Genomic DNA, 57671 nt, shown 5'->3' with positions numbered 1-57671 from the left:
GCGACGCAGGCCGCGGCGACCTCGCCCTGGCTGTGCCCGATCACGGCGTCCGGGCGGACGCCCCGGGCGCGCCACACGGCGGCCAGCGACACCATCACGGCGAACAGGGCGGGCTGGACGACGTCCACGCGGTCCGGGGACGGGGCGCCGGCGTCGCCGCGCAGCACGGCGGCCACGGACCACTCGGTGAACGGGCGCAGCGCCGCGTCGCAACGGTCGAGTTCGTCGGCGAACACGGGGTCCCGCTCCAGCAGGTCGCGGGCCATCCCGGCCCACTGGCTGCCCTGGCCGGGGAAGACGAAGGCCAGTTTGCCGGCGGGGGCTGTCCGCTCCGGTCCGATGGTGTGGTCGGGGTCGGGGCGTCCGTCGGCGAGGGCGCGCAGGGCGTCGACGAGCCGGGTGCGGTCGGTGGCCCGGACGACGGCCCGGTGGTCGAAGTGGGTGCGGTGGTGGGCGAGGGTCGCGGCGACCTCGCGGAGCGCCGGCTCCGGGCGTGTCTCCAGGGCGTCGAGCAGCCGGGCGGCCTGGCCGCGCAGGGCGGGGAGGCTGCGGGCGGAGAGCGGGAAGAGGGCGGGGGCGGCCTGCTGCGCGGGGGTGTCCGCGGTGGCGGGTTGCGGCGCTTCCTCCAGGACCACGTGGGCGTTGGTGCCGCTGATGCCGAAGGCGCTGACCCCGGCCCGGCGCACCCTGTCCGCGGTGCGCGGCCAGTCCCGTCCGGCGCTCTGTACGTGCAGTCCGCTGCCGGTCCAGTCGATCCGGTCGGTGCGGGGCTCGGCGTGCAGGGAGGCGGGCAGGTGCTCGTGACCGAGGGCGAGGACGGTCTTGATGACGCCGCCGATGCCCGCGGCCGCCTGGGTGTGGCCGATGTTGGACTTCAGGGAGCCGATGCCGAGGGGGCGGTCGGCCGGCCGGCCGGGTCCGAACACGTTGGCCAGGGCGCGGAGTTCGATGGGGTCGCCGAGCCGGGTGCCGGTGCCGTGGGCCTCGACGTGGTCGAGGTCGTGCGGGGTGAGCCCGGCGGCGTCCAGGGCGGCGCGCACCACTCGTTCCTGCGCCGGGCCGTTGGGGGCGCTGAGGCCCTGGCTGCGGCCGTCCTGGTTGATCGCCGAGCCCTTGACGACGGCCAGGATCCGGTCGCCGTCGCGGCGCGCGTCCGCGAGCCGCTTGAGCACGACGAGCCCGCAGCCCTCGGCCCACACGACGCCGTCCGCGTCGGCGGAGAACGGGCTGCACCGCCCGGACGGGGACAGTCCGCGCAGCCTGCTGAACTCGACGTGGCCGCGCGGCGTGACCAGCAGGGTGGCCCCACCGGCCAGGGCGAGATCGCACTCGCCGCTCGCCAGCGCGCGCGCCGCCAGGTGCAGGGCGACCAGCGAGGACGAGCAGGCGGTGTCGACGGTCACCGCCGGGCCCTGCAGGCCGAGGGTGTAGGCGATGCGTCCGGAGGCCACGCTGGCCGCCGATCCGGTGCCGACGTGTCCGTCGAGCTGGCTGAGCGGGGCGGTGGCGAGGTAGCCGCTGTCGTACAGGCCGAGATACACGCCGGTGGAGCTGCCGTTCAGGGACTCCGGGAGCATTCCGGCGCGTTCGATCGCCTCCCAGGTGGTCTGCAGGAGCAGCCGCTGCTGGGGGTCCATGGCGGCGGCCTCGCGCGGGGAGATGCCGAAGAAGGCCGCGTCGAAACGGTCGATCCCGCCGTCGAGGAAGCCGCCGCGCAGGGTGTAGGCCTTGCCGGCGGCTTCGGGGTCGGGGTCGTACAGGCCGTTGGTGTCCCAACGGCCCGCCGGGACCTCGGAGATGGCGTCCTCGCCCGAGGTCAGCAGCCGCCACAGCGCCTCGGGGTCCTCGGCGCCGCCGGGGAAGCGGCAGGCCATGGAGATGATCGCCACGTCGTCGCCGGGACCGGTCCGCTCCACGGCCGTGCTCGGAGGCGGCGTCTGCGCCCGCTGCGGTTCGAAGACGGCCTGCGCGACGGCTGCGATGGTGGGGTGGTTGAAGACGAGGGACGGCTCCAGGGTGCGGCCGGTCAGGGTGCCGAGTTCCGCGGCAAGGGTGACCAACTGGCGTGATCCCAGGCCGAACTCGGCGAGCGGCCGGTGCGGGTCGACGTCCGCCGGGTCGGTCCCGGCCGACTCGGCGACGGCCGATGCCAGCCAGGCCCGGACTCCCTCGGAGGTCGTCAGGGACGGCTCGGGGGTGTGCTTCGGGGACTCGTTCGCAGGCATCTGGGCAGGTGTCCTCGTGAACTCGGGCTCATGCTGGATTCCGTACCGGGCGACGGGTGTGCGGTACGGCGGAACGGGCGGCGTACGGCCGCGAGGGCCTCCCGCGCCGACGGGGGCGCGGGAGGCGGCGGTGTCACTCGGCGGCGGGCGCGGTCACCACGGAGAGGGTGCCGTCGAGGTACGCCGTGCGGGTGGCGCGGCGCTGGATCTTCCCGCTGGAGGTCTTGGGGATGGTGCCGGGCTGGACCAGGACGATGTCGCGCAGGGACAGGCCGTGGGCCTCGCCGGTCGTGCTGCGGATCAGGTCGGTGATCTTCTCGGACTCGCCGGCGTCGTCCGGGGCGATCTCGGCGACGAGGACGGGCTGTTCGCCTTCGCCGGCGGTGTCCACGGAGAACGCGGCGGTGCAGCCGGGGCGCAGGGCCGGGTGGGACAGTTCGGCGGTCAGCTCCAGGTCCTGCGGGTAGTGGTTGCGGCCGTCGATGACGATGAGGTCCTTCAGGCGGCCGGTGACGAAGAGTTCGCCGTCGCGCAGGAGGCCGAGGTCGCCGGTGCGCAGGAACCGGCCCGCACGGCCCGGGAGTTGGGCGCGGAACGTCTCGCGCGTGGCGAGGGCGTTGCGCCAGTAGCCCTTGGCGACACTCGCTCCGCCCACCCAGATCTCGCCGATCTCGCCCTCGGGCAGCTCCTCCTGCCGCTCGGGGTGGACGATCGCCACGCTCACGCCGGGGCCGGGCCGGCCGCAGCCGACGGCTGCCGCGTCGGCCTCGCCGGCGTTGGGGGCGCCGTCGGCGGCGGCGAGCAGCGTCGGCGGGGTGTCCACGGTGCCGCCGGTGACCATCAGGGTGCCCTCGGCCAGGCCGTAGCAGGGGTAGAGGGCCTCACTGCGGAATCCGGCGGGGCGGAAGGTGTCCGCGAAGCGGCGCAGGGTGGCCGGGCGCACCGGCTCGGCCCCGTTGAAGGCGACCTTCCACGAGCTGAGGTCGAGGCCGTCGAGCAGGTCCGGGCCGGCGTGCTTCAGGCACAGCTCGTAGGCGAAGTTGGGTCCGCCGCTGGTGTGCGGGCGGTAGCGGCTGACGGCGGTGAGCCAGCGGGACGGCTGCTGGAGGAAGTGCAGGGGCGAGAAAAGGGTGGCGGTGGCGCCCAGGTACACCGTGTTCAGGACGGGACCGATGAGCCCCATGTCGTGGTAGACCGGCAGCCAGCTGACGAACAGTTCGTGGTCGTGCGCGGCGAGCACCTCGGGGGTGTGGCCCATGCGCTCGGTGATGACCCGCTCGTTGTCCATCAGGTTGCCGTGGGTGACGACGACGCCGCGCGGGGCCGAGGTGGAACCCGAGGTGTACTGGAGGAACGCCACGGAATCCGCGGTGAGTTCGGGTTCGCGCCAGGCGGCGGCCGCGTCGTCGGGTATGTCCTCGGTGGCCAGCCGGGCTATCGCGTCGAGTTCGGGCAGGTGTGCGGCCATGCCGTCGAGCGCGGTGATCACGTCCCGGCCGCCCAGGATGACCTTGGCGTCCGCGTCGGCCATCAGGCGCTTCATCCGGGTCAGCGCACGGTGGTTCTGGGAGCGGCCCTGCGGGGGCACGCCGGGTACGGCCACCACACCGGCCGACAGACAGCCCAGGTAGGCGGAGATGAACTCCAGGCCGGGCGGGTACAGCAGCATGGCACGCGAGCCGGCCAGTCCGCGTTCCTGCAGCCGGGCGGCGACGGCACGGGAGCGGGTGGCCAGCCGGCCGTAGGTGAGTTCCTGGATCTCTCCGTCGCAGTCACCGGTGACGAGGTGGCGGTAGGCGGTGCGCTCCGGATGGTTCGAGGCGTGCGCGGTCACAAGATCGACCAGGGAACTTGCCATGGGACGAGTCTCACCTGTCTGAAATAGGTGGTGTGCAGAGATAGGAGTTTGGGCGTCGCGCCATGCGGACGCACGGGATCGGGCCGATCCGGCCTCATTGCCGGATCGTTGGACGCGACCCCTCGCACAGGGCACCGTGGGTCGGACGGCGCCGCGTGATCCCCCCGCAGCAGAACGCTACCGGCGAGTAGCACCATAGCAGTCCGAATGACCGACATGTCGAACACATGTAAACGCTGCGTGTCCAAGCGAGTTGGCCGAACTGACGGACCGTGACGAAAGCGTGAACAGGCCATGGGAGCACGGCCCGGCACGCATCTCGTGACACTTGTCACGCTCCGCGCGGGAACCACTACGCAACGTTAGTAAAAATCATGCTATTACAGCACATGCCGGACAGGTGATTCCGCCCTATCGTTCTGTCATGGAGCACGCACTGAGTCCCGCAACCCTCGCCGAACTGCGGCGCCCGCGTCCCTACCCCGCGGTGTCCGTGCTGACGCCGACACACCGCCGCGAACCCGAGAACGGCCAGGACCCGGTCCGGCTGCGCAATGTGGTGGCCGAGGCCAGGAAACGGCTGGAATCCGACCCCTCGGTCTCCCGGGAGCGGCGCGCCGACGTCGTGGCACAGCTCGACCGCGCACTGACGGAGGTGGACCTGGCGCACGCCGAGGACGGCCTGGTGATCTTCGCAGCCCCGGGTGAGCACCAGGTCTGGTCGCTGGCCCGCACCGTCCCCGAGCGGGTGGTGTTCTCGGACACCTTCCTCACCCGCAACCTGGTCTCCGCGCAGGCCGCCGAGCGGCCCTTCTGGGTACTGTCGCTCGCCGCCGACCGTGTGACCCTGTGGAGCGGCGGCCCCGACCGGGTGTTCGAGGAGCATTCCGGCGGCTTCCCGCTGATCCACATCCGGGAGAACTTCGACGCCGAGCGCCGGGAGCAGATCGGCGACGTGCCGAGCATCTACGCCGACGAGGGCACGCGCCAGTTCCTGCGCGAGGTCGACACCGCCCTGAGCACGGTGCTGCGCGACCAGCCCCGTCCGGTGTACGTCACCGGCGAGCAGGCGGCCCTGTCCCTGCTGGACGAGGTCGGCAGCGCCGCCAAGGCCGCCGTACAGATCCCGCACGGCGGGCTCGCCCACGCCGGCCCGGAGGCCGTGTGGCAGGCCCTGAGGCCGGTCCTGGAGGCGGAGGCCCGCAAGGACGCCTCGTCCGTCGTCCGGGAACTGACCGCGGCACGCGGGCGCAAGACCTTCGCGGCCGGGGTCGACGAGCTCTGGCAGAACGCCCGGGACGGCCGCGTCAGGCTCCTCGCGGTCGAGGAGAACTACCGTGTGACCGTCCGCGACCGGGGCGACCACCTCGTGCCGGCCGAGCCCGGGGATCTGGACTCGCGCGACGACATCGTGGACGAGATCGTGGAGCAGTGTCTGGAGACCGGCGCCGACGTGCGCTTCGTCCCCGACGGCACGCTGGGCGACGCCAACGGGATCGCGGGGATTCTGCGGTACTGAGGCCCACCTCGGCAGCGGCACCGAGACAGTCGACGGGCGGCGGCACCGAGGCTCCCTCGGGGCCGCTGCGCCGAGCCGCGCTCCCCGGGCAGCGCTCCCCCCGCGGCGTACGCTACGGCGTGATCGTCGGCGAGAGGGAGCGCGCACATGGGTGACCTGCTGGGTGTGGCCGTACTGGGTGCCGGACACATGGGAGCCGACCACATTCGACGCCTCGACAAGGTGGTGAGCGGCGCCAGGGTGGCGGCCGTGGCCGATCCCGATCTCGACCGGGCGAAGGAAGCCGTGGCCGGCCTGGACGGCGTCACCGTGCACACGGACCCGTTGGCCGCCCTTCAGGCGCCCGGCGTGGCGGCCGTGCTCGTCGCCTCCCCCGGCCCCGCGCACGAGGAGGCGCTCCTCGCGGCCTTCGAACGCGGCCTGCCCGTGCTGTGCGAGAAGCCCATGGTGCCAGACACCACAGGTGCACTCCGCGTGCTGGAGGCCGAGGCGCGGCTCGGCCGCCGGCTGGCCCAGATCGGCTTCATGCGACGCTACGACGCCGAGTACCGGCGGCTGAAGACGCTGCTGGACGGGGGCAGCCTGGGCCGGCCGCTGATGCTGCACTGCGTCCACCGCAACGTCTCCTCCCCGCCCGGCTTCACCAGCGCCATGCTGATCAACAGCTCCGTCGCGCACGAGATCGACGCGGCCCGCTGGCTGCTCGGGCAGGAGCTGACCGCGGTCACCGTGCTGCGCCCGGCGTCCTCGGCGGGCGCGCCCGAGGGCCTGGTCGACCCGCAGTTCGTGCTGTTCGAGACCGAGCACGGCGCCCTGGTCGACGTGGAGGTCTTCGTCAACTGCGGCTTCGGCTACCAGGTGCGGTGCGAGGCCGTGTGCGAGGCGGGCAGCGCCCGGATCGGCGACGAGCACACCATGCTGGTCACCCGCCGGGGCAGCGCTACCGAGGAGGTGGCGCAGGACTACCTGGTCCGCTTCGCCGACGCCTACGACCGCGAGGTGCAGGCGTGGGTCGACGCCACACGGCGCGGCGAGGTCAGCGGCCCGAGCGTCTGGGACGGCTACGCGGCCTCCGCCGTCGCGGAGGCGGGGGTCCGGGCGCTGGAGACCCGCGGCCGGGTGGCCGTCGGGCTCGCGCCGCGCCCGGACCTGTACGCCGAGGTCAGCCGCTGACGCTCGCGGCGCCGGTCTCCAGGTGCCCGGTGAACCGGCGCGACCAGGTCGCGTCGGAGTCGACGGTCACCGTGAAGTCGTACCAGCCGTTCTGGTACGCGACGGCGTTGAAGTAGTCCTCCGCCGAGGCTCCCGCCGCGACGGTGTGGGTCCAGGGCCCGTCGGTGCGGTAGTGGTTGGAGGTGATGGTGAACTTCACCGAGGAGGCCCCCGAGTTGGTCATCTTGAAGTAGACGGCCAGCCTGCCCGTGCCCGGCTCCACGGCGTAACGGGTGCTCACCTCGGCCGACTTGCCCGCCTTGGTGGCGTCCCCCTTGAAGCGGCGCAGGAAGCGGTTGGGGCCGGCCATGGTCAGGTCGTACTTGCCGCCGCCGAAACCCGTGCCGATGTTGAAGGAGTCGGAGGCGGTGCCGCCCGCGTCGACCGTGTACTGGTAGGGCGTGGTGTCGCGGTAGGCGTTGGGGTGGATGGAGAAGTGCGCCGCCCTGGCCGCCGGACCGCCCTGGTTGGTCATGGTGAACCAGGCGAGGACCTTGCCGGCGGCCCCGAACTCCAGATGGTCCAGGTGTCCGCCCGGCTGGTACGGCAGCGCGCGGGCCGGGCGGGTGCCGGACTCCTGGGCGGGCAGGGCGTTGTCGGTCGGCACCGGGTTGGGCAGCGGACCGCAGGTGGCCATGCCGATGACGCTCGTCGCGGGCAGTGCGACGGGGCCGTGGACCGGGTTGGCGAAGTCGAAGACACCGGTCAGGTCACCGCTCACCCTGCGCCGCCAGTCGCTGATGTTGGGGCACTTGGCGGGCTTGCCCATCGCCGCCGTCCAGGTCTCCAGGAACCGGAGCACCGAGGTGTGCTCGAAGACCTCGGAGGAGACCCACCCTCCGCGCGTCCAGGGCGAGATGACGAGCATCGGGACGCGGAAGCCGAAGCCGTACGGCACCCCGTTGAGGAACTCACCCGCGGTACCGGCCGGCGGTGCCGGGGGCGGGACGTGGTCGAAGTAGCCGTCGTTCTCGTCGTAGTTGAGGAACAGGACGGTGGAGTCGAACACGTCCTGGTCGGCGGCGAGGGCCCGGTAGACGAGGTCGATGAAGTGGGCGCCGTCGCCGGGCGGGGCGTACGGGTGCTCGGAGAAGGCCTGGTTGGGGACCACCCAGGAGACCTGCGGGAGAGTGCCCGCGAGTACGTCGGCCTTGATGGCGGCGGCGATGTCGTCCGGGGTCGAGCCGGTGACCTTCGGGACGGAGGACATGCCGCGGTCGTGCAGCGGGTCGCCCGCCTTGGCGTTGGTGAAGTTCTTGAAGTAGGCGCAGCCGTTGTCGCCGTAGTTGTCCGCCGCGTTCTGGTAGACCTTCCAGGTCACCCCGGCGGCCTGCAGCGCCTCGGCGTAGTTCTGCCAGGTCAGGCCCGACTCGTCACCGCCGTCGTAGCTGGAGGAGTCGACCTTGCCGCTCCACAGGTAGGTGCGGTTGGGGCCGGTCGCGCTGAGGGTGGAGCAGAAGTAGGCGTCGCAGATCGTGTAGTTGTCGGCGAGCGCGTAGTGGAACGGGATGTCGGAGCGGTCCAGGTAGCCCAGCGAGCGGACGTTGCCGACGCCCGAGACCCAGTTGTCGAGGCGGCCCTTGTTCCACGCGGAGTGCTGCGAGGACCAGGAGTGCGGCAGGTCGCCGTTGCACTGGGCGAGGGTCTCGCCGTCCTTGCCGCCCGCGGCCGGGGTCGCGCTGAGCTTCCACGGGTACTGGCGGCCCGTTCCGTTCGGCTGGTTGAAGACCGGGTAGCCGCCGCTCAGCGTGATGCCGCTGCGGTCGTCGAAGCCGCGGACACCTTTCAGGCGCCCGAAGTAGTGGTCGAAGCTGCGGTTCTCCTGCATGAGGATGACCACGTGCTGCACGTCCTTGATCGTGCCGGTCGCGGCGGTCGCTGCCGCGGCCGTGATGGGGGTACCTCCCAGCGCGAGCGCATTCGCGCTCTGGGGGAGGGTGCCGGCGCCCAGTGCCACGCCTGCCGCCACGGATGCGCCGAGTCCCACGAAGCCTCTTCGGCTGATCGTTGTCATTCGCCCCGTCCTCGTCAGCGGAGTGCCCCTGCGGCACACCGCGCGCCAGGGTGCACGCGGTGATCGTCGAGGTCCACAGCCGTGCGGTGAGGCATGAGTGAATAAAGGTCAAAGTCGCGGCACCGACCCGTGCAGGAGCTCACACACCGCCGAAAAGGCTGCTCAGACCGCGTTCCACGACCGCCCCGACGTCCTCCTGCCCGGCCGGCACCACGGTGTAGGTGTGCAGCAGGAAGCGGCGCAGCGCCGAGGTGGGAAACTGGAGCAGGGCGAGGCCGCACGGCGAATGGAGTTCGAGGACCGTCCGGGTGCGGCCGTACGGCCAGATCTGTACGTCCCCGTGTCCGGCCGGGGCCCGCAGACCCTGGTCCAGCAGGGAGCGGGCGAAGGTCCAGGTGACGTCGTCGCCCGCCAGGGTGGCCTCGGGCGGGAAGTCCACGAAGACGGCCAGCGGATCGTCCGCCGCGTAGCGCAGGAGCGCGTACACCGGGACCTCCCGGTCCTCGGCGGTGATGAGGCGGGCGTGGGCGGGCTGCTCGACGAAGGTGTCCATGCCATTAAGGAGTCCGGGAAGGCCCGTCACAGGACGTCAAATCCAGACAGAGTTGGTGCGAATCTGGCAGTCGGCGCCATCATGGAACATCCGAGCGTCGAACAGGCGGCCGGGCACGCCAACGGGGCTCTCCGCTATGAGTCAAGTCCCGTAGGGCTCCTACGACTTGAACCGGCCCGCACGTACGCCATCCGTATCCTCGGATCAGCCCGGGAAGACTCTGGCATATGCCGGAAGCACCACCGTATCGTGTGTTGCCAAATCCCTTACAGGGCGTCGCGGGCTGTGCAACAGTCGTAACGGTCCCTCCGTCCCCCTTGGCCGTACCATCCCCCTCCGGAGTGCGTCATGCCGTCCCCAGTCTCCGCGGACCCCTCAGCCGCCCAACCGCCCGGGCGCGGCTCGGTCGAGGCGTTGATCACCCAGGCGCGGCGGCTCAAGGGCGACATGGACGCCGTACGGCGGGACGTGCAGAGCGTCGGATCGGACCCGGAGGAACGCTGGCAGCGGGCGCTGTACGACCTCGCACTGCACCAGCTCGACGACCTGGACGCCCACTTGGCACAGCTGCGGGACGGCCCGGAGCCCGCCCCGGCGGACGGTCCGGCCGACACACTTGTCGTCCGGCCGACGGCCACCGCCGGCGCCCCGCGCGCCTCGCTGCTCAGCCGTGTCGGCAGCGCGGAGTGGAACCTGCTGACGGACGAGGCGAGTTGGTCCGGGGAGCTGTACCAGATCCTGGGTCTCGACCCGGCCGGTCCCGCCCTCACCCTGGACGAGCTGCCATCCCTGGTCCTGGAGGAGGACCGGGCGGCGCTGACCCGGATGGTGACGGACTGCCTGGTCGACGCCAGGCCGATCGACGGCGAGTTCCGTGTCGTACGGCCCGACGCCACCGTGCGGACCGTGCACATGATGGGCGAGCCCGTGCTCGGCGGCGACGGCGGCACCGCCTCGATGTGGGCCGTGCTGCGTGACGTCAGTGAACTGCGCCGCAGCCAGCTGACGGTGCGCGAGACCCGTGACTCGCTCCAGCACCACCAGCGGCAGGCGCAGACCGAGCAGCGGCTCGCGGTCGAGCTGCAGGAAGCCGTGCTGCCCCCATGGCGCGGCTCCCTGCGGCTCCCGCACCAGGGACCGCGGACCCTCGACCTCGCCGCCCACTATCTGCCGGCCGCCACGAACTCCCTGATCGGTGGCGACTGGTACGACGCGCTGGAGCTGTCCGACGGCGCGACCCTGCTCAGCGTCGGCGATCTCACCGGGCACGGCGTCGCCGTCACCTCGGGCATGGCGATGCTGCTGGGTGCCGTACGCGGCATGGCCATGGCTGGCACGCAGCCCGGCCCCCTGCTGGCCATGCTCAACCAGTTACTCGACGCCACCGTGCAGCCCGCCCTCGGCAGCGCCGTGTGCTGCCACTACCGCCCCGAGACCCGCACCCTGGTGTGGGCACAGGCAGGACACCCCGCCCCGCTGCTGTACCGCGGCGGGACGGGGCGCATGCTGAACGCACCGGACGGCGTCCTGCTCGGCGCCACCACGGGCGCCACCTACGGGCAGGCCGAAGTGCCCCTGGAGCCCGGCGACCTCCTCCTGCTGCACACCGACGGACTGGTGTCCGGGCACGGCGGCGCCACAGCCGTGGACCGCCTGCTCGACCTCGCCCCACGCTTCGGCGCGGCGCGTACCGCGCAGGAGTGCGTGCGGACGGTGGTGGAGGAGTTCGGCGGAGCCGAGCGCGAGGACGACGCGTGTGTGCTCGTCGCCAAGGTCACCTCATGAGCCGACCGGTCTGACGCTCCGGACCTGATCTCAAGCTGATCCGAACCTGATCAGCCGGCCTTCTGGCGCTCTGGAGAAGAAACGGCGTACCGCCCTTACGCCTGTGCGCTGTTGTCCGCCCTGCCCTTCGGCTTCGGCAGGACGAGCCTGATCTCCTCCCGCAGTGCGTGGATCTTCGGGTAGCCGGAGTACTCGGCGGTGAGCCGGTACATCTGCCGCAGTCGGTCCCAGGTGCGGCGCGAGGAGTTCGAGCCCATCGACATCAGGGCCAGCCGTGCGTAGCGGTCGGCCTGTTCCGGGTCGTCGGCGATGAAGCAGGCCGAGGCCATGGAGAGATGGTCGAAGATCTTCGACCGCTCCCGCCCGTCGACACGCAGGGCCAGGGCCTTCTCCGCGTAGTACTGCGCGTGCGCGGCCGCACCGGGGTCGAACTCCGCGAGGGTGCGGTAGGCGAGGGCCTGCATGCCGTACAGATCCTCGTCCTTGAAGGTCTGCATCCAGTCCGGCGGTTCCAGGTCCTGCCGGTCGGAGATGAAGAGGTCCTCCGCCTGTCCGAGCGTGCGGCGCATCGCCTGGCCCTTGCCCATGGACGCCTGTGCCCAGGCCTCGATGGTGTGGAACATGGCCTTCGTACGCGGCTGCAGCCGCTCCCCCGCACCGGACTGGGCGAGCTTCATCAGGTCCAGCGCGTCGTCGGGCCGGCCGAGGTGCACCATCTGCCGGGCCGCCCGGGACAGGGCCTCCCCGGCGCGCGGCCGGTCCCCGCCCTCGCGGGCGGCGTGGGCGGCGATGACGAAGTACTTCTGAGCCGTGGGCTCCAGGCCGACGTCGTGCGACATCCAGCCCGCGAGGACGGCGAGGTTGGCGGCGACGCCCCACAGGCGCCGCTGGAGATGGGGTGGGTGGTGGTAGGCGAGCATGCCGCCCACCTCGTTGAGCTGGCCCACGACCGCCTTGCGCTGGAGCCCGCCGCCTCTGGCGGCGTCCCAGGCACGGAACACCTCGACCGAACGCTCCAGTTCCTCGATCTCCTGCGACCCGATGGGGGCGGCCTCGTAGCGGTCGAACCCAGCGGGGTCGGCGTGCAGGGGATCGTCGAGGACAGGGGCGTCGGCCTTCAGCGTGGGGTCGGCGTGCAGCCAGTCGTACATGGCGCTGCTGAGTGTGGATCCCGCGGCGAGCGCGGCACCCGCGCCCACCAAGCCGCGTCGGTTGAGCATGAGGTCCATTCCCGTGAATTCGGTGAGGACCGCGGCGGTCCGTTCGGGCGCCCACGGCACTCCGTCGGGATGTTCCGCATTCCCGTCGCCCTGCCGTTTTCCCGTACGCCCGTGCCGCACCAGACCGAGGTCCTCGATGGTCACGACACGGCCGAGACGCTCGGTGAACAGGGCCGCCAGCACCCGCGGTACGGGATCGCGCGGGATCTCTCCCATGTCGATCCACCGCCGCACCCGGGAGGTGTCGGTCGAAAGCTGGGGGTGGCCCATGGCCGCCGCCTGCTTGTTGACCAGCCTCGCGAGTTCGCCCTTGGACCAGCCGGCCAGGCCGAACAGGTCCGATAGGCGGGTGTTGGGTTGTCCGCTCACGTCAAGCCCCCAGGTTCTCGGCTGAGTTGACAGTAGCTCCGTGGAGGTTGCCGGGCGACTATTCGCCACGGTTCGCCAGGGTGCGCCAGATGGTGTGCCACTGGGCATCGGGTGTCAGGTAGGAAAGCGCCACCCCGACCCGGTCGCCCTCCCAGTGACGGGTGCATTCCCCAGGGTGTACCCGGGCGACCGGGACGGGTGGGCGTATGAACTCGAAGCACCCGCACTGCGTATCCACTTCGCACAGGGGTTTCGAGCATGGATGTACAGGCAGGCACCGCAGGCACACGAAGGGATCTGTATCTCCCATGTACGCAGCATCGTCCTCCGTGTCCGCTCCGCCCCGGCCACTGCGTCCCCGCCCGGCGGGCGGCGGGCCGTTCCTCGACCCGGCGGCGCGGCCGGCAGCACCCGTGCTGGGCGCGGGCCGACCGCGACGCGTTCCGGGGCAGCCCGGATCCCAGCCGCTCAGCGGGCGACTCGACCTGTCCGGACCCCAGGGCGCGCAGTTGCGCACGGCGATCGCCTCGGTGCACCGGATCTGTCCGGAGTTCGCTCCGGTGCAGGTGCTGCGCCGCAGCGGACGCTCCGTCCTTCTGGTCGGGACGACCGGACGCAGCACGGCCGTGGCCAAGTGTCTCCTCGACCAATCGCCCGCCTGGGCGGAGCGGATCCGCCACGAAATAGCCGCATACCGCTCATTCGTCCGGCACCGCCCCCCGGTGCGGGCGCCGAGACTGATCGCAGCGGATCCGGACAACTGCACGCTGGTGATCGAGCGCATGGCCGGCCGGGTGGCGGCGCTCCAGCGGCATCCGTTGGAGGCTCCGCCCCGGCCGGACATCCGGGCGGCGCTCGGCGCGATCTGCCGGCTGAACGCCTGGCGTCCCCCGGCGGGCACCTTCGACGCCCCCCTGGACTACGCGGCCCGCATCGCCCGGTACCACGAACTGGGCCTGCTGACCGACCGGGACCTGGGGGACCTGCAGAAGCTGCTGCACGGCATCGCGCACGCGGCGGGCCGCCAGGGGATGGGCCAGTTCTGCCACGGCGACGCCCTGCTCTCGAACATCCTGCTCTCACCGGCCGGTCCAGTGCTGGTGGACTGGGAGCACGCGGGCTGGTATCTGCCGGGGTACGACCTGGCGACGCTGTGGATGGTCCTCGGGGACGCGCCGGTGGCGCGGCGTCAGATCAGCCAGATCGCCCAGTCGGCGGGGCCGGCCTCCAGGGACGCCTTCCTGGTGAACCTGATGCTCCTGCTGACGAGGGAGATCCGTACGTACGAGACGGCCGTGCAGCGTTCGATGCACGATACGGCCCCGGCGGCACCGGGTACGGCCCACCCGGGTGCTGCGCCGTCCGGCGAGGAACAGCGGCTGCTGCTCAGGCGGCTGCACGACGACTGCCAGCTGGCCCGCCGGGCCGTGCGCGCGGCGGTCGGCACTCGCTGACGGGGACGACGGCTCCGCGGTGCGCCCAGAGCGGCGGCGCACCGCGGACCTTCGTGTGTTCGGGCCCTTCGTACGCAGGGGCCCTTCACATGTACGGCCCAAGGATCTGCCCAGGACAGGGCCGGCCGCGGGCGATGGTCACTGGTGTACGCCACTGACGCCCCGCAGGCCCGGTGCGCCGCCGCTGCGAAACTCGCCGAAACCCTTCGTGACGTGGGAAATCAGTTATCTGAAGGCATCATTGACGGATCGTCGGCAAGCCGGTACCACTGATCCAGCTCGGAGCCGCACGCCCCGCCGCCCGCCCGTCACAGGAGGCCGCACTTGCGAGGATCCGCCACCGACCCCACGCCCACACCCGGCCACAGACACCTGAGACGAAGCGTCGGTACGCTCGCCTCCGCCGCCCTGCTGCTACCGCTGCTCGGCGCGGCCCCCGCCCCGAGCGCGACGGACTCCTCGGCCGGCCGGCTCCAGCACGCCTTCGCCGACGCGGCCGCCCGGTACCACGTGCCGCGGAGCGTCCTGCTGGCCGTCTCCTATCTGCAGTCCCGCTGGGACTCGCACGCCGGGGCGCCCAGTGTGACCGGCGGCTACGGCCCGATGCACCTCACCGACGCCCGCACCGCGCTCGCCACCACCGAGCACCTCGCCGAGGGCACCGAGGACGCACGCGGCGACAGCGCCCGCCCCGCCCTGCACCGCCACATCAAGGTGCCCGGGAACTCCGCGCTCCCGGCCCGCCTCAGGACGCTGCCCAGGGCGGCCGAGCTGACGGGGCTGCCCGCTGCCGAGCTGCGCACCGACCCGGCCGCCAACATCGCCGGCGGCGCCGCCCTGCTCGCCGCAGCCCAGAAGGAGCTGGGCGAGCCGGCGAGCGCCGACCCGGCCGACTGGTACGGCGCGGTGGCCCGCTTCTCCGGCGCGGACGACACGGCGACCGCGCGCGCGTACGCGAACGATGTGTACGACGTACTGCGGACGGGTGAGCGGCGCACCACGGACGACGGCCAGCGGGTGAGCCTCGCCGCCCGGCCGCACCTCCTCGCCGACACCGCCCAGCTCCGGCGGGCGGGGCTGCGCACGGTCGCGGCGGACGACGTCGAGTGCCCGAACTCGGTGTCCTGCGAGTGGATCCCGGCGCCGTACTCCGAGTTCGGGGACAACGACTACGGCAACCACGACCTCGGCGACCGTCCGGACTCGCAGAGCATCAAGTACATCGTCATCCATGACACGGAGGGCACCTGGGACGGGGTGCTGAATCTGGTCCAGGACCCCACCTACGTGTCCTGGAACTACACCATCCGCTCCACCGACGGTCTGATCGCCCAGCACGTCAAGGCGAAGGACGTGGCCTGGCACGCGGGCAACTGGTACATCAACGCGAAGTCGGTCGGCATCGAGCACGAGGGCTTCCTCGCGGCGCCGGACGCCTGGTACACGGAGGCGATGTACCGGTCCTCGGCGCGCCTGGTGAAGTACCTGTCCCGGAAGTACGGCATCCCGCTGGACCGGCAGCACATCCTGGGCCACGACACCGTGCCCGGCCCGACCGCCTCCACCATCCCCGGGATGCACACGGACCCGGGCCCGTACTGGGACTGGCGGCACTACTTCCAGCTGCTGGGCCACCCCTTCCGGGCCACGGGCGGCAAGTACTCCGACATGGTGACGATCCGCCCGGACTACGCCGACAACGAGCCGGTGTACACGGGCTGCACCACCAAGGGCGAGCCCTGCGCCGTGCACGGGTCCAGCGAGGTGCGGCTGTACTCCGACCACGACGAGAACGCCCCACTGATCAAGGACATCGGTCTGAAGACGGATCCGACCGACGGGGTGAACGATCTGTCCTCGCGGGTCTCCACCGGCCAGCAGTACGCGGTCGCCGACCGCTGGGGCGACTGGACGGCGATCTGGTACCTGGGGCAGAAGGCCTGGTTCGAGAATCCGGCCGGGCAGCCCACGGCGGTGCCGGCCGCCGGTCTCGTCGTCACCCCGAAGGACGGTCTGGCGAGCGTCCCGGTGTACGGCCGCGCGTACCCGGAGAAGGAGGCCTACCCGGCAGGGGTGCCCGCCCAGTCGGTGGTGGCGCTGCCGTACACGCTCCCGGCCGGGCAGAAGTACGTGGTCGGTGACGTGGTGCCGGGCGAGTACTACTACGCGGTCACCTTCACCACCGACTCGCACCGGGTCGTGGTCGGCAAGGACCTGTACTTCGAGATCCAGTACGGCCACCGGGTGGCGTTCGTGCGTGCCGCGGACGTCCGGCTGGAGGGTGCCGCCGGGTAGCCGGGACCGGCCGTCAGCCCTGCTGGAACAGCTCCGCCGGGAGCGGCTTCAGCAGGGCGTACAGGTCGTCGGTGATCGGGCGGTCCCAGGCGGCGATGGTCACGAGGACGCCGTCGCTGCGGTCGAACTGGACGCACGAGATCCGGCTCTCGGAGAGCTTCAGCCGCCGTACGATCAGCAGGTTGTCACCCTGGAGGACCGGGGTGTCCTCGATGCCGACGACGGTGACCTCCTCGTCGTTCTCCAGTGCCAGCAGCAGCTGGCCCACCTCGAACGGGATCTCGCCCTCGGCGACCTCCCGGGCCGGGGAGCCCTCGGGGAGGTTGCCGATGATCATGGCGGGGCCGCGTCCGCCGAACAGGTCGTAGCGCAGAAAGACGCCCTGGCAGGAGCCGTCGGGGGCGGGCAGCAGGCCCGCGCCGAGGTTGCCCGGCCAGTCGCCCGGGTCCATGGCCAGAACGTCGAAGTCGGGCCCGGCGGGAGTGGCGCTGCGGCGGCGGAGGAACGACATGCGGCCATGGTACGTGCCCGAGCACACTCGGCGACGTGTGGGCACCTCCGGTCTCTAGCCCGGCGCCGTCCCCTCGCCCAGCGCCGCTCCCAGCCCCGACCGGTCGGTTCCCAGCTTCCGGTACACCGCCGAGAGGAGGCGTACGACGCTCTGCTCGTCGATGTGGAGCTCCGTGGCGATCTCCGCCTCGGTGCGGTCGTGGACCGTGAGGGTGGCGGCGACGCGCTCGCGGCTGGTGAGGGTGTCGGTCTCGGTGCTGTGGAGGCGGCGGGGGCGCAGGCCGGCGGCGGCGAGTTCGGCCCGGGCCGTGTCCATGAGGCCGTCGGCACCGCACTGGACGGCCGTGTCGAGGCCCCGGTAGAGGTGCTCGGCGGCTTCCCCCGGGCGGCCGGCGTGGCGCAGTTCGGTGCCCAGGGCGACCAGCGCGCAGGCGAGCTCGTAGGCGGCCGGGGAGCGCTCCAGATGGGCGACGGACTCCTCCAGGTATTTGACGCGCGCCGAGCCCGAGGACACCTCCGCCACCGTCCGCAGGGCCTGTCCGATCGTGGAGGGGGCGCCGAACTGGCGGGCGCGCTCCACCGCTTCGAGGGCTGTGGCCAGGGCTCGTTCGGGGGCGTAGTGGCTCTCGGCGCGGGCGAGGTGGAGCTGCCAGGGGCACCAGGCGGGGTTGCGGATGCCCCGCGGGTCGAGGCGGCGCCCGGCGGCGGAGAGCGCGGCCGCCGCGTCCTTGTTGAGACCGCGGGCCAGGAGCAGTTCGCCGTGCACCGTCTGGGCGTCGGGGAAGACGACGGCGGCCGGGAAGGGCTCACCGAAGCAGAAGTCGTCGGCGGTCTGTGCCGCCTCCGCGACGCGGCCCCGGGCCAGCAGGACCTCGATCAGGATGCCTACGGCGTACCAGTGGGCGGGCGTGCCGGGGCCGACGCGTTCGGCGAGCCTGAGGCCCGCGCGGACGAAGTCCTCCGCCTCGGCGAGCCGCCCGCGCCGGTAGCGGACGTAGGCGAGGAGGGTGTAGGCGAAGGAGAGGTGGGCGCCGCGCCAGCCCTGGCGCTCGAAGTCGGCGATCCCGGCGGCGAACAGTTCCTCGGTGCGGCCCGGCCGGTCCGCGTACATGAAGGCGAGCGCGACCAGGACCGGCACCTCGAAGCCGCGGTCGGACTCGGCCCAGTTGAGACCGCCGGCCAGGGCGCGCTCGGCGTGGTGGAGGGCGACGTGGGCGGGTTCGCCGCGTTGGACGGCGTCCCAGGTGCGCAGCCCGATGATGTAACGCTCGGTGAGGTCGCGGCCCTTGAGGCTGCTTGCCAGCCTGGCCATGCGGCGGGAGCGGGAGGGATGGTCGGGTTCGTCGGCGCGGAAGGCGTCCCACATGAACTGCTCGGAGACCATGCGCAGCCTGACCCGCGCGTCCTCGGTCAGGCGGATCTCGCGGGCCAGGGTGTCGGAGGCCTCGGCGAGGCGGTCGCTGTGGGCGAGGACCTGGGAGAGGCGGTAGACGATGTTCTGCCGCAGCTCGGGGTCGGCGATGGGCTCTTCGAGGGCGGCGCGCAGGTGGTTGACGGTGGTGGCGGGTTCGGTGAGCAGGGAGGCGGAGCCCAGTTCGTACAGGACGGCGGCCCGGTCCCTGGGCGGCGGAGGCTCGCTCAGGGCGCGGGCCAGGTAGCTGCAGGCGGCTTCGGGGGCCCCGGCCCGGAGGGTCTCGCCGGCCGCGGCGCGCAGTTGCTGCACGACCCAGATGTCGCCCTCGGGGTGGGTCTCCATGAGGTGGCGGGCGGCGGCGGAGGGGCCCTGCCCGTCGTTGATCACACACCAGGCGGCCTGTCCGTGCAGGGCGACGCGCACGCCGGACGGTATGGCGCGGTAGACGGCGGTGGCGATGAGCGGGTGCACGAATTCGAGCGTCTCGACACCCGTCAGAATGCGCGCGCCGCGCAGCGCGTCGGCGGCGTCGGCGGCCTCCTCGTGCCCGAGTCCGGCGACGGCGGCGCCGAGCCGGGGATGGATCTCGGTGCCGAGCACGGCGCAGGCCCAGGCGAACCGGACCGCGGAGGTCCCGAGGCGTTCGAGCCGGGTGATCAGTCCGGTGCCCTTGACGGCCGCGGCGAGGTCGCGCAGCAGATGGGCCCCGGTCTCGGTGGGGATGAGTCCGCGATCGTGCACCTTGGCGGTCAGCTCGACGGTCTCGAAGGGGTTGCCGGCGGTGACGACCCAGCACTCGCGGCAGAACGCGTCGTCGGCGTGCGAGCCGAGGGTCTCCCGGACCAGGCGGGCGACGGCGGCCGCGCTGAGCGGCTCCAGGTCGAGGGGGCGTCCGCCCGCGCGGCCCGGGAGGCCGCGGAACGACTCGGCGTGGTCGGGGAGTTCGTCGGGCCGGTAGGCGACGACGACCAGCAGCGGGAGTTCCTCGGCGCGGGGCGCGAACGCGGCCAGCCAGCGCAGGGATTCGGGGTCGGCCCAGTGGGCGTCGTCGAGGACGAGGACCATCGGGGCGCTGCGCACGGCGAGGTGGGTGAGGACCCAGTCCAGGCCGTCGCGCAGGCCCTGCTGGTCGGGCGGGGCGCCCTCGGTGGGTGCGCACAGGCCGAGGGCGGGTCCGACGATGTCGTACCAACTGCCCAGCGAGGACCTCAGTTCGCTCTCCGGCACTCCGGCGAGCTGCGGCTGGAGCAGCTGGCGGGCCACGTGGAAGGCGACGCGCTGTTCCTGGTCGCCGCCGCGGGCGGAGAGCACGGTGCAGCCGAGGTCGGTGGCCCGGCGTCGGACCTCGGCGAGCAGAGTGGTCTTGCCGATGCCGGCCCGGCCGGCGAACGCGAGCAGGGCGCCGCGCGGCCGCCGCGCGGCCTCCGCGCCGTCCTCGCGCAGACCGGTGAGCTCACCCAACGCCTCGTCCACAGCGGCGAGTTCACTCTCCCGCTCGAAGAGACCCTTACGGCTGCGCGCCATCCGTTGTCCCATCCCACACCCCCGCCCCGGCGCCGGACCCGCGCGGGGAGCGGGCGCACACCGTGACCGTCAGGCACCACAGCGTACGCCTCGCGCGGCCCGTTCGGGCCGGTCCGGGCAGGGTTGTGGGCCACCCGCCCGGCCGGCGCCGTGCGGGTCACCGGACGGATTCGCGGGCCTCCCCCGTCGGCTCCGGCGGTACCACCGCGATCGGGCTCGCCGCGTGGAGCAGGACCGCCTGGGTGACCGAGCCCATCATGCGGGCGGGTGCCAGCAGGCGTCGCCGGTGGCGGCCGACGACCACCAGTTCGGCGCCCTTCGAGGCGGCGACGAGGAGGCCTGCGGCGTCGCCGGGCAGGGCCGCGACGTCGGTGCGGACGTCCGGGTGGCGTTCCTGGTGCGGGGCGAGGAAGCCCTCGGCGAGGGTCCGGGTCTCGTTCTCGACGGCGCTCCGGTCGATCGGGGGCGGCACCATCTGGCCGGGCGCGGACCAGGTCTGCACCGGCCACGGGTAGGCGGCGATCACCTCGACGCGGGCCTCGCGCAGGGCGGCCTCCGCGAAGGCGAGGCCGAGGGCGTCGCCGTCGGGGCTGTCGACGTGCAGGCCCACGACCACCCGGGGCCCGGGTTCGGTCGGGCCCTCCCCGTGAACCTCGCGGTCGGGCCGGGGTACGACGACCACCGGGCACTCGGCGTCGCGTGCGGCGGCCAGGCTGTTGGAGCCGAGCAGCAGGCTGGCGAAGCCGCCACGGCCCCGTGAGCCGAGGACCAACAGCTGTGCGTCCAGGCCGAGTTCGGGAAGTACCGCGCCCGGCACCCCCTCCAGCGCGACGTACTCCACGGTCTTCGCGTCGGCGCGGTCCCGCAGCAGTGCGCGGACCTCGTCGAGCACCGGGTCGCCCTCGGTGTCGGGTGGGCCGGCGACCAGAACGTCGGCCTGTCCCCAGGCGGCGTACTGCCGTACGTGCACCACCCGCAGTGGCGCCGCGCGACGGTGGGCGGCGTCCACGGCCCACTCCAGCGCCCGCCGGCTGTCCTCGGAACCGTCCACCGCGGCGATGACCGGCGCACTGCTCATCTTCCCTCACCTCCGGAACGCGACCTTCCCCTTGTCGGGGCCAGCCTCGCTCAGGCATCGGCCCCGACCGGGCGCTGTCGATCGCGTGTCCAGATATCCGCGCCGAACACCCCCGGTTCGGCTCGCGGCACGAGGGCACTCAGGTGAGGTCGAACTCGCCTTCCCGGGCCCCGGAGACGAAGGCACCCCACTCGGCGGGGGTGAAGATCAGGGAAGGGCTTTCCGGGCGCTCGCCGTTGCGCATGGCGATGAAGCCCTCCACAAAGGCGATCTGGACATCGCCCAGCCCTCGGCTGCTGGACTGCCACTCGGCCCTGCTGAGGTCCAGCTCCGGCTTGTCCCAGCCCATGAGCGGCTGCTGCTGGATGGTGCTCTCGGCCACGTCCGTACTCCTCCCGGTTCGTCGTCCGCGGTCAGCCTAGCGACCGCTTCCCACGGCGGACAGGCCGTGTCGGGAGGACCTTTCAGGAGTCGGGGGGCTCGGATCCGACGAGCCACATGGAGAAGAACTGCGAACCGCCGCCGTAGGCGTGGCCGAGCACCTTCCGGGCCCGGTCCACCTGGTGTTCCCCGGCCTGGCCGCGCACCTGGAGGGCGGCCTCGGCGAAGCGGATCATGCCGGAGGCGCCGATGGGGTTGGTGGAGAGCACCCCGCCCGACATGTTGACGGGCAGGTCCCCGTCCAGCTCGGTCACCCCGGACTCGGTGAGCTTCCAGCCGCCGCCCTCCTCGGCGAAGCCCAGGTTCTCCAGCCACATGGGCTCGTACCAGGAGAACGGCACGTACATCTCGACGGCGTCGATGTCCCGGCGTGGGTCGGCGATGCCTGCCTGCCGGTAGACGTCGGCGGCGCAGTCCTTGCCTGCCTGCGGGGAGACGAAGTCCTTGCCCGCGAACAGGGTCGGCTCGCTGCGCATGGCGCCGCCGAGCATCCAGGCGGCCGGCCGGGGGGCACGGGCGGCCCCGGCGCGGTCGGTGAGGACCATGGCGCAGGCGCCGTCGGAGGACGGGCAGGTCTCCGAGTAGCGGATCGGGTCCCACAGCATGGGCGAGGCCTGGACCTTCTCCAGGGTGATGTCGTGCTCGTGGAGGTGGGCGTAGGGGTTCTTCAGGGCATTGCGCCGGTCCTTGTAGGCGACGAGGGAGCCGACGGAGTCGGGGGCGCCGGTGCGCCGCATGTAGGCGCGTACGTGCGGGGCGAAGAAGCCGCCCGCCCCGGCGAGCAGGGGCTGCTGGAAGGGGATGGGCAGGGACAGGCCCCACATGGCGTTGGACTCGGACTGTTTTTCGAAGGCGAGCGTGAGCACGGTGCCGTGGACGCGGGCCGCCACCAGGTTGGCCGCCACGAGGGCGGTGGATCCGCCGACCGAGCCGGCGGTGTGCACCCGCAGCATGGGTTTGCCGACCGCGCCGAGGGCGTCGGCGAGGTAGAGCTCGGGCATCATGACGCCCTCGAAGAAGTCGGGCGCCTTGCCGATGACGACGGCGTCGATGTCGGACCAGGTCAACTCGGCGTCCTGGAGGGCCCGTCCGGCCGCCTCGCGGACGAGTCCGGCGATCGAGACGTCCCGGCGGGCGGCCACGTGCTTGGTCTGACCGACTCCTACGACGGCCACGGGCTCCTTGCTCATCGTGGATCCCCTTCGAGTACGGCGACCAGGTTCTGCTGCAGGCAGGGGCCGGAGGTGGCGTGGGCGAGGGCGCGGTCGGACTCGCCGCGGTGGATGCGGGCGGCGGCCTCGCCGATGCGGATGAGTCCGGCGGCCATGACCGGGTTGGCGGCGAGCGCGCCCCCGGAGGGATTGACGCGGACGCTCTCGTCCAGCCGGAGCGCCTTGCGCAGCACGACCTCCTGTGCGGTGAACGGGGCGTGCAACTCGGCCGTGTCGACGGGCCGTTCGAAGGCACCGGCCTTGTCTGCGGCCAGTCGCGCGGAGGGCGAGTCGGTGAGGTCGCGCACGCCCAGGGAGTGCGCCTCGATGCGGTGGTCGATGCCCCGGATCCAGGCGGGCCGTTCGCACAGCTCGCGGGCCCGCTCCCCCGCCGCGAGGATCACGGCGGCGGCGCCGTCGCCGACGGGCGGGCAGTCGCCGGTGCGCAGCGGGCGTACGAGGTAGTCGCCTTGCGGGACCGAACCGGCCAGCTGTGCATGGGAGTTGGCGGTGGCGGACGTTCGGCTCCGCGCCCCGATCGCGGCGAGGGCGGGCTCGTCCGTGTCCCCCGCGTCGATGAGGGCCTGCGCCTGGAGGGCGGCCAGCGCGACCGAGTCCGGCCAGAGGGGGGCCACGTAGTACGGGTCCAACTGGCGGGTCAGGACATCTCGTACGGATCCGGGAGAGGACTTGCCGTAGGAGTACACCAGGGCGGTGTCGGCATCGCCCGTCATCAGCTTGGTCCATGCCTCGTACAGCGCCCACGCGCCGTCCATCTCGACGTGCGACTCGGAGATGGGCGGCCAGGCGCCGACACCGTCGAGGGCGAGGGTGAAGGAGAAGGCCCGGCCGGCGAGGTAGTCGCTGGAGCCGGAGCAGGTGAAGCCGATGTCGGCGGTCCTGAGCCCGGTCCGGGCCAGCACCTGGTGCAGCACCGGCATGAGCATCTCGACCTCGGAGGACTCCTCGGTGGAGCGCCGGTGGTCGGTCTGGGCGAAGGCGACGACCGCGATCTCCCTTGTCACAGCAGCTCCTTGTAGGTGTCGTAGTCGGCGTCGGGTTCGCCGGTCGGGCGGTAGTGGTCGGGGTAGCGCGCTCCCGGTGTCCAGACCGGCTCGACCCGCATGCCCATGCGCACCTCGTCGTACGGGATCCCGCCGATACGGGCGTGCAGGGCCAGGTCGGCGCCGTCGAGGGCGATGTGCGCGTAGACGTACGGCACCTCGATGTCGAGGTTCTTCGCCTTGATGTTCACGATGCAGTAGGTGGTGACCGTGCCGCGGGGGCCCACTTCGACATGTTCCGATGTGGCGACACCACATGTGGGGCACGCACCCCTCGGCGGGATGTACACCTTGCGGCAGGAGGGGCAGCGCTCGCCGACGGACCGTTGTTCGGAGAGGGCGTTGATGTAGTCGGTCTGGGCGCGGCCGGGCGAGTAGGTGTAGTCGAGGCGGGCGTGGGCGACGATCCCGGTGAGCGGGTTCTCGAACTCGCCGGTGTGGCCGCCCGGTCGGCCCGGTTCGCCGTCGTACGGTTCGAAGCAGGCGATGTCGGTGATGGCGCCGGCGCGTTCCCCGGCCCAGCGGATCCGCACCCGCATGCCGGTGTGCACGGCGTCGGGTCCGGGGGCGTCCAGGGCGTGCAGCAGGGCGGTGTCGGCGCCGTCGAGCCGGACCAGGACCCAGGCGAAGGGCGTGTCGAGGGGCTGGCCCCGCCGGGGCTCGTGGTTCCAGGCCCAGGTGGTGACCGTGCCTGTGGCGGCGACCTCCACCAGGTCGCGGATTTCCTCGGCGGTGACGGGGTCGTACTCGACGGGTGGGACGAGCGTGCGCCTGTCGGCGGTCTTCACCCCGAGGACGACGCGTTCGCGCAGTCCGGTGAGGAAGGCGCTCTGGACGGGGCCGAGAGAGCGGGTGAAGGGAAACTCGACGACGAGCGGGGCTTTGAGGACTTCGGGCATCGGGGGCTGCCTCCTTCGGAAGTCGGCGTGCTGGGCCGGGGCTGCGCGGCCGGTGGGGCTGTGGCGGTGTGCGCTGCGCCGCGGGGCGCGACCGGCAGGGGCGGCCCGCGGTCCCGCGAACGGCGCTCCTCGGCCGCTCGCCCGGCGGGGCCGCTACGCGCGCTTGTAGACGGGGGGCCGCTTCTCCGCGAAGGCGCGGGCACCCTCCTTGGCGTCGGCGGTGTCGAAGACCGGCCAGCCACGGGCGAGTTCGGCGGCGAGTCCGTCGGTCTCGGTCATCTCGGCGGTCTCGTACACGCAGGCTTTGACGGCCTCCACGGCGAGCGGTCCGCAGGCGTTGACCTGCTCGGCGATCTCCAGCGCCGCGGCGAGTGCGGTGCCTTCGGGGACGACATGTCCGACGAGCCCGACGGCGGCCGCCTCCTGAGCGCTGTACGGCCGTCCGGTGAGCAGCATCTCCAGGGCGTGGGTGCGCGGGATCTGGCGCTGCAGCCGGACGGTCGAGCCGCCGATCGGGAACAGTCCGCGCCGGACCTCGAACAGGCCGAAGGTCGCGGACTCGCCCGCGACCCGGATGTCGGTGCCCTGGAGGATCTCGGTGCCGCCGGCCACGCAGTACCCCTCGACGGCGGCGATCACCGGTTTGCGGGGGCGGTGGTGGCGCAGCATGGCCTTCCAGTGCAGGTCGGGATCGGCCTTGAGCCGGTCGCGGTAGTGCTGCCCCGCCATGCCGTCCCCGGCCAGCGCCTTGAGGTCCATGCCGGCGCAGAAGGCGCCCCCGGCCCCGGTGAGCACGATCGAGCGGATCGTGTCGTCCTCGTCGGCCTCGGCCCAGCCGTCGTACAGGCCGACGAGCATGGGAAGCGAGAGTGCGTTCTTCGCTTCGGGCCTGTTGAGCGTGAGCACCAGTGTGGCGCCTTCGCGCTGCACGGTGAGGTGTTCCGTCCCACCCATTGCCCATCTCCCCTCGGTTGGAACGAGAACAGGTTGCAGTAGGCGGGGAGGCACTTCAAGGGAACTCCGCAGGTTTTCTGACAGGCAGTCAGATTTCTTGGCGCGGGCCCTTCACAGTTGCCGCGCCCTTTGCTCTGATGACCGGCGAACCGGTGGATCGCCAGGCCGTCGGAGGTCAGGAGGAGCGGTGGAGTACAACCTTGCCGATCTGTTCGAGTCGGTCGTCGACGTGGTACCGGACCGCGAGGCCCTCGTGTACCTCGACCATCCCGGCACCGGCGCGGAACGCCGCCTGACCTACGCGGAACTGGACGCGGCCGCCAACCGCATCGCCCACCACCTGATCGACAGCGGGATACGCCCCGGGGAGCATCTGGGCCTCCACCTCTACAACGGCGTCGAGTACCTGCAGACGGTCCTGGCCTGCATGAAGGCCCGGGTCGTCCCGGTCAACGTCAACTACCGCTATGTCGAGGAGGAGCTGGTCTACCTCTACCGGGACGCGGATCTGGTCGCGCTGGTCTTCGACGGGGAGTTCGGCGACCGGGTGGCGGCGGCGCTGCCACGGGCGCCGAAGCTGCGGCACGTGCTGCGGGTGGGCGATCCGTCCTCGCCGGTGCCCGGCGCCGTCCCGTTCGCCGTGGCGGAGGCCTCCGGTTCGCCCGGGCGGGGTTTTCCCGCCAGGTCGGGCGACGACCAGTTCATCATCTACACCGGCGGTACGACCGGCATGCCCAAGGGTGTGATGTGGCGCCAGGAGGACCTGTTCTTCGCGGGTCTGGGCGGCGGGGCGCCCACGGGTGAGCCGGTGAAGAGCCCGGAGGAGCTGGCCGAGCGGGTTGCCGCCGGCGGGTACGGGATCACCTTCTTCCCCACCCCCCCACTGATGCACGGCACGTCGACGCTCACCGCGTTCATCGGCTTCAACTTCGGCCAACGGGTCGTCCTGCACCGCAAGTTCGTGCCGGAGGAGGTGCTCCGGACCGTCGAGAGGGAGAAGGTCACCAGCATGTCGCTGGTCGGGGACGCGATGCTCCGGCCGCTGATCGACGCGCTGGGCGGGGCGCTGAAGGGCACGGACTGCTCGGCACTGTTCAGCGTGTCCTCGTCGGGCGCGATCATGTCGGAGACCGTGCGCCGGCAGTTCCGGGAACTGGTCCCGAACGCCCTGCTGCTGAACAACTTCGGCTCCTCCGAGTCCGGCTTCAACGGCACGGCGACGGAGGACTCGGGACCCGAGCGGGGTTTCCGCATCAGGGTCAACTCCCGTACGCAGGTGGTGGACCCGGCGACGCACGAGCCGGTGGCCGTCGGCGAGATCGGGCGGGTCGCACAGTGCGGCCATGTGCCGCTCGGCTACTACAACGACCCGCGCAAGACCGCCGAGACGTTCTTCGAGAAGGACGGGACACGCTGGGTACTGCTCGGCGACATGGCGACGGTGGACGAGGAGGGCGTGGTCACCGTCCTCGGCCGGGGCTCACAGTGCATCAACACCGGGGGCGAGAAGGTGTACCCGGAGGAGGTCGAGCAGGCCCTCAAGGCCCATCCGGACGTGTACGACGCACTGGTCGCCGGAGTGCCGGACGCCACCTGGGGCAACCATGTGGCGGCCGTGGTGCAGCTGCGAGAGGGAGCCCGGCACCCCTCGCTGACCGACATCCAGGACCACTGCCGCACCCGGCTGGCCGGCTACAAGATCCCGCGCCAGCTGGTGATCGCGGACTCCATCCAGCGGTCGCCGAGCGGCAAGGCGGACTACCGGTGGGCGCGCGAGGTGGCGGTGGCCGCGGACCGCTAGGGCAGGTCCCGGGGCGGGGTGTCCGGCCGTTGCCGTGCGGCCGGGGGCGCGTACTGTGTGCGCCATTGCCGAACGGACGGTGACGCTCGGCCGTACGGGTGACGACGGCGTCGGCCTCCTGGTTCCGCCCGTCGCAGCCGGGACCGGGCCACGCACGGAAGGACCTTCGGGTGTCGCACCTCATGCCTCGCCAACTGCCGGATCCCGGACCGGGGTCGGACACCGATGACGAGGGGAGCGGGGAGGACACCCGGCGGGACTCGGCGGCGGGCGTCCGCCCCGGCCGGTTCGGCCGGCGCCTGCGCCACCCACGGGTCGCGCGGACCGTGAGTGCGGGGAAGACGGTCCTCGCCGCCGTGCTCGTACTGGGCGCACTGCTGTTGCCGAACCGGCTCGACGGGCTGACCTTCATCGCGTTCCTGCGCATCCCCGCGGAGGGGGTCCTGCTGGCCGGTCTGCTCCTGGTGCTGCCGCACCGGGGCCGACGCGTCACGGCGGTGGTCACGGGCCTGCTGCTCGGTCTGCTGACCATCCTCAAGTGCGTCGACATGGGTTTCTACTCGGTGCTGGTGCGGCCGTTCAACCTGGTGATGGACTGGGGCCTGCTGGGCGACGCGGCCGACTTCCTGCGGGAGTCGCTCGGCCGGACCGGCCAGGTGCTCGCCGTCACCGGTGCCCTGCTCCTCGCCGTCGCGGTTCTTCTCCTCACCACGCTCGCCACGGTCCGGCTGACCGGTGTGATGGCCCGGCACCGCCAAGTGGCAACCCGCAGCACCCTGGTGCTGGGCACCGCGTGGATCACCTGTGTCACGCTCAGCCTGCAGATCGGCGACGTGCCGGTCGCCTCCAAGATCAACGCTGTCATCGTGGGCAACCGGGTCGAGCAGGTACGCGCGGGCCTCGCGGATGCCCGGGTCTTCCGTGAGGAGGCCGCCGTCGACGCGTTCGCGGGTACACCGCGCGACCAGTTGCTGACCGGCCTGCGCGGCAAGGACGTCCTGTTCACCTTCATCGAGAGCTACGGCCGTACGGCGATCGAGGACCCGGCGATGGCGCCGCGGATCGGTACCGTCCTGCAGGAGGGCACGGCCTCCCTGACGGCGGCGGGATTCGAGGCCCGCAGCGGCTGGCTCCGGTCCCCGGTGACGGGCGCGGGCAGCTGGCTGTGCCACACGACCTTCCTGTCCGGGCTGTGGGTCAAGAACCAGCAGCGGTACCGGACGGTCACCTCCAGCGACCGGATGACCCTCACCAAGTACTTCCGGGCAACCGGTGCCTGGCGCACGGTCGGCGTGGTGCCGGGTGTGCGGTACGCCTGGCCGGAGGGCAGGTTCTTCGGCCTGGACCACATCTACGACTCCACGCACCTCGGCTACCACGGCCCCTACTTCAGCTGGACGCCCGTGCCGGACCAGTTCAGCCTGGAGGCCTTCAACCGGCTGGAGTTCGGCAGGAAGGACCGGGGGCCGCTGATGGCGGAGATCATCCTCGCCTCCAGCCACAACCCCTGGGCGCCCGTCGCCCACATGATCGACTGGAAGGACCTCGGCGACGGCTCGGTCTTCCACCGCATCAAGAAGGAGGGCAAGGACCCGAAGGAGGTCTGGAAGAACCCCGAGAGCGTGCGCACCGAGTACCGGAACGCCATCGAGTACTCGCTGCACAGCCTCGTCGAGTTCGTGCAGCGCTACGGCGACAAGAACACGGTGCTGGTCTTCCTCGGCGACCACCAGCCGGTGCCGACGGTCACCGCGGGCAGCCCCCGCAGGGACGTGCCGGTCACGATCGTCGCCCACGACCCGAAGGTGCTGGACCGTGTCTCCGGCTGGGGCTGGACAAAGGGCCTGAAGCCGGCGGCGGACGCCCCGATCTGGCCGATGAACAAGTTCCGCGACCGCTTCATGCGGGCGTACGGCCCGCAGCAGGGCTGACCGGGTCCCCGTCCAGGAAGGCGAGGGTACGGCGGACGAAGTGCTCCGGGTCGTCCAGCCACGGGTAGTGGCCGGCGCCGGGCTGGACGGTGAGCTCCGCGTTCGGGAAGACCTCGGCGGTGCGGCGGGCGAGGTCCGGGCGGGGCCCGCCGTCGAGTCCGCCCGCGTACACCAGAACCGGGGCGGTCAGAGCGGCGAGCGCGGCCCGGGTGGCGTCCGGGGTGAAGGCTCCCTCGCCGAAATACCGTTCGCCCGCCTCGTCGTTGGTCTGCTCGTCCGCGGCGGCGTCATGCGTGCGGGCGGCGTCGTCCCAGCGGCCGTAGAAGAACGGCATGAAGACCTCGTCGAAGTCGCCCTCCCGTGTCAGCCACGCCTCGAACGCGGCAAACGCCTCCGCGAACCACGGCTCACCGGCCCGCAGCCGGGCCGCGGCCAGCCGGTCCTCGGGCGTTGCCCGCATGCCGAGGGCCGAGGGATTCGGGGTGATCAGCGCGAGCCGCCGTATCCGGTGGGGATAGCGGGCCGCGTAGAGCAGCGCGAGACTACCGGCCGCCGAGTGGGCCAGCAGATCCATGTGCTCCAGCCCCATGTGGGCCCGCCATGCCTCCACGTCGTCCACCAGCCGATCACAGCGGTACGTCGCCGGGTCGCCCGGCACCCCGGAGTCCCCGGTGCCCCGCAGATCGAGCAGCGCCAGCCGCCGGTGCGCGGCGAGCCCGCCCAGGTCCCCGAGATAGCCGGAGGCACGCATGGGCCCGCCGGGCAGCACGGCGAGCGTCTCGCCCTCACCCCTGAGGTGGTAGGCGAGCTGGGTTCCGTCGGCTGCGCTGAAGATCGGCATGCCGGTGATCATCCCGGCCCGGACCGCCGGGCCGCAACGTCATTGCCCGCTCACAGCGCGATGGGCCGATAGGCCGGCAGCTCCGCCACGATCCGCTGCGGCGGGGCGTCCACCAGGTGGGCAGGCGGGTGGAAGAGCAGGTCGGCGGCCCGAGGATGAGCGGCGCTGGTCCGCAACACCGACAGGCAGTAGTCGGTGTCAGGGTCCCCCGATGCGCATCCGGCTGGTTCGCCTCGTATCTCCACGCGCCCATCCTTCCGGGGCGCCCCGTCGGGAAAATTCCGGGTCGGCCTCTTGCCCGGAGGCCGGTGGGCTGAATTTACTGGCCCGGAGGGGCAACCGAATGATCGGTCGTCCGGAATGTGCGGCTGACGAGGGAGAAGGCCCGATGGCGGATGCGGCGGACCTGCTGGATGCGGGCGAGAAGCTCGGGCCCGAGGAGCTGCGGGCGCTCCAGCTGGAGCGGCTGCGTGCCTCACTGCGGCACGCCTACGACAACGTGCCCTTCTACCGGGAGTCCTTCGACAAGGCCGGCATCCGCCCGGAGGACTGCCGCTCGCTGGCCGACCTGGCGCACTTCCCCTTCACCACCAAGGGCGACCTCCGGGAGCACTACCCGTACGGCATGTTCGCCGTGCCCCGCGAACGCATCCGCCGCCTCCACGCCTCCAGCGGCACCACCGGGCTGCCCACGGTGGTCGGCTACACGGAGAACGACCTCTCCATGTGGGCCGACATGGTGGCGCGTTCCCTCCGGGCCGCGGGCGGGCGCCCCGGCGACACCGTGCATGTGGCCTACGGCTATGGACTGTTCACCGGGGGGCTGGGCGCCCACTACGGTGCCGAGCGGCTGGGCTGTACGGTCATCCCGGCGTCCGGTGGCATGACGGCGCGCCAGGTCCGGCTGATCCGGGACCTCGAACCCGGCATCATCATGGTCACCCCGTCGTACATGCTCACGCTGCTGGACGAGTTCGAGCGGCAGGGCGTGGACCCGCGGAGCACCTCGCTGCGGGTGGGCGTCTTCGGCGCCGAGCCCTGGACCGAGCAGATGCGGCGGGAGATCGAGGAGCGGTTCGCGATCGACGCCGTCGACATCTACGGGTTGTCCGAGGTGATCGGTCCGGGGGTCGCCCAGGAGTGCGTGGAGACCAAGGACGGTCTCCACGTGTGGGAGGACCACTTCTATCCGGAGATCGTCGACCCGATCACGGGCGAGGTGCTGCCGGACGGCGAGCAGGGCGAGCTGGTGTTCACCTCGCTCACCAAGGAGGCCATGCCGATCGTCCGGTACCGGACCCGTGACCTGACCCGGCTGCTGCCCGGCACGGCCCGGGCGTTCCGGCGGATGGAGAAGATCACCGGGCGCAGCGACGACATGGTGATCCTGCGCGGGGTCAACCTTTTCCCGACCCAGATCGAGGAGATCGTGCTGCGCACCCCCGGCGTGGCCCCGCACTTCCAGCTGCGCCTCACCCGCGAGGGCCGCCTCGACGCGCTCACCGTACGCGCCGAGGCCCGCCCGGGCGCCACCCCCGAGGCGCGGGAGGCGGCGGCCCTGTCCATCGCAGCGGCCGTGAAGGACGGCGTCGGTGTCTCCGTGGACGTGGAGATCGTGGAGGCGGAGTCGCTGGAGCGGTCCGTGGGCAAGATCCGCCGGATCATGGATCTGCGGCCGCGCTAGCGGTCACGGCACCGGCCCGGCCGGCACGGCGTCCACGGGGGCTTCGGCCGCCTCGGGCGTCGTCCGGCCGCGGGTCAGGTGCCGGGCGAGGGCGATCACGGCCGTCAGCGCCACGAGGCCGGTCACTCCGGGCCAGCCGAACCGGTCGTAGGCCCGCAGCCCGAGCCAGGACCCCACGCTGCCCCCGATGAACGCGCACGTCATGTACGCGGTGTTGATCCGCGCCCGCGCCGCCGGGCGGAGCGCGAAGTTCCGTGCCTGGTTGGCGACTTGGCCGCACTGCACCGCCACGTCGAGCAGCAGCATGCCGCCCGCCAGCGCTACGAGCCCGGCCACGCCGCCCCATCCGCCCAGCGCCAGCACGCCCGCCGATCCGGCGACCCCGAGCAGACACCAGAGGCTGACCGCGTCCGGTCCCCTGCGGTCGACCGCCCGGCCGGCCTGCGGCGTAGCGAACATGCTGGCGGCGCCGACCAGCCCCAGCACGCCGACCGTCCGGGCGCCCATGCCGTACACCGGTCCGGTCACGAGCAGCGTGAGCGCGGTCCAGGCGGCGCTGAAGCCGGCGAAGACGGCGGTCTGGTAGAGGCAGGAACGGCGCAGGCCGGGTTCCTCTCGCAACAGGCGCAGGGGGGCGGCTATCAGCTCGGGGTAGGTCTGACGGGAGGGCGGCTCGGTGACGGGGACCACCCGGGAGAGGACCGCCGCCAGGGCGAGGACGACCACCGCGGCCACCAGATAGGGGGCTCGCCAGCCCAGCCATGACCCCAGGGTGCCGCCGAAGGTGCGGGCCAGCAGGATGCCGCCGATCAGGCCGCTGCCCACCGTGCCGGTGACGGCTCCGCGCCGCTCGGCGGGGACGAGTCCGGCGGCCATGGGGAGGATGATCTGCGGCACGACGGTGGTGACGCCGGTGGCCGCGCTCGCGACGACGAGCACCGGGAGGGTGGAGGCGGTCCCGGCAGCCAGAAGTCCGAGCGCGGTCAGGGTGAGCAGGGTGACGAGCAGACGGCGGTGCGGCAGCCGGTCACCCAGCGGCACCAGCAGGAAGATGCCGCCCGCGTAGCCGAACTGGGCCGCGGTGACGACGAGGGCCGCCGAGCCGGCGGGGACGTCGAGGTCGGCGGCGACCAGGGAGCCGATGGCCTGAGGGAAGTAGATGGTGGAGACGCCCACGCCACAGGCGAGGGCCAGGACGAGGATCACCCAGCGGGGCGGGTTCGGCGGTGCGGGGGACGCGGACACGCAGACACCTCACAGAGGAACCGTTTTAAGTGGTTCGCCGAAGGTACCAGTTAAACCGGTTCTCCAGTAGTCTGACCGACGTGCCTACGACTCCCCGCTTCCGCCAGGGCGCCGGCCGCCCCTGTCTGGACTTCGTACGGACCCTGCGCCGCCGGGGCACGGCCGACGCCGCGGAGGAACTGCCCGACGCCGAGTCCTTGGCCGCATGGATACGGCAGTGCGCCCCCTGTCCCGCCGGGACCGGCGACGCCGATGCCGTCCTGGTGCGCACGGCGCAGGAACTGCGCGAGGCGATCCACCACCTGATCGGCGCCGCCCGGGCGGGCCGAGCCCCCGACGCCCGGGCCCGCGAGCGGGTCAACCGGGCCGCAGCACACGCCGTTCCCGTGCCCAGCCTCGGCCCTTCGGGCCGGCTGGAGTGGCAGGCCGACGACCCCGTCCGCGCCACCCTCGCCCTCGTGGCCCGCGACGCCCTGGACCTGATCACCTCCCCGGCCCTCGACCGGGTACGCGACTGCTCCGGCCCCACCTGCGGCGCCCTCTTCCTGGACACCTCACGCCCCGGCACCCGCCGTTGGTGCTCCATGGACACCTGCGGAAACCGCGCGAAGAAGGAGGCGCTCCGCCGCAGGGCCACGGCCTAGCGCTGCCGCCCGGAGCGTTCAGCCCGACAGGTACGGCATCATGGCGGAAACGTCCGGGGCCCGGCCCCACGCCAGTGAAGGGTTCGCCCCGTGAGCAACATCCAGCCCCCCGAAGGATCCGACGGGGGACCGGAGGACCACTCCTCCATATCCGACGAGCAGTGGGCGGCGTTCCTGCGGGACGCCGCCGAAGGCGATGGCACCTCCGCGCCGAAGGAGCCGTCGGCCCGGGCCAGGATGGTGGACCGGCGGTTCCGCAACGTACTCAAGACGGAGCGCAAGGGCCGCGGCCCGAGGCGGAGTTCGTTCCGCGACAGGGCGGGTGCGGTGGTCCCGTGGACGGCCGTGGCGGCCGTGGTGCTCGTGGGCGCCTACCAGCAGGGCCTGTTGTCGTGGGACGGACCGCCCGCGTCCGGCCCGGCCAAGGCCGTCGCACTGCCGGGCGGCGGGACCTCCGACGGCGATCGGTGCGGAGCCAAGGGGTTCCACCACTTCCCGCTCCCCTCAGCCGCCTCCTCACCCGCCCCTGAGGCCACCCGGCGGCCCGGCCCGCAGCTGACACTCGGTTCCTACGGCTATGCGCAGTCCGGCAGCGACACCGACAGTTTCCACATCGGGCTGCTCTTCGCTGAGGGCCCGAAGGGATCCCTCGAGGTGTCCCGGACCCTGGGCGGGGAGGGAGCCGCGGTGGAGATCGAGGGCCCGGACGGACTGGTCGCCGGCGCCCACGGCCTCCCCGTCACCTGGAACTCCCCCGGGAAGACCGGCCGCGAGGACAAGACACACATCGACCTGACCGGCGGCGGCAGCGCCGAGATCACGCTGCCCCTGCGAGCCCTGTGCCCCGGCTACGACGGCGACGCGCTGTGGAAGGGGCTCCAGCCGCCGATCGACTCCTCGAACACCATGACCGGGCAGCCGGCCTACACCCTGACCGTGTCCGTCCGTGATCCGGGCATCGGCGAACTGCGCAGGTCTATCGGCGTTCCGGTCGGCGGCAACCTCCTCAGCACGAACAACCTCGTGCCCGACGGCCCCTGAGCACGGCGTCAGCGGCCACTGGTCGACGCGCTGTCGTCCTGGCCGCTGAACCGGTCCCGCAGCTCCCGCTTCAGGATCTTCCCGCTGGCGTTGCGCGGCAGCCGGTCCACGAACAGGACCCGCTTGGGCGCCTTGAAGGACGGGAGCTTCTCCCGCACGTGTGCGATGAGCTGCTTCTCCGTCACCTCGCCGCGTGGAACGACGACCGCCGTGACGGCCTCGATCCACCGCTCGTCGGGCAGGCCGATCACGGCGGTCTCGGCGACGCATTCGTGGGTGTAGAGGGCGTCCTCGACCTGGCGTGAAGCCACCAGCACGCCACCGGAGTTGATGACGTCCTTCACCCGGTCCACGATGGTGAAGTAGCCGTCCGGGTCGCGCACCGCGAGGTCGCCGGAGTGGAACCAGCCGTCCCGGAAGGCCTCTGCGGTCTCCTCGGGCCTGTCCCAGTAGCCCTCGCACAACTGCGGTGAGCGGTAGACGATTTCACCCGGGGTGCCGTCGGGGACGTCCTCGCCCTCGTCGTCCACGACACGTGCGTCCACGAACAGCACGGTGCGGCCGCAGGAGTCCAGCCGGCCCTCGTGCTCGTCGGGCCCGAGCACCGTGGCCAGGGGACCGATCTCGCTCTGCCCGAAACAGTTGAAGAAGGCCAGCCCGGGCAGGTGTTCGCGGAGTCGCCGGAGCACCGGCACGGGCATGATCGACGCGCCGTAGTAGGCCTTGCGCAGACCGCCCAGGACCCGGGTGGTGAAGTCGGGCCGGTTGGCGAGGCCGATCCAGACGGTGGGCGGCGCGAACAGGCTGTCCACGCGGCCCGCCTCGATCAGGTCGAAGAGCCGGTCGCCGTCGGGCGCGTCCAGGATGATGCTGGTCGCGCCGACCGCGAGGTAGGGCAGCAGGAACACGTGCATCTGCGCCGAGTGGTAGAGCGGCAGCGCGTGCACGGGCCGGTCGCCGGCGCTCAGGTCCAGGGCGGTGATCGCGCTCAGGTACTCGTGGACCAGCGCCCGGTGGGTCATCATCGCCCCCTTGGGCAGGGCGGTGGTGCCGGAGGTGTACAGCAGCTGCACCAGGTCCTCGGTGCGTGGTTCGGGCCCGTCGTACGGGGGCGCCTCGGCCAGCCGGGCGAGGAAGGAGTCGTCCGAGTTCCGCAGCGGCAACACCCGCACGCCGTCGGGAACTTCGCCGGCGATGTCCGGATCGGCGAGCACCAGCGCGCTGCCCGACTGGCCGACGATGTACGCCAGGTCGGCGCCGGTCAGGTTCTGGTTGACCGGCACGTGGACCAGGCCCGCGCGGGCGCAGGCCAGGAAGGCGATCAGGTAGGCGTCGGAGTTGTGGCCGTAGGCGCCCACCCGGTCGCCGGGGGCGAGCCCCTCGGCGCGGAGGAGGCCCGCCGCACGGGAGACGGCGGCGTCGAGTTCCTCGTACGTCCACCTGCGTTCGCCGTACTCCAGCGCCACCCGTGCGGGGGTGCGCCGGGCGCTGCGCCGCAGCACCCCGTCGACCGTGCTGCCGTGTCCCTGCGTCATGACAGCCGATCCTCTGTCCACCACAGGCGCAGGTCAAGAACCTCACACCAGCCGGGTGCGGCCCTCCCAGTACGGATCCCGCAGACGTCGCTTGTACAGCTTGCCGTTGGGGTCGCGGGGCATCTCCGTGATGAAGTCGACGCTCCTGGGCCGCTTGTAGCCGGCGAGCCGCTCGGCGCAGTGGTCGAGGAGGGCCGCGGCGAGGGCCGGGCCCGGCTCGTGTCCGGGGGCCGGTTCCACGACGGCCTTGACCTCCTCGCCCCAGTCGTCGTGCGGAATGCCGAAGGCCGCGGCGTCGGCGACGGCGGGGTGGGCGAGCAGCGCGGACTCGATCTCGGCCGGGTAGATGTTGACCCCGCCGGAGATGATCATGTCGATCTTGCGGTCGCGGAGGAAGAGATAGCCGTCCTCGTCCAGGTAGCCGAGGTCGCCGACGGTGAAGAAGTCGCCGATGCGGTTCTTGCGGGTCTTGTCCTCGTCCTTGTGGTACGAGAATCCGCCGGTGCTCATCTTCATGTAGACGGTGCCCAGTCGGCCGGGCGGGAGCCGGTTGCCTGCGTCGTCGAAGACGGCGAGTTCACTGATGGGCCAGGCCCTGCCGACCGTTCCGGGCTTCTTCAGCCAGTCCCCGGCGGTGGCGAAGGCTCCGCCGCCCTCGCTGGCCGCGTAGTACTCCTCCACGCAGTGCCCCCACCAGTCGATCATGGCCCGCTTCACATGGTCCGGGCAGGGGGCGGCGCCGTGGATGGCGTGCCGCATGGACGAGACGTCGTACCGGCCCTTCACCTCGTCCGGGAGGGCCAGGAGGCGGTGGAACTGGGTGGGGACCATATGGGTGTGCGTGCACCTGTGGGCGTCGATGAGGCGGAGCATCTCCTGCGGGGTCCACTTGTCCATGAGCACCAGGCGGTGGCCGATGTGCAGGGACGCGCCCGCGAACTGGAGGACGGCCGTGTGGTAGAGCGGCGAGCAGACGAGATGGACGTTGTCCTCGAAGGGCCTGATGCCGAAGATGCCGAGGAAGCCGCCGAGGTAGGCCTCCTCGGGGGCCTTGCCGGGCAGCGGGCGGCGGATGCCGCGGGGGCGTCCGGTCGTACCCGAGGTGTAATTCATGACCCAGCCGAGCGTGCGGTCGCCCGGCGCGGACCCGGGCTGTCCGTCGAGGAGTTCGGCGTACGGCCGGAAGCCCTCGACCGCACCGACCGCGTAGCGGTGGGTGGCCGGCAGGCCGGCCTCGTCGGCGGCGTGGCGGGCCGGTGCGGCGAAGCGCTCGTGGGCGACGAGCACCTTGGCGCCGGAGTCGGCCACGATCCAGGCGATCTCGGGGCCGACCAGGTGGTGGTTGACCGGGACGAGGTAGAAGCCGGCCTGGCTCGCGGCCAGGTAGGCGGTGAAGAACTCGACGCCGTTGGGCAGGACGACGGCGAAGGCGTCGCCGCGTTCGAGGCCCGCCGCGCGCAGCCCGTGGACGAGCCGGTTGGCGGCGGCGTGCAGGCGTCCGGAGGTCCACTGCTCACCGTCGGGGGCGATCAGGACCGTGCGGTCGGGGTTCTGGGCCGCCTGGGCCCAGAAGCCGGTGGGGGGTGTGCTCACGACTGGCCGCTCCTTCCGGCGATGCGGTTGATGCGGTCGACGGCCTGCTCGAAGCCTCGGGTGAGGTCGTCGAAGACGGCCTGGACGCTGCGTTCGCCGGTCATCCGGCCGACGATCTGGCCCACGGGCGTGCCGAGCAGCGGATCGACCTCGTACTTCTGGATGCGGGAGACCGCCTCCGCGACCAGCAGGCCCTGCAACGGCATGGGCAGCGTGCCGGGCCCGGCCGGGTCGTCCCAGGCGTCGGTCCACTCCGTGCGCAGCTGACGGGCGGGCTTCCCGGTCAGGGCACGGGAGCGGACGGTGTCGCCGGACCCGGCGGCGAGGAGCTTGCGGGTCAGGGCGGGCGAGTGGAGGTCCGCTTCTGTGGTGGTCAGCCATATGGAGCCCAGCCACACACCCTGGGCGCCGAGGCTCAGAGCGGCCGCCACCTGCTGGCCGCTGCCGATGCCGCCCGCTGCCAGCACGGGCAGCGGATCGACCGCTTCGACGACCTCGGGGGTGAGCACCATGGAGGCGATCTCGCCGGTGTGGCCGCCGGCCTCGTAGCCCTGGGCCACGACGATGTCGATGCCCGCCTCCTGGTGCTTGCGGGCGTGCCGGGCGCTGCCCGCGAGTGCGGCGACCAGGACGTCCTGGTCGTGGGCGCGGGCGACGACGTCGGCGGGCGGGGAGCCGAGGGCGTTGGCGAGCAGCCGGATCGGGTAGTCGAAGGCCACGTCGAGCTGGCTGCGGGCGACCTGCTCCATCCATCCGGTGATGCGCCACCCGGACGCCTCGCCCTCGGCCAGTTCGGGCACTCCGTGCTTGGCGAGGGTGTCGCGTACGAACTGCCGGTGCCCCTCGGGGATCATCGCCTCGATGTCCGCCTCGGTCAGTGTGCGATTGTCCGGGCCCTCCACCTTCTTCGCGGGCATCACGACGTCCAGCCCGTACGGTCTGCCGTCGACGTGCGCCTCGATCCAGTCCAGGTCCCGTTTGAGGTCGTCGGGGGCGGTGTAGCGGACCGCGCCGAGCACACCGAAGCCACCGGCCCGGCTGATGGCCGCGGCGACGGCGGGGAACGGCGTGAAGCCGAAGACGGCGTGCTCGACTCCGAGTTTCCTGCTCAGCTCCGTCTGCATGGGCGCAGGATGCCGCAGTCCCCCGGACGACGGAAGAGGTTTTCTGATGCGCCGTCAGTTACGCGGCAGATTTTGCTCCGTCGGACTCATGTTCACCCTGGATGGCGCGTATGCCTCGTTGACACCTCCCGCACCCGACAGGACAGTTTCACGATGACCGATGAGGTGGCCAACAGACTCACCCGCCGTCAACTGGGTGCCCTGACCCTGGGCGGCGCCCTCACTCTCGCCGGCTTCCCGGCCGGCCCGGCCGAGGCCGCGTCCGCCTCCGGCCACCGCACCCTGCGGCACGGCTCCCCGGAACAGGCCGGGCTCCTGGCCACGCATCTGCGCCGGCTCGTCACCGATGCGGAGGCGTTTCTCGGCCCCTCCCCCAAGCACCCCTGGTACGCGGGCGCCGTCCTGCTCGCCGGACGGGGAGCGACCGTGGCGCTGCACCAGCCGATCGGCATGGCGGTGCGCTACGCGGGATACGACGACAGGACCGACACCGGGATCGAGTTCCCGGCCGACCAGCAGATCCCGATGTCCGCGGACACGGTCTTCGACCTCGCCTCGGTCTCCAAGCTCTTCACCTCGCTCCTCGCGGTGCAGCAGCTGGAGCGCGGGACCCTGGAACTGGAGGCGACCGTCGCCTCGTACCTTCCGGACTTCGGCCAGGCCGGCAAGCAGGACGTCACGATCCGTCAACTGCTCACCCACACCTCGGGTTTCCGTGCCTGGATCCCGCTCTACAACGCGCCGACGCACGAGGAGAAGCTGCGCCTCATCTGGAACGAGACGCCGCTCAACCCGCCCGGCACGGTCTACCTCTACTCGGATCTCAACCTGATCTCCCTCCAGCTCGTCCTGGAGAAGGTCACCGGCCGCGCCCTCGACGTCCTCCTGCGCGAGGAGATCACCGCTCCGCTCGGCCTGGACCGCACCCGCTACAACCCGCCCGCGTCGTGGAAACCGACGATCGCCGCCACTGAGGTCGCCCGCCCGCCCTGGTCGGGGCTGGACCGCGGGCTGGTGTGGGGCGAGGTGCACGACGAGAACGCGTTCAGCCTCGGTGGAGTGGCGGGTCACGCGGGGGTGTTCTCCTGCGCCTGGGACCTCGCGGTCCTCGGCCGCACGCTGCTCGACCGCGGCGTCCACGGCCGTACCCGCATCCTGGAGCCGGAGTCGGTGGACCTGATGTTCACCAACTTCAACACCGCCTTCCCCGGCCACGACCACGGTCTCGGCTTCGAGCTCTACCAGCACTGGTACATGGGCGCGATGGCCACCCCGCACACCGCGGGCCACACCGGCTTCACCGGAACCTCGCTCGTACTCGATCCGACGACCGACTCCTTCCTCGTGGTGCTGGGCAACTCCGTTCACCCGGTGCGTACGTGGCGGTCGGGGTCCGCTCCCCGGGTCGCCGCCGGCAACCGTCTGGCCCGCGCCGTACCGGTCCGCCCGGCCCGTGGCCGTACCGCCTGGTTCTCCGGAACGGCCGACGCCACGACGGCGACCCTGACCCTGCCCTCGCTCGACACCTCGCCCGGTGACGCACGGCTGTGCTGCGCCCTGTGGTGGGACATCGAGCCCGCCTCGGACGTCCTCGTCCTGGAGGCCGCCTCGGACGGCGGCACCACCTGGCAGCCGGTGCCGTTCACCACCACGAGCCCGGGCACGGAACCGCAGGAACACACCGCGGGCTCGGTGACCGGCTGGTCCGGACGGGTCTGGCACCGGGTGACCGCCGAGCTGCCCTCCGCCCGGCAACTGGCCGTGCGCTGGCGGTACACCACGGACCGGCTGTACGTCGGCCGCGGGGCCTACGTGGACGCATCGCGCGTCGAGGCCGACGGCGCGGTCGTGTTCGACGAGACCCGGCCGGCCGACGCGGCCCGGATCACGGCGGTGGGGTGGACGGCCTCGGCCGACTGACGCCCGCGGCGGGGCGGTCACCGGTCGGCCGGGCCGACAGGCCGCGGGTTGAACCGCGGGCTACCCCTCCAGCACCGCCATGGCCGCGTTGTGCCCGGGGACCCCGCTCACCCCTCCCCCGCGCACCGCGCCCGCGCCGCACAGCAGGATGTTGCCGTGCCGGGTCTCGACGCCCCAGCGGCCGGTGTCCTCCTGGGTGTAGGGCCAGGACAGGGCGCGGTGGAAGATGTTGCCGCCGGGCAGGCGCAGGTCTCGTTCGAGGTCCAGCGGGGTCTTCGCCTCGATGCAGGGGCGGCCGTCGGCGTCCGTGGCGAGGCAGTCGGTGAGGGGTTCGGCGAGGTGTGCGTCGAGCTGGGCGAGGGTGGACTTCAGCAGTTCCTCGCGCACGGCGTCGTTGTCCCGGGCGAACAGCCGGGCGGGGGTGTGCAGGCCGAACAGGGTCAGTGTCTGGTAGCCGCGCTCGGCGAGTTCGGGGCCGAGGATGGTGGGGTCGGTCAGGGAGTGGCAGTAGATCTCCGAGGGCGGCGCGCTGGGGAGTTCACCGGCGGCGGCCTGGGCGTGGGCGGTGGCCAGTTGCTGGTAGCCCTCGGCGATGTGGAAGGTGCCGGCGAAGGCCTCGCGGGGGTCGACGGCCGGGTCCCGTAGCTTGGGGAGGCGCGTGAGCAGCATGTTGACCTTGAGCTGGGCGCCCTCGGCGGGCTCGGGCGCGGAGTCCCCCGTCAGGGCGGCCAGTTCCTGCGGGGAGGCGTTCACCAGGACGTGCCGTGCGGCGGCGACGCCCTCGCCGTCGGCCGTGCGGTAGGTGACCTCGGCGGTGTGGCCGTCGGTGTCGATACGGACCGCCTCGTGTCCGGTCACGAGTTCCGCGCCCGCCTCGCGCGCGGCGGTGGCCAGGGCGTCGGTGAGGGCACCCATGCCGCCGACGGGCACGTCCCAGGCTCCGGTTCCGCCGCCGATGACGTGGTAGAGGAAGCAGCGGTTCTGGGCCAGGGAGGTGTCGTGCGCGTCGGCGAAGGTGCCGATCAGCGCGTCGGTGAGGACGATGCCCCGGACCAGGTCGTCGGAGAAGTTCTCCTCGACTGCGACGCCGATCGGCTCCTCGAACAGGGCCCGCCAGGCGGTGTCGTCGTCGATGCGGCGGCGCAGCTCGTCCCGGGTGGGCAGGGGCTCGGTGAGGGTCGGGAAGACGCGCTGGGCGACCTGGCCGGTCATGCCGTAGAAGCGCTGCCAGGTGTCGTACTCGCGCTCGCCGCCGGTCAGCCGGGCGAAGGCCTCCCGGGTGCGCTGCTCCCCGCCGCCGACGAGGAGTCCGGTGGGCCGGCCGCCGCGCTCCACGGGGGTGTACGAGGAGATGGTGCGCCCGCGGACCCGGAAGTCGAGACCGAGGTCACGCACGATCTTCGACGGCAGCAGGCTGACCAGGTAGGAGTAGCGCGACAGACGGGCGTCCACCCCGGCGAACGGGCGGGTGGAGACGGCGGCGCCGCCGGTGTGGCCGAGCCGTTCCAGCAGCAGCACGGAGCGGCCGGCCCGGGCCAGGTAGGCGGCGGCGACAAGGCCGTTGTGGCCGCCGCCGATGATGACGGCGTCGTACGTCCGGGTTCCCTCGTTGGCAGGCATGGTTCTTCGTAACACGTGATGATCTACGTCGGCCAGAGGCATGCCGGACGTGTCGGCGCGTGGGTCAGGGTGCGGGGCGCTGTCCGCCGGACGCCCGTTGCCGGCTCAGTACGGCGACCCTGCGGTACAGCTCCACGGCCTCGGCCCCGCGGCCGAGCTGTTCCAGGCAGTGGGCCTCGTCGTTGCGGCTGGCGAGGGTGTCGGGATGGTCGGGCCCGAGGACGCGTTCGCGGGCCGCGGCGACCCTCCGGTACTCGGTGAGCGCGTTCGCCCAGCGGCCCAGCCAGCCCAGGGCGACGGCGACCTCGCGCCGGCTGACCAGGGTGTCCGGGTGGTCGGCGCCGAGGACGCGTTCGCGCAGCGCGCACACGTCGCGGGCCTCGGCGAGGGCCTCCTCCCAGCGGTCGAGGCGGCCGAGGTTGACGCCCAGGCCGTGGCGGGCGCGCAGGGTCTCGGGGTGGGTGGGCCCCTGGACACGGGTGCGGTCCTCGATCAGGTCGCGGTAGAGGCGCAGGGCGTCCGCGCTGCGGCCGAGCCGGCCCAGGCTGATACCGGCCTCGTAGCGGGCGGCGAGGGTGTCCGGGTGGTCGGCGCCGAGGGTGCGGGCGCGGGCGTCGGCGACCTCCCGGTAGGTGCGCAGCGCCTCGTCCCAGCGGCCCAGCTGGCCGAGGGCGTAGGCGACTTCGTAGCGGGTGACGAGGGTGTCGGGGTGGTCGGGGCCGAGCACCCGGGCGCGGGCTGCGGCCACGTCGAGGGCCATCCGGTACGAGTCCTCGAGGCGCCCGAGCCGGCTGAGGTTGAAGGCGAGGTTGTGGCGGCAGCGCAGGGTGTCGGGATGCTCGGGGCCCATGACGCGCATCCGGGCGGCCAGGACCGAGGTGTAGCCCTGGTGGGCCTCGAAGTGGCGGCCCAACTGGCCCAGTACGTAGGCTGTCTCCTGGCGTGCGGCCAGCGTGTCCGGGTGCTCGGGACCGAGGACGCGCGCCCTGGCCGCGGCGACGTCGGTGTAGGCGCGCAGCGCGTGGGCGGCTCGGCCGGTGCGGCTGAGGGTGAAGGCGGCCTCGTAGCGGCTGGCGAGGGTGTCGGGGTGGTCCGGGCCGAGGAGCTCCGCCCGTTCGGCGGCGACCGTCAGGTGCACGTCGCGTGCCTCGGCCCAGCGGCCGCGCCGGGCCAGGCCGAGGCCCTCGTGGTGCCGTGCGGTGAGGGCGGCGACGGCGTCCGGTGCCGGCCGGGAGAGGACGGCGACCCGGGCCCCGGCGGTCCAGGCGCCGCTCAGGGCCGCGCCGGGGTCCGGCGGGACGGCGCGCAGTCCGGCACCGACCGCCTTGTGGCCGGTCGTCATGCCCCGGGTCCACGCCGGCAGGCGTGTCTCGTGCGGAGCCGTCGCACCGGCGCCCGGACGTCCTGTCACGACCGTCGGCACATACGTGGCCGCCGTACGCCCCGCGGCCAGGCGACGTCCCAGCTCACGGGCGTCGTACGGCCGTTCCTCGGGCAGTTTGGCCAGCAGGTCGAGGACGATCCGTTCGAAGGGGCCGGGCAGTTCCGGACGGTGGGTGCGGGGCGGGCGGGGCGGGGTGTCACGGTGGCCGATGAGGATCGCCCAGGCGTCGTCCAGGTCGAACGGCGGCGCCCCGGTGGCGATCTCGTACAGGACGCAGCCCAGCGAGTACAGGTCGCTGCGCTGGTCGACCTCGGTGCCGCCGATCTGTTCCGGGGACATGTAGTGCGGCGTGCCCATGGCGATGCCGGTGCCGGTGAGACGGGCGGTGAAGCCGATGTCGTGGCCCAGGCGGGCTATGCCGAAGTCGCAGATCTTCACGGTGCCGTCGGTCAGACGCACGATGTTGGCGGGCTTCAGGTCACGGTGCACGATGCCCTGTTGATGGGTGTAGGCGAGGGCGGCGGTCACCTGTTCCGCGATGTCGATCACGTCGTCCACGGGCAGCGGATGCCCCTTGTTGTCCTCCAGGAGCCGGCTCAGGTCGCGTCCTTCCAGCAGCTCCATCACGAGGTAGAGGACGCCGTCGGACTCGCCGAAGTCGTGGATGACGGTCACTCCGCGGTGCGAGAGCGCGGCGGCCACTCTGGCCTCCCGGCGGAACCTCTCCCGCAGGACACGGGTGAAGGACGGGTCGTGCTGAGGGCCGAGCGGCTTGAGGCACTTCACCGCGACCTGCCGTCCCAGGGACTCGTCGCGGGCCCGCCACACCTCCCCCATCCCGCCCCGCCCGATCAGGTCGAGCAGCCGGTACCGGCCCTGAATCAGCCCGTTCTCCCCCATTGCGCGCCGTCGCCCCCGTCGCAGTCCGCCCCGCCCCCCGGGGGGACATCGCCGCGTGCCGCGACCGCGTACGACGCGGCCCGGTCCATGACACACCCCCCTGCTCGTCCAGTATGGCGGCCTATCGCCCCAGTTTGTACGGTGCGGGTCGGGCGTCCGGACCGAGCCTCGCCATGGCCCGCAGGATGTGTTTGGGCGGCAGCTGCCAGCGCAGACGTGCGGGAACGCACCGCAGCAGGGCGCCCGTGGCCCGCAGTCGGCGGGTCACGACGGCGGGTCGGGGGGCCGGTCTGCCGTACAACTCGTGGGCGTACGGGGGCAGGGAGGCGTACGCCAGCTGCGCCACGCGCCGCCACAGCACCTCGCGCGCCGGAACCAGGAGGGGATGCGTCGGCGGGCGGAGGAGGAAGTCGTCCACCGCGCGTGCCTCGGGCCCCACGGCCAGTCCCGGCCGCACCTTCTCGAAGTACGCGGCCATCTCGGTCCGGCCTGCCGGCACGGCGTCCGGGTCGAGCCCCACCAGGCGGGCGCTGACGCGGTGTTCGGCGATGTACCGGTCGGCCTGGGCGTCGGTGAGCGGGTATCCGGAGCGGCGCAGGACGTGCACGTAGGAGTCGATCTCCGCGCAGTGCACCCACAGCAGCAGCTCGGGCTCGTCCACGCCGTACCGCTCCCCGGTGTCCGGGTCGCGCGCCCGGAGCATGCTGTGGATCTTCCGTACCCGGGCACCGGCCCGCTCGGCCGCCTCACCGGTGCCGTACGTCGTGGTGCCGACGAAGTCGGCGGTGCGCATGAGCCGGCCCCAGGCGTCACGCCGGAAGTCGGAGTTCTGCATGACGCCGCGCACGGCGCGCGGGTGCAGCGCCTGGAGGTACAGCGCGCGGACGCCGGCGACCCACATCATCGGGTCGCCGTGCATCTGCCAGGTCACCGAGGAGGGGCCGAACAGCCCCGGGTCGGCATCGGTCATGGGGTCACCTCCGCCCTGCGACCACGATGCCACGGCCGCGGAGCGGAGCGGTACCGCCGGTCACGGACTCTCGGCGCACAGCCGGAACGTCTCGGTGCCGGCGCCGGTGAGCGGGCCACGGGCGTCGCCGGGGCGATGCCGCGGGGCACCGTCGGCGCGAGCTGTCGGTAAATCCAGCAAAATTCATGGGCATGCACGTACATTTCCGACCATCGCTTGGAGATGTCACCGGCAGACGGGGGCAAAGGATGGGCACGGACGACCGAGTCCCGGTGACGACCGGGATCGCACGGCTGCACGCGTCGCCCGGACTCGCCGGGCCCGGCCGGCTCGGGCTGGTGACCAACCACACCGGCGTCCTCCCCGACCTGCGCCCGGCCGCGCACGCGCTGCTCGAGACCGGCGCGCGGCTGGTCGCGCTGTTCGGACCCGAGCACGGACTGCACGGGACCGGCCAGGCCGGCGAGAGCGAGGACGCCGGGACGGACCCCGCCACCGGCCTGCCGGTCCACGACACCTACGGATGCGTCGGCGAGCGTCTCGACAAGCTCCTGATCGACAGCGGCGTCGACGCACTGGTGTACGACCTGCAGGACATCGGGGCCCGCTTCTACACCTACGTGTGGACCATGTTCGACCTGATGGCCGCGGCGGCCCGTACCGGCCTACGGTTCGTGGTCGCCGACCGGCCGAATCCCCTCGGCGGGCTCGTCAGCGAGGGCCCGCTGCTCGACCCGGCGTGGGCCAGCTTCGTCGGGCGCGCCCCGATCCCCGTCCGGCACGGCCTCACCTGCGGCGAACTCGCCCGGCATCTCAACACGTCGGACGTGCCCCAAGTGGCGGGCGTCGCTGCCGACTTGACGGTGATCGAGGCTGTCGGCTGGCGGCGCGACACGGGCGCGGAAGCCACCGGCCTGCCGTGGGTCGCGCCCTCGCCGAACATGCCGACGCCCGCCACCGCGACCGTCTACCCCGGCACCTGCCTGTTCGAGGGCACGAATCTGTCGGAGGGCCGTGGCACCACGCAGCCCTTCGAGATCGTCGGGGCCCCGTACATCGACGCGCGGTTCGCGCCCTCGCTCGCCGAACTCGCCCTGCCCGGAGTGCGCTTCCGTGATCTGCGGTTCGTACCGGCCTTCCACAAACACGCCGGACGGCCACTGCGCGGGGTCCAGCTCCACATCACCGACCGCGAGCTGTTCGCTCCCGTGCGCACCGCCGTCGCGATGCTGGCCACGCTGCGCCGGCTGTACCCGGACGACTTCGCCTGGCGCACCGAGGACGCGGGCACGGAGGGGACCGGCCATCGTCACTTCGTCGACCTGCTGTGGGGGTCCGACCGGTTGCGGCACACCGTCGACGCGGGCGACGACCCGCTGCCGCTGTGCGATCCGCCGACGCCGCCCGGCCGGTGGGCCGGAGACGGCGTGCTGCTCTACCCGTGAGACCTCCGGCCCCACCGCCGCTGCCCACAGCTCTGCCCGGAAGGACAACTCCGTCCCGGAAGGACAACCGTCGATGACCGATCGCACGACGACGACCGGATCCCGGGCCGGGATCCGTGGCTTTCGCGCGGGCGACGGCCCGCGGCTGGTGGAGGCGTGGCGCCGGAGCGTGCCGGCCGACCCGATCACCCCGGACCGCTTCCGCTCCCTGGTGCTGCTCGACGCCAACTTCGATCCCGAGGGACTCAGGGTCGCCGTCGACGGTGGCCGTGTCCTCGGCGCGGCCTACGCGGTGCGCCGTCTGGTGCCGATGAGCGGCACCGACCTGGAGCCGGAGCAGGGCTGGATCCCGTTCTTCTTCGTCGACCCGGCCGCCCGCGGGCGCGGCCTCGGCCGACGGCTGCTGACCGATGCCGTCGACTGGCTGCACGGCCACGGCCGTACCCGGGTGGACTTCTCCTCGTACACACCGAACTACGTCCTGCCGGGCCTGGACGCCGAGGCGTACCCGGAAGCGGCCGAGCTCCTCGGGTCCTTGGGCTTTCGCACGCTGTACGAGGCGGCGGCGATGGACCGCAGCCTGGTCGGCTATCGCCTCCCGGAGGAAGTCGCGTGCCGCGCGGACGAGCTGACGGCGCGGGGCCACCGGTTCGCCACCCCGTCCGACGACGACCTGGTGGAACTGATCAGGCTCGCCGGGAACCGCTTCAACCCGGACTGGGCGCGCGCGATCCGGGAGTGCCTGGCCACGGGCACGCCGCTCGACCGGATCGTCGTCGCCCGGGACCCCGCGGGCCGCCTGGTCGGCTGGGCGATGCACGGCGCGTACGAGTCGGCGGACGAGCGGTTCGGGCCGTTCGGTGTGCTGGAGGAGATGCGCGGCACCGGGCTCGGCAAGGTCCTGCTGCACCTGGTCCTGGAGCGGATGCGGGCGCGGGGTGCGCACTCCGCGTGGTTCCTGTGGACCGGCGAGCGGTCCCCGGCGGGCCATCTGTACCGCCGGGCCGGATTCACCACGACCCGGGTGTTCCGTGTGCTGCGCCGGGAGGCCGCCCGATGACGTCGCCGTCACGCCGCACCCGGGCCGCAGATGGCCTGAGCCGCCGCCGCTTCGCCCTGGTGCTCCCCTCGGCGCTGCTCACCGCCGGGTGCGCCGCGCCGTACCGGGGCACCGGGCGGCCGGGGGACCCGATCGTGCTCACCCTGCTCTCCCACTACGCGAGCGGGGAGCTGAAGGATGCTCTGCAGGGCCCGGTCGACGAGTGGAACGCCACGCACGACCGGGTCAAGGTACGGACGAAGGCGGTCGAGTTCACGGATCTGCTGACCACGTTGATGGTCCGGCAGGCCGCGGGCCAGGGCGCCGACATCCTCCACCCGTACTGCCTGTGGAACGGCCAGCTCGTCCGGGCCGGTGTGCTGCGGCCCGCTCCGTCCGAGCACGCCGAGGAGATCAGGCGCGGCTACGGCGGGGCCGCGGTCGGCGCCGCGTCGGTGGGCGGCACGGTGTACGGCTACCCCACCGAGGTACAGACGTACGCCCTCTACTACAACAAGCGGCTGCTGCGCGAGGCCGGTGTCGCCGGACCTCCGCGCACCTGGCGGGAGCTGGAGCAGACGGCCTACCGCACCGCCAGGCGGGACCGGTACGGCAACACACTGGTCCAGGGGTTCGGGCTGTCCACCTACGACGACTCGACCACCGTCGGCCAGACGCTCGCCCTGCTCAACGCCGCCGGCGGAAGGTTCGTCTCCGGGGACGGCAGAAGCACCGCCATCGACTCCCCGGCCGGCCGGGCCGTGTTCGATCTGGAGCACCGCCTGGTCACCGAAGGTGCGAGCTCGCCCGGCGTCAACGTGTACAAGGCGTTCGCGTCCGGGCAGGTGGCCATGGTGGTCAGCGCCGGCTGGTGGACCGCGGACCTCAAGGGCCTGATGGGCAAGGACTACCGGGATGTCGGCGTCGCGCCCGTACCCGTCCCCGCGGTGGGCGACAGACGCGCCACGCTCTCCACCGGCTTCATGCTGGGCGTCAACGCGGCCAGTGAACACCCCCGCGAGGCCTGGGAGTTCCTGCGCTGGCTCAACACCGAGAAGGTGGGCGTGAAGAGCGCCGGGGAGGGCGCGACGGCGACCCGGATGAGCACGCTGCAGGTGTCGGTCGGCTCCCTGACCGGCCGTGCCGACGACATGCGGACCCTTCTCGGCGCGGGCGGTGATCCGAACCTGCGCCCGTTCCTGGACGCACTGGCCTACGCGGTGCCGGAGCCGAACGTGCCGGGCGCGCAGCAGGCCAAGTCGCTGCTGCGCAAGAACATCGAGGCGTTGTGGACCGGTCAGCAGTCGGTCGACGAGGCGCTGCGCACCACCCGCCGTCAGGTCGATCAGGAGGTGTCGCGCTCATGGTGAACGCCCTGGCGCCGGAGACGACCGAGCGAGTGCCCGGCCCGCGCTCCGCCGGACCCGCGGTCGACGGCCGCCGCGGTCCGGCCCGGCGCCGGCGCCGCCAGGCGGTCGTCGGCTATCTCTTCCTGGCACCGACGCTGCTGTTCTTCGCGGTCTTCCTGATCCTGCCGCTCGGCTTCGCGCTGCTGCTGTCCACGTCCCGCTGGGCCGGTTTCGACCTCGGCGACATCGATCCGGTCGGACTGGACAACTTCACCGGTCTCTTCGCGGACGGTTCGACGTTCCTGGCCCCGGTCCTCACCAACACGCTGCTGTTCGCCCTGGGCACGGTGGCCCTCGCGCTCGCCGGCTCCGTGGTCGTCGCCACCTGTATCGACAACCTGCGGTTCCAGGGGCTGTGGCGCACGCTGTACTTCCTGCCGATCGTCACGACCGTCGTCGCCGTCGGCAACGTGTGGAAGTACATGTACGAACCGGGCGGACTCGTCAACGGCGTCCTCAACGCCCTCGGGCTCGACTCGGTGGCGTTCCTCCAGGATCCGGACACCGCGCTGCCCTCAGTCGTGGTCGTACAGGCCTGGGCATCGGTCGGCTCGGCGATCCTCATCCTGACCGCAGGACTGAAGTCCATTCCCGAGTCGTACTACGAGGCCGCCGCGCTCGACGGCGCCGGGCCCGTCACCGTCTTCCGGAAGATCACGCTGCCGCTGCTGCGGCCGTCCCTGCTGTTCGTGTGCATCACCCAGTTCCTCACCGGGCTGCAGTCGTTCGCGCTGATCATCGTGATGACCAAGGGCGGGCCGGGTGACGCGACCGATGTCGCCGCGCTGGAGATGTACCGGCAGGCCTTCTCGTACGGAGACTGGGGCACCGCCAGCGCCGCCGCGTTCGTGCTGTTCGTGGTGGTCCTCCTGGTCACGCTGGCGCAGTTGTGGATCTTCCGGCGAAAGGGGGAGGACGCATGAACCGCCGCCGTTTCCCGTGGTTCTCGTATCTGCTGGTCGTGACCGGCGCCGTGCTCACGGTGGTGCCCTTCCTCGACATGGTGATGACGTCCTTCAAGGGGCCCGGCGAGTCCGGCACACTGCCGTACCGGTTCCTGCCCGAGGCGTTCGACCTGTCCAACTACCGGGCGGCGATCGACCAGCTCGATCTGCCGGTGCTCTTCCGCAACAGCGTCGTCGCCACCGCCGTGATCACCGGATCGGTGCTGCTCACGTCGTCGCTCGCGGGCTACGCGCTCGCCAAACTCCGCTTCCCCGGACGGAACTTCATCTTCCGCCTGGTGCTGTCGACGATGATGTTCCCGCCGTTCCTCTTCTTCATCCCGCACTTCCTGATCCTGGTGCACTGGCCCCTGGCCGGGGGCAACGACCTGTTCGGGCGCGGGGGCGCGGGCCTGACCGTCAGCATCGTGGCGCTCGCCATGCCCTTCCTCGTCAACGGCTTCGGGATCTTCCTGATGCGCCAGTTCATGGTCTCGATCCCGGACGAGGTCCTGGAGGCCGCGCGCATCGACGGGGCCGGCGAGTTCGCCGTGTGGTGGCGGATCGTGGTGCCGCAGACCAAGCCGGTGCTGGTGACGCTCGGGCTGCTGACCTTCGTCGACGCCTGGAACGAGTACATCTGGGCACTGCTCGTCTCGACCGCCGACCCGGACGTGATGACCCTGCCCGTCGGCATCCAGCTTCTGCAGGACTATGTCGACCCGACCCGCACGATGCCCATCGTCATGGCCGGACTCGTCCTGAGCATCCTGCCGGTCCTGGTCCTCTTCCTGCTGCTGCAGAAGTACTACATCCGTGGCGTCATGCTGAGCGGGCTCAAGTAGGTCATGCCCTCGGATCACAGTGGCGTGCCGGGGGAGGGTGGGGAGCCGTGGGTCGCAGCACCACTGCTTCGGTGGTTGACGGCGAACTGCAGCTCCCGCCCGTCGGCGGTACGGACGAGTTCCGGCGGGGCCACCACTCCGGCGTTGTTGCCCGGGATGTGCAGCGGGCCCTGCCAGGCCGCCACGAACGCCGCAACCGTCGACCGGTCGGCCAGGTCGAGCCGTTCCACCAACAACTCCCCTGACGTGGGAGGCAGTACTGCCTCCAGGCGCGCCGCCACGCGGGCACCGGCGTCGGTGTCCGCACGGCCAGGGTGACCTCGGCACCAGCCGCGGCGAGCGCCCGGGCCGACTCCACCCCGATTCCGGAACTGGCTCCGGTCACCACGGCCCGGCGGCCGTGAAGGTCGACGGCGTCGATGACCTGGGCGGCGGTCGTGCTTGCCCCGAAGGTGTGGGGCGTCTGCGGTTCGGACAGCGGACGAGTCTCCTGACCCGGATGACTCGAGTGGCCTTTCGGGCCGGTTCACCGGGAAGTCGGCGAGGCGCCGACGGGAGTCCACGCGTGCCCGTCGCCCACTGACGTGACACGCCCGAGTACGTCGTCCGTGAAGTGCCCGGCAGCGATCTCGACCGCGGCGATGGCCTCGGCGGACAGTCCTTCCGCGGCGAGGTTCCGCAGCAGCGAACCGTCTTTCAGCCGAGCGACGCCGGGCACGTCCACGTCGCTCTTCGGGGGCGTGGGGGGGGCTGTGTGCGGGGCGCTCCTGCCCCGTGACGGGACGGGTCGAGGGTGTGGCGGCTCAGCCGTCGAGCGTCCCCATGAACTGGGGTGCGTAGCGGTCGCCGGTGACCGCGCCGTGCGGGGCGACCGCCTCGATCGCGGCTATGTCCTCGGCGGTGAGCGTCACCTCGGTCGCGGCGACGTTCTCCTCCAGGTAGCGGCGGCGCTTGGTGCCCGGGATGGCGATCGCGCCCTGGTGCTGGACCCAGGCGAGCGCCAGCTGGGAAGGCGTGACGTCCTTGGCGGCGGCGATGCGGCGGACCTCGCGCACGACGTCGAGGTTGCGATCGAAGTTCTCGCCCTGGAAGCGCGGGTCGGTACGCCGCCAGTCGTCCTCGGCGAAGTCGTCGGGACTGGTGATGGCGCCGGACAGGAAGCCACGCCCGAGCGGGGAGTACGCGACCATGCCGATCCCCAGTTCACGCAGGGTGTCGAGCACCCCGTTGTGTTCGATTCCGCGCTCGAAGAGCGAGTACTCGGTCTGGACAGCGGTGAGCGGGTGTACGGCATGGGCGCGCCGGATCGTCCGCGCGGACGCCTCGCTCACGCCGATGTGACGGATCTTGCCCTCGGCGACCAGCTCGGCCAGTGCGCCGACGGTGTCCTCGATCGGCACCTCGGGGTCGATGCGGTGCAGGTAGTACAGGTCGACGTGGTCGGTGCCCAGATGCCGCAGCGAACGTTCGAGGGCCCTGCGTACGTACTCGGGCCGGCCGTTCAGGCCGATCGCCCGGCCGTCGTCGGTGATCTCGACACCGGTCTTGGTGGCGAGGACGGCAGCGTCCCGGCGCCCGGCCAGTGCCTTGCCGAGGAGCTGCTCGTTGACGAACGGGCCGTAGCTCTCGGCGGTGTCCAGCAGAGTGACGCCCAGCTCGAGCGCCCGCTCGACGGTGGCCAGCGACTCGGCCTCGTCGGTGGCGCCGTAGAAGGCGCTCATGCCCATGCAGCCGAGCCCTTGGGCTCCGACGGTCAGACCCCGGGTGCCCAGTGCGCGCTGTTCCACAGTGACTCCTCAATTCCGTAACTAACTGGATAGATACATGACCGTAAACCCGTGGATCGCCTATGTCAATAACTAGATAGTTACTTGCTAGGGTGGTGGACATGCCACGGGACTCCAGCGCCACCAAAGCCCGGCTGCTCGACGCCGCCTTCAACGAATTCGCCGCCTACGGCATCGCCGGGGCCCGGGTGGACCGGATCGCCGAGGCCGCGGGGGCGAACAAACGGCTGATCTACGCCTACTTCGGCAACAAAGAGCAGTTGTTCGACGAGGTTCTGCAACGGGCCCTGGCGGCGGGTGCCGAGGCGGTGCCGTTCGACGTCGACGACCTGCCCGGATACGCAGGCGCGATCTTCGACCATCTCGTCGCCCGGCCGGACCTCATGCGCCTACGCCTGTGGAAGCTCCTGGAACGTCCCTCCGCCACCGAACTCGAGGCGGGCGCCTTCGCGCGTAAGACCGCCGAAGTGGCCGACGCGCAGCAGCGTGGCGACCTCGCCCGGGACATGGGGCCCGCAGATCTGCTGACCATGGTGCTCGCCGCGGCCCAGGCATGGTTCTGGGCCGCTGAGGGCGCCGACGCGGCAGAGAGCGGTCCATCGTGGCCGGCGCAGCGGCTGGCCGAGCACCGCGCGGCAGTCGTCGAGGCCGCCCGTCGGATCAGCGAGCCGAAGGCCGCCGCGGAGTAGCAGCTCCATCGGCGCCCGGCCGCGGCACCTGCGGGCGTCTGAACCGAGCCGGGAAGACGGGGGTGGGCCGTGCGGCCGTCTCCCGGTACGTCACTGCTCTCGTCGGGCACGTCTTCCCCGACAGCACCGGCCCGCACGCCCTGGCGGCCGCCGTCCGGGCGCTCGTCCACGGCCTGACGTCGCCCCCCGGCGAACCCGCTCGCGGTGAACGTGCCCTCCCTGTTCGGCGCTCGTACCCCGGATCGCTGTTCGGCGGCGTCCGCGAGACTCAGGAGATGCTCGACTTCTGCGCCGAGCACGGCATCGGCGCAGAGATCGAGCCGATCCCGGCGGACAAGATCAACGAGGCGTTCGACCGGGTCCTCGCCTGTCCACTACCGCTTCGTGGTCGACACCTCGTCGCCGGCCTGACAGACGAGGACGGCTCAGCCGCCGACGAGGGCGACGAGCTTGATGAAGACCAGGCCGGGATCGACGGCGAGATCCACGACCTCGTCGAGGCCCTCGACCTGGCGGTCGCCGGCCAGCACGAAGAACCCGTTGGCCAGGAAGGCGCGCTCGGCGATCTCGGCCTGGCGCTCCCAGTCGATGCGGCGGGGCTCGCGGAGCCGGTAGCCGTTCAGTTCCGTCTCGGCGTCGTCGGGGCGGACGAGGCCGTTGAAGCGGTCGTTCGGCCGGACGTTGTGCCGGGCGACCTCCTCCCGGACCCGGAGCCTGATCAGCTCCCGTACGGTCATCCGCTCCGGCAGCCCCGCGACCTGCCACTCGGTGACGGGCTTGCCCGTCGCGGTCTCGTCCCGGAATGTCACGGTGGCCATCAGGCACCTCGCTTGATCTGCATGAGGATGGTCTCGTCGGTGATCTCGGTGTCGGCGGCGAGCAGGAACGCCTTGCTGAGGATGAGGGAGAGCCGTTCGTCCTCGAACGGCAGGAACACCTTGCCGTCCCCCTTGCGCCCGGCCGGGACGATGCACAGGTAGCTGTCGTCCGGTTCCATCAGGATGTTGGCCGAGCCCAGATGGATCTTGTACCTGCGCAGCTCGCCGCGGACGACCAGGAAGCGGCCCTCCAGCGTGCACCGGTCGGCGATCCTCAGCCGCGGCAGGATCCGTTCCAGGACGTCGCGGCGGGCCTCGGCGCTCGCCGTCAGCTCGGCGAACCCGGCCCGCTCCCAGTAGGTGCGCTCGGGTCCGCCGTCGGTCCAGTCGGGATCGGCGGCGATCGAGGTGACACCGACGAAGAGGTCCACGTCGCGCATCGCCTCGCTGAACACCAGCGGGGGCACGTCGGCGAGCGGTGCCTCGCGCCAGACTCCCTCCACCCGGCGGTGGAACCGCACTTGGTCGGTCGACGCCAGTTCCTCCTCGCCCGCCCAGTCGGCCCAGCGGTGGAAGAAGCGGACCCGCCACTCCCCCGCCGCCAGCGTGCGTTCGGCCTCGTCGCCGTCCCCGCCGTCCCAGGGGCCGAGCAGGTCGCTCTTCCATCCCCGGGCCCGGAACAGGGCGAACATCCTGCGGTAGTGGACGAGATGGGCGGCGAAGCGGTTGGAGTAGACGCGGGTCCGCTCCTCGGCCGGAGTGAGCAGGTAGATCTCGCGGAACGCCTGCTTGAAGGGCTGCCGTATGCACCGCTCGGTGAGCAGGTCCCGCCAGGCCCGCACGGCCCGGGGGTCGGAGCGGAGCGGGTGCCAGAGCCGTACGGAGGCGTCGTCGGGCGCGTCGGGAAGGTGCTCGGCCGTCTCGGGCAGTACGGCCCGCCACTCGCCGGGTGCGATCTCGATCTCCCAGAGCAGTCGGCGTACGAGGGTACCCGCGAGGGGGTGCCCGGCCAGCTCGGTGCGCCACCAGCCGTACGGGTGGACGGCCTCGACGGCGAAGCCACCCTCCAACGCCCGTACGAGGGTGACCAGTTGGGCATTGACGCGCTTCACCAGCTCGCGCAGCTCCTTGACCAGAGCCGCATGATCGCGGCGTACCGGCGCCGGTAGGCTGCGCAGCGGGCGGCCGTCCTTCTCCCAGGTCAGCGTGGCGGTCTCGGTGACCGTGACGACGGCCTGGTAGTCACCGGCCGGGCGGCGCAGGACGCCGCCGGCGACGGAGCCGCCGACGGGCACGGCGTCGAACCCCAGCCTCGGCAACCGCAGTGCCACGTCGGTGCGTTCGGCCAGCGCAGCGTCGACCTTCTTGAACATCTTGTCGAGTTGCTTGGGCACCCCGGCGTGCCGGACGGTCCGGCGCACCGTGCGGATCGCGGTCACCAGCTCGGGTGTCGGGAAGTCCTGTGCGGCGCGGACCACTTCGTACAGCAGGGCCTGCGAGGGCAGCGTCTTCGCCGCCGTCGGAGCGAGGGCGACGCCGGGCAGCAGCCGCTGGAACAGCTCCGGCAGCCAGGGCTCGTCGCGCAGCAGCGCCACCCGCAGGGCCTGTCCGAGCGAGGTGATCTCCCGGTCCGTGAACGCCTTGTCCGCCCGGTAGGGGATCTCACCCGCCCGGATCGCATCCGTGCGGTCGGCCGCGGCTTCGAGCGCGCGCCGGGCGAAGGCCACGTAGGCGGGGTTGTCGGCCGACCGGCGCCAGGTGTGCGCGAGCGGCGAGACGAACCTGTGCTCCCGGTCGATGTCGGACAGCAGCGCCCGTTCGGCCGGGGTGAGACCGGCCATGACGGCGATCTCGTCGGCGACTATGGGGCCCACATCGCGGGAGAGGCGCTCCACGACCGAGCGCAGGGTCGCGTCGCCGGCGAACCCGGCGACCGCCAGCAGTGCGTACGGCTGACGCAGGGTCTCCTTCTCCAGCCGGAACCCGACCAGCCGACGGGCCGGTTCGGACACGTCGGGCAGCGGCCCTGTGCAGGACTCCAGCGCGCGCAGGCCGAGGGTGAGGTCGGCCCAGCCGGACTCCTCGCATCGCTCGACGAGTACCTCGAACATGCGGCGGCACGCCTCGGGCGTGTAGCGCGGCTGCCGTTCCCTGACCGCGTCCTCGACCGCGAAGCGGACCGTCGCCATCGTCTGCGCGGCCGATGCCCTCACCTGGTAGGCCGCCACGAACAGGCTGCCGAGCTGCTCGTCGGAGACCTGTGACAGGTCCGGGCGCCTGTCCTGGTCCTCGAGTGTGAAGTCCGGGTCGGTCAGCGCGCGCGTCAGCCGGGCTGTGAGGTCCATCAGGCGCCCCTCTTGATCTGTCGGAGGATCGTGTCGTCGGTGATCCTGGTGTCGGCGGCGAGCAGGAACGCCTTGCTGAGGATGAGGGAGAGCCGTTCGTCCTCGAACGGCAGGAACACCTTGCCGTCCCCCTTGCGCCCGGCCGGGACGATGCACAGGTAGGCATCGTCGGGTTCCATCAGGATGTTGGCCGAGCCCAGATGGATCTTGTACGTGCCCAAGTCTCCGCGGACGACCAGGGCCCCCGGTCCCCGCAACGCCGCGGGGACGTCCCACCGGGGGTCCGTGCGCTGGCGTTCCAGGAGATCGACGAGCCGGCGCGCGCGATCGAGGGCGGCGGACCGCACGTCGTCCAGCGAGTCGTCCCTACGGGATTCGGCCACCAAGGCGTGGTAGAGCATGGCGGGATGATGGCAGGGGGGACTGACATTGATGCTGATACTCAGGTTCCGGCGGTCGTGGCTCGGGGTCTGACTGACGCCCTGCTGGGCTGTCTTCGCGCTGTACTGTCCGGCCGC

44 protein-coding genes and 2 pseudogenes (1 of these 46 running past the window's edge) are annotated in these 57671 nt (G+C 72.1%); 18 read left to right on the top strand and 28 right to left on the bottom strand.

The window, feature by feature from the left end; all coding sequences use genetic code 11:
* A protein-coding gene (locus FB157_RS19490; RefSeq protein WP_145881446.1) for a type I polyketide synthase crosses the window boundary here: on the bottom strand, nt 1-2225 show its start. The gene continues 11443 nt to the left of window position 1, outside the view; 2225 of the gene's 13668 nt are visible here — the first part of the coding sequence; the start codon lies at nt 2223-2225; the stop codon falls past the left edge of the window.
* 133 nt (nt 2226-2358) lie between these two features.
* Nucleotides 2359-4083, bottom strand: a complete 1725-nt coding sequence (locus FB157_RS19485) for a fatty acyl-AMP ligase (RefSeq protein WP_145881444.1) — start codon at nt 4081-4083, stop codon at nt 2359-2361.
* A 424-nt stretch (nt 4084-4507) separates the two neighbouring features.
* On the opposite strand from FB157_RS19485, the gene FB157_RS19480 reads away from it, so the two are divergent.
* Both FB157_RS19480 and FB157_RS19475 read left to right on the top strand, forming a co-directional pair.
* Nucleotides 4508-5602 carry a chemotaxis protein gene (locus FB157_RS19480; RefSeq protein WP_145881442.1) on the top strand — a complete coding sequence of 365 codons (1095 nt, stop codon included), beginning with the start codon at nt 4508-4510 and terminating at the stop codon, nt 5600-5602.
* 147 nt (nt 5603-5749) lie between these two features.
* Entirely contained in the window at nt 5750-6775 is a 1026-nt protein-coding gene (locus tag FB157_RS19475) for a Gfo/Idh/MocA family protein (protein WP_145881440.1), read from the top strand.
* Here the strand turns inward: FB157_RS19475 and FB157_RS19470 are convergent.
* Both FB157_RS19470 and FB157_RS19465 read right to left on the bottom strand, forming a co-directional pair.
* On the bottom strand, nt 6765-8828 hold the full coding sequence (locus FB157_RS19470; protein ID WP_145881438.1) for a phosphocholine-specific phospholipase C: 2064 nt from the start codon (nt 8826-8828) through the stop codon (nt 6765-6767). The two genes, FB157_RS19475 and FB157_RS19470, sit on opposite strands and share 11 nt — an antisense overlap.
* Before the next feature lie 139 nt (nt 8829-8967).
* Nucleotides 8968-9381, bottom strand: a complete 414-nt coding sequence (locus tag FB157_RS19465) for an SsgA family sporulation/cell division regulator (protein ID WP_145881437.1) — start codon at nt 9379-9381, stop codon at nt 8968-8970.
* A 348-nt stretch (nt 9382-9729) separates the two neighbouring features.
* Here FB157_RS19465 and FB157_RS19460 point away from each other — a divergent pair, with 348 nt between their 5' ends.
* Nucleotides 9730-11166 (top strand): PP2C family protein-serine/threonine phosphatase, encoded by a 1437-nt coding sequence (locus FB157_RS19460; protein WP_145881435.1) that lies wholly within the window; start codon nt 9730-9732, stop codon nt 11164-11166.
* A gap of 95 nt (nt 11167-11261) precedes the next feature.
* Here FB157_RS19460 and FB157_RS19455 read toward each other — a convergent pair whose 3' ends face one another.
* A complete protein-coding gene (locus tag FB157_RS19455) occupies nt 11262-12755 on the bottom strand; it encodes a hypothetical protein (RefSeq protein ID WP_145881434.1) in 1494 nt (497 codons plus the stop codon).
* 308 nt (nt 12756-13063) lie between these two features.
* Here FB157_RS19455 and FB157_RS19450 point away from each other — a divergent pair, with 308 nt between their 5' ends.
* Complete coding sequence (locus FB157_RS19450; protein ID WP_145881432.1) at nt 13064-14209, top strand: aminoglycoside phosphotransferase family protein; 1146 nt, start codon at nt 13064-13066, stop codon at nt 14207-14209.
* 324 nt (nt 14210-14533) lie between these two features.
* Nucleotides 14534-16504 carry an N-acetylmuramoyl-L-alanine amidase gene (locus tag FB157_RS19445; protein ID WP_145881430.1) on the top strand — a complete coding sequence of 657 codons (1971 nt, stop codon included), beginning with the start codon at nt 14534-14536 and terminating at the stop codon, nt 16502-16504.
* Between the two features lie 13 nt (nt 16505-16517).
* On the opposite strand, the gene FB157_RS19440 is transcribed toward FB157_RS19445, so the two are convergent.
* The 8 genes from FB157_RS19440 to FB157_RS19405 form a co-directional block, all read right to left on the bottom strand.
* Entirely contained in the window at nt 16518-17015 is a 498-nt protein-coding gene (locus FB157_RS19440) for a hypothetical protein (protein ID WP_145881428.1), read from the bottom strand.
* A 54-nt stretch (nt 17016-17069) separates the two neighbouring features.
* Nucleotides 17070-19952 (bottom strand): ATP-binding protein, encoded by a 2883-nt coding sequence (locus tag FB157_RS19435; protein WP_398946931.1) that lies wholly within the window; start codon nt 19950-19952, stop codon nt 17070-17072.
* Between the two features lie 157 nt (nt 19953-20109).
* Nucleotides 20110-21030: a universal stress protein gene (locus FB157_RS19430; RefSeq protein ID WP_145881424.1), complete on the bottom strand. Its 921-nt coding sequence runs from the start codon at nt 21028-21030 to the stop codon at nt 20110-20112.
* 139 nt (nt 21031-21169) lie between these two features.
* Nucleotides 21170-21412, bottom strand: coding sequence for a DUF397 domain-containing protein (locus FB157_RS19425; RefSeq protein WP_145881422.1), 243 nt, complete (start codon nt 21410-21412; stop codon nt 21170-21172).
* Nucleotides 21413-21494: 82 nt separating this feature from the next.
* Nucleotides 21495-22661, bottom strand: coding sequence for a thiolase domain-containing protein (locus tag FB157_RS19420; RefSeq protein WP_145881420.1), 1167 nt, complete (start codon nt 22659-22661; stop codon nt 21495-21497).
* Nucleotides 22658-23707, bottom strand: coding sequence for a thiolase domain-containing protein (locus FB157_RS19415; protein ID WP_145881418.1), 1050 nt, complete (start codon nt 23705-23707; stop codon nt 22658-22660). Before FB157_RS19415 ends, FB157_RS19420 begins: the two co-directional genes overlap by 4 nt.
* The gene (locus FB157_RS19410) at nt 23704-24645 is read right to left on the bottom strand and encodes a Zn-ribbon domain-containing OB-fold protein (protein ID WP_145881416.1); all 942 of its coding nucleotides are present in this window, start codon (nt 24643-24645) and stop codon (nt 23704-23706) included. The genes FB157_RS19415 and FB157_RS19410 overlap by 4 nt, the downstream gene beginning before the upstream one ends.
* 153 nt (nt 24646-24798) lie before the next feature.
* Nucleotides 24799-25599, bottom strand: a complete 801-nt coding sequence (locus FB157_RS19405) for a crotonase/enoyl-CoA hydratase family protein (protein ID WP_145881414.1) — start codon at nt 25597-25599, stop codon at nt 24799-24801.
* Nucleotides 25600-25786: 187 nt separating this feature from the next.
* On the opposite strand from FB157_RS19405, the gene FB157_RS19400 reads away from it, so the two are divergent.
* Entirely contained in the window at nt 25787-27400 is a 1614-nt protein-coding gene (locus FB157_RS19400) for an acyl-CoA synthetase (RefSeq protein WP_145881412.1), read from the top strand.
* Nucleotides 27401-27582: 182 nt separating this feature from the next.
* Entirely contained in the window at nt 27583-29331 is a 1749-nt protein-coding gene (locus tag FB157_RS19395) for a sulfatase (RefSeq protein WP_261386376.1), read from the top strand.
* Here the strand turns inward: FB157_RS19395 and FB157_RS19390 are convergent.
* Entirely contained in the window at nt 29300-30172 is an 873-nt protein-coding gene (locus FB157_RS19390; protein WP_186581574.1) for an alpha/beta fold hydrolase, read from the bottom strand. The genes FB157_RS19395 and FB157_RS19390 overlap by 32 nt on opposite strands.
* A gap of 50 nt (nt 30173-30222) precedes the next feature.
* Nucleotides 30223-30417 (bottom strand): hypothetical protein, encoded by a 195-nt coding sequence (locus FB157_RS19385; RefSeq protein ID WP_145881408.1) that lies wholly within the window; start codon nt 30415-30417, stop codon nt 30223-30225.
* 143 nt (nt 30418-30560) lie between these two features.
* On the opposite strand from FB157_RS19385, the gene paaK reads away from it, so the two are divergent.
* Entirely contained in the window at nt 30561-31856 is a 1296-nt protein-coding gene (paaK, locus tag FB157_RS19380) for a phenylacetate--CoA ligase PaaK (protein ID WP_145881407.1), read from the top strand.
* 3 nt (nt 31857-31859) lie between these two features.
* Here the strand turns inward: paaK and FB157_RS19375 are convergent, their stop codons facing one another.
* On the bottom strand, nt 31860-33101 hold the full coding sequence (locus tag FB157_RS19375) for an MFS transporter (protein WP_261386375.1): 1242 nt from the start codon (nt 33099-33101) through the stop codon (nt 31860-31862).
* Nucleotides 33102-33181: 80 nt separating this feature from the next.
* Between FB157_RS19375 and FB157_RS19370 the strand changes: the two genes are divergently transcribed.
* Both FB157_RS19370 and FB157_RS19365 read left to right on the top strand, forming a co-directional pair.
* The gene (locus tag FB157_RS19370; RefSeq protein ID WP_145881405.1) at nt 33182-33745 is read left to right on the top strand and encodes an ABATE domain-containing protein; all 564 of its coding nucleotides are present in this window, start codon (nt 33182-33184) and stop codon (nt 33743-33745) included.
* Nucleotides 33746-33835: 90 nt separating this feature from the next.
* A complete protein-coding gene (locus tag FB157_RS19365; RefSeq protein WP_261386374.1) occupies nt 33836-34786 on the top strand; it encodes a hypothetical protein in 951 nt (316 codons plus the stop codon).
* An 8-nt stretch (nt 34787-34794) separates the two neighbouring features.
* On the opposite strand, the gene FB157_RS19360 is transcribed toward FB157_RS19365, so the two are convergent.
* Genes FB157_RS19360 through FB157_RS19350 form a run of 3 tightly spaced genes read right to left on the bottom strand, consistent with a single transcriptional unit; the run spans nt 34795 to nt 39038 of the window.
* Nucleotides 34795-36321 carry an acyl-CoA synthetase gene (locus FB157_RS19360; protein WP_145881403.1) on the bottom strand — a complete coding sequence of 509 codons (1527 nt, stop codon included), beginning with the start codon at nt 36319-36321 and terminating at the stop codon, nt 34795-34797.
* Between the two features lie 42 nt (nt 36322-36363).
* Entirely contained in the window at nt 36364-37914 is a 1551-nt protein-coding gene (locus FB157_RS19355) for an acyl-CoA synthetase (RefSeq protein ID WP_145881401.1), read from the bottom strand.
* Nucleotides 37911-39038, bottom strand: coding sequence for a nitronate monooxygenase family protein (locus tag FB157_RS19350; RefSeq protein WP_145881399.1), 1128 nt, complete (start codon nt 39036-39038; stop codon nt 37911-37913). The genes FB157_RS19355 and FB157_RS19350 overlap by 4 nt, the downstream gene beginning before the upstream one ends.
* Before the next feature lie 153 nt (nt 39039-39191).
* On the opposite strand from FB157_RS19350, the gene FB157_RS19345 reads away from it, so the two are divergent.
* On the top strand, nt 39192-40958 hold the full coding sequence (locus FB157_RS19345) for a serine hydrolase domain-containing protein (RefSeq protein ID WP_145881397.1): 1767 nt from the start codon (nt 39192-39194) through the stop codon (nt 40956-40958).
* A gap of 60 nt (nt 40959-41018) precedes the next feature.
* On the opposite strand, the gene FB157_RS19340 is transcribed toward FB157_RS19345, so the two are convergent.
* The 3 genes from FB157_RS19340 to FB157_RS19330 form a co-directional block, all read right to left on the bottom strand.
* Complete coding sequence (locus FB157_RS19340) at nt 41019-42578, bottom strand: NAD(P)/FAD-dependent oxidoreductase (protein ID WP_145881394.1); 1560 nt, start codon at nt 42576-42578, stop codon at nt 41019-41021.
* Between the two features lie 64 nt (nt 42579-42642).
* Nucleotides 42643-44862 (bottom strand): serine/threonine-protein kinase, encoded by a 2220-nt coding sequence (locus FB157_RS19335; protein ID WP_145881391.1) that lies wholly within the window; start codon nt 44860-44862, stop codon nt 42643-42645.
* 121 nt (nt 44863-44983) lie between these two features.
* Complete coding sequence (locus FB157_RS19330; protein WP_145881389.1) at nt 44984-45832, bottom strand: oxygenase MpaB family protein; 849 nt, start codon at nt 45830-45832, stop codon at nt 44984-44986.
* Between the two features lie 272 nt (nt 45833-46104).
* Between FB157_RS19330 and FB157_RS19325 the strand changes: the two genes are divergently transcribed.
* The 5 genes from FB157_RS19325 (at nt 46105) to FB157_RS19305 (ending at nt 51514) form a co-directional block, all read left to right on the top strand.
* Nucleotides 46105-47277: a DUF1343 domain-containing protein gene (locus FB157_RS19325; RefSeq protein WP_261386373.1), complete on the top strand. Its 1173-nt coding sequence runs from the start codon at nt 46105-46107 to the stop codon at nt 47275-47277.
* A 73-nt stretch (nt 47278-47350) separates the two neighbouring features.
* Entirely contained in the window at nt 47351-48337 is a 987-nt protein-coding gene (locus FB157_RS19320; protein WP_145881384.1) for a GNAT family N-acetyltransferase, read from the top strand.
* Nucleotides 48334-49686: an ABC transporter substrate-binding protein gene (locus tag FB157_RS19315; protein WP_261386372.1), complete on the top strand. Its 1353-nt coding sequence runs from the start codon at nt 48334-48336 to the stop codon at nt 49684-49686. The genes FB157_RS19320 and FB157_RS19315 overlap by 4 nt, the downstream gene beginning before the upstream one ends.
* Nucleotides 49680-50648, top strand: coding sequence for a carbohydrate ABC transporter permease (locus FB157_RS19310; protein ID WP_145881382.1), 969 nt, complete (start codon nt 49680-49682; stop codon nt 50646-50648). Before FB157_RS19315 ends, FB157_RS19310 begins: the two co-directional genes overlap by 7 nt.
* The gene (locus tag FB157_RS19305; RefSeq protein WP_145881380.1) at nt 50645-51514 is read left to right on the top strand and encodes a carbohydrate ABC transporter permease; all 870 of its coding nucleotides are present in this window, start codon (nt 50645-50647) and stop codon (nt 51512-51514) included. The genes FB157_RS19310 and FB157_RS19305 overlap by 4 nt, the downstream gene beginning before the upstream one ends.
* A 14-nt stretch (nt 51515-51528) precedes the next feature.
* Here FB157_RS19305 and FB157_RS49650 read toward each other — a convergent pair whose 3' ends face one another.
* The 3 genes from FB157_RS49650 to FB157_RS19290 all read right to left on the bottom strand — a co-directional run bounded on the left by FB157_RS49650 (nt 51529) and on the right by FB157_RS19290 (nt 53301).
* Nucleotides 51529-51744 (bottom strand): hypothetical protein, encoded by a 216-nt coding sequence (locus tag FB157_RS49650; RefSeq protein ID WP_391335977.1) that lies wholly within the window; start codon nt 51742-51744, stop codon nt 51529-51531.
* Nucleotides 51745-52040: 296 nt separating this feature from the next.
* Nucleotides 52041-52232: a hypothetical protein gene (locus tag FB157_RS19295; protein ID WP_145881378.1), complete on the bottom strand. Its 192-nt coding sequence runs from the start codon at nt 52230-52232 to the stop codon at nt 52041-52043.
* Nucleotides 52233-52317: 85 nt separating this feature from the next.
* Complete coding sequence (locus tag FB157_RS19290) at nt 52318-53301, bottom strand: aldo/keto reductase (RefSeq protein WP_145881376.1); 984 nt, start codon at nt 53299-53301, stop codon at nt 52318-52320.
* Nucleotides 53302-53402: 101 nt separating this feature from the next.
* Between FB157_RS19290 and FB157_RS19285 the strand changes: the two genes are divergently transcribed.
* Together FB157_RS19285 and FB157_RS48490 are read left to right on the top strand one after the other, a co-directional pair.
* Nucleotides 53403-53990, top strand: coding sequence for a TetR family transcriptional regulator (locus FB157_RS19285; protein ID WP_145881374.1), 588 nt, complete (start codon nt 53403-53405; stop codon nt 53988-53990).
* Between the two features lie 224 nt (nt 53991-54214).
* A pseudogene (locus tag FB157_RS48490) lies at nt 54215-54401 on the top strand (alcohol dehydrogenase); the annotation flags it as partial.
* A 14-nt stretch (nt 54402-54415) separates the two neighbouring features.
* Here FB157_RS48490 and FB157_RS19275 read toward each other — a convergent pair.
* The 3 genes and pseudogenes from FB157_RS19275 to FB157_RS47955 all read right to left on the bottom strand — a co-directional run.
* Nucleotides 54416-54808: a hypothetical protein gene (locus FB157_RS19275; RefSeq protein ID WP_145881372.1), complete on the bottom strand. Its 393-nt coding sequence runs from the start codon at nt 54806-54808 to the stop codon at nt 54416-54418.
* Nucleotides 54808-57153 (bottom strand): DUF4132 domain-containing protein, encoded by a 2346-nt coding sequence (locus tag FB157_RS19270; protein ID WP_145881370.1) that lies wholly within the window; start codon nt 57151-57153, stop codon nt 54808-54810. The genes FB157_RS19275 and FB157_RS19270 overlap by 1 nt, the downstream gene beginning before the upstream one ends.
* Nucleotides 57153-57671: pseudogene (locus FB157_RS47955) on the bottom strand (hypothetical protein); the annotation flags it as partial. The pseudogene FB157_RS47955 and the gene FB157_RS19270, both read right to left, overlap by 1 nt.

Source organism: Streptomyces sp. BK340 (assembly GCF_007827595.1).
Taxonomy (GTDB): Bacteria; Actinomycetota; Actinomycetes; order Streptomycetales; family Streptomycetaceae; genus Streptomyces.
This window is presented reverse-complemented; position numbering and strand designations above follow the sequence as displayed.

What these genes read in the sequence shown, in the direction of transcription:
- FB157_RS19485 (WP_145881444.1), bottom strand. Translation starts at nt 4,083, where the DNA reads ATGGCAAGTTCCCTGGTCGATCTTGTGACCGCGCACGCCTCGAACCAT.
- FB157_RS19480 (WP_145881442.1), top strand. Translation starts at nt 4,508, where the DNA reads ATGGAGCACGCACTGAGTCCCGCAACCCTCGCCGAACTGCGGCGCCCG.
- FB157_RS19475 (WP_145881440.1), top strand. Translation starts at nt 5,750, where the DNA reads ATGGGTGACCTGCTGGGTGTGGCCGTACTGGGTGCCGGACACATGGGA.
- FB157_RS19470 (WP_145881438.1), bottom strand. Translation starts at nt 8,828, where the DNA reads ATGACAACGATCAGCCGAAGAGGCTTCGTGGGACTCGGCGCATCCGTG.
- FB157_RS19465 (WP_145881437.1), bottom strand. Translation starts at nt 9,381, where the DNA reads ATGGACACCTTCGTCGAGCAGCCCGCCCACGCCCGCCTCATCACCGCC.
- FB157_RS19460 (WP_145881435.1), top strand. Translation starts at nt 9,730, where the DNA reads ATGCCGTCCCCAGTCTCCGCGGACCCCTCAGCCGCCCAACCGCCCGGG.
- FB157_RS19450 (WP_145881432.1), top strand. Translation starts at nt 13,064, where the DNA reads ATGTACGCAGCATCGTCCTCCGTGTCCGCTCCGCCCCGGCCACTGCGT.
- FB157_RS19440 (WP_145881428.1), bottom strand. Translation starts at nt 17,015, where the DNA reads ATGTCGTTCCTCCGCCGCCGCAGCGCCACTCCCGCCGGGCCCGACTTC.
- FB157_RS19435 (WP_398946931.1), bottom strand. Translation starts at nt 19,952, where the DNA reads ATGGCGCGCAGCCGTAAGGGTCTCTTCGAGCGGGAGAGTGAACTCGCC.
- FB157_RS19430 (WP_145881424.1), bottom strand. Translation starts at nt 21,030, where the DNA reads ATGAGCAGTGCGCCGGTCATCGCCGCGGTGGACGGTTCCGAGGACAGC.
- FB157_RS19420 (WP_145881420.1), bottom strand. Translation starts at nt 22,661, where the DNA reads ATGAGCAAGGAGCCCGTGGCCGTCGTAGGAGTCGGTCAGACCAAGCAC.
- FB157_RS19410 (WP_145881416.1), bottom strand. Translation starts at nt 24,645, where the DNA reads ATGCCCGAAGTCCTCAAAGCCCCGCTCGTCGTCGAGTTTCCCTTCACC.
- FB157_RS19405 (WP_145881414.1), bottom strand. Translation starts at nt 25,599, where the DNA reads ATGGGTGGGACGGAACACCTCACCGTGCAGCGCGAAGGCGCCACACTG.
- FB157_RS19395 (WP_261386376.1), top strand. Translation starts at nt 27,583, where the DNA reads ATGCCTCGCCAACTGCCGGATCCCGGACCGGGGTCGGACACCGATGAC.
- FB157_RS19390 (WP_186581574.1), bottom strand. Translation starts at nt 30,172, where the DNA reads ATGCCGATCTTCAGCGCAGCCGACGGAACCCAGCTCGCCTACCACCTC.
- paaK (WP_145881407.1), top strand. Translation starts at nt 30,561, where the DNA reads ATGGCGGATGCGGCGGACCTGCTGGATGCGGGCGAGAAGCTCGGGCCC.
- FB157_RS19360 (WP_145881403.1), bottom strand. Translation starts at nt 36,321, where the DNA reads ATGACGCAGGGACACGGCAGCACGGTCGACGGGGTGCTGCGGCGCAGC.
- FB157_RS19350 (WP_145881399.1), bottom strand. Translation starts at nt 39,038, where the DNA reads ATGCAGACGGAGCTGAGCAGGAAACTCGGAGTCGAGCACGCCGTCTTC.
- FB157_RS19345 (WP_145881397.1), top strand. Translation starts at nt 39,192, where the DNA reads ATGACCGATGAGGTGGCCAACAGACTCACCCGCCGTCAACTGGGTGCC.
- FB157_RS19340 (WP_145881394.1), bottom strand. Translation starts at nt 42,578, where the DNA reads ATGCCTGCCAACGAGGGAACCCGGACGTACGACGCCGTCATCATCGGC.
- FB157_RS19335 (WP_145881391.1), bottom strand. Translation starts at nt 44,862, where the DNA reads ATGGGGGAGAACGGGCTGATTCAGGGCCGGTACCGGCTGCTCGACCTG.
- FB157_RS19330 (WP_145881389.1), bottom strand. Translation starts at nt 45,832, where the DNA reads ATGACCGATGCCGACCCGGGGCTGTTCGGCCCCTCCTCGGTGACCTGG.
- FB157_RS19320 (WP_145881384.1), top strand. Translation starts at nt 47,351, where the DNA reads ATGACCGATCGCACGACGACGACCGGATCCCGGGCCGGGATCCGTGGC.
- FB157_RS19315 (WP_261386372.1), top strand. Translation starts at nt 48,334, where the DNA reads ATGACGTCGCCGTCACGCCGCACCCGGGCCGCAGATGGCCTGAGCCGC.
- FB157_RS19310 (WP_145881382.1), top strand. Translation starts at nt 49,680, where the DNA reads ATGGTGAACGCCCTGGCGCCGGAGACGACCGAGCGAGTGCCCGGCCCG.
- FB157_RS19305 (WP_145881380.1), top strand. Translation starts at nt 50,645, where the DNA reads ATGAACCGCCGCCGTTTCCCGTGGTTCTCGTATCTGCTGGTCGTGACC.
- FB157_RS19285 (WP_145881374.1), top strand. Translation starts at nt 53,403, where the DNA reads ATGCCACGGGACTCCAGCGCCACCAAAGCCCGGCTGCTCGACGCCGCC.
- FB157_RS19275 (WP_145881372.1), bottom strand. Translation starts at nt 54,808, where the DNA reads ATGGCCACCGTGACATTCCGGGACGAGACCGCGACGGGCAAGCCCGTC.
- FB157_RS19270 (WP_145881370.1), bottom strand. Translation starts at nt 57,153, where the DNA reads ATGGACCTCACAGCCCGGCTGACGCGCGCGCTGACCGACCCGGACTTC.